Source organism: Bacillus piscicola (genome assembly GCF_022458745.1).
Classification (GTDB): domain Bacteria; phylum Bacillota; class Bacilli; order Bacillales; family Marinococcaceae; genus Alteribacillus_A; species Alteribacillus_A piscicola.
The window spans coordinates 1-57,671 of record NZ_JAJJJF010000008.1; the positions used below are offsets into that span (position 1 = coordinate 1).

The 57,671-nt window shown below is 43.2% G+C and carries 57 protein-coding genes, 2 pseudogenes and 1 riboswitch; of the genes and pseudogenes, 44 read left to right on the top strand and 15 right to left on the bottom strand.

The window, feature by feature from the left end; all coding sequences use genetic code 11:
- The 6 genes and pseudogenes from LOR49_RS12295 to LOR49_RS12320 form a co-directional block, all read left to right on the top strand.
- Positions 1-189, top strand: a pseudogene (locus tag LOR49_RS12295) (hypothetical protein); the annotation flags it as partial.
- 220 nt (positions 190-409) lie between these two features.
- Positions 410-706, top strand: a complete 297-nt coding sequence (locus LOR49_RS12300) for an ArsR/SmtB family transcription factor (protein WP_240377035.1) — start codon at positions 410-412, stop codon at positions 704-706.
- A gap of 72 nt (positions 707-778) precedes the next feature.
- Entirely contained in the window at positions 779-1,162 is a 384-nt protein-coding gene (locus LOR49_RS12305; protein WP_240377036.1) for a VOC family protein, read from the top strand.
- 493 nt (positions 1,163-1,655) lie between these two features.
- Complete coding sequence (locus LOR49_RS12310) at positions 1,656-1,880, top strand: hypothetical protein (RefSeq protein WP_240377037.1); 225 nt, start codon at positions 1,656-1,658, stop codon at positions 1,878-1,880.
- 62 nt (positions 1,881-1,942) lie between these two features.
- Positions 1,943-2,209, top strand: coding sequence for a hypothetical protein (locus tag LOR49_RS12315; RefSeq protein WP_240377038.1), 267 nt, complete (start codon positions 1,943-1,945; stop codon positions 2,207-2,209).
- Positions 2,210-2,291: 82 nt separating this feature from the next.
- Entirely contained in the window at positions 2,292-2,468 is a 177-nt protein-coding gene (locus LOR49_RS12320; RefSeq protein ID WP_240377039.1) for a hypothetical protein, read from the top strand.
- Between the two features lie 1,137 nt (positions 2,469-3,605).
- Here LOR49_RS12320 and LOR49_RS12325 read toward each other — a convergent pair.
- From LOR49_RS12325 to LOR49_RS12340, 4 genes are all read right to left on the bottom strand, one after another.
- Positions 3,606-5,573, bottom strand: coding sequence for an FtsX-like permease family protein (locus tag LOR49_RS12325; protein WP_240377040.1), 1,968 nt, complete (start codon positions 5,571-5,573; stop codon positions 3,606-3,608).
- Complete coding sequence (locus LOR49_RS12330; protein ID WP_240377041.1) at positions 5,563-6,324, bottom strand: ABC transporter ATP-binding protein; 762 nt, start codon at positions 6,322-6,324, stop codon at positions 5,563-5,565. The genes LOR49_RS12325 and LOR49_RS12330 overlap by 11 nt, the downstream gene beginning before the upstream one ends.
- Before the next feature lie 93 nt (positions 6,325-6,417).
- The gene (locus LOR49_RS12335; RefSeq protein ID WP_240377042.1) at positions 6,418-7,422 is read right to left on the bottom strand and encodes a sensor histidine kinase; all 1,005 of its coding nucleotides are present in this window, start codon (positions 7,420-7,422) and stop codon (positions 6,418-6,420) included.
- Complete coding sequence (locus tag LOR49_RS12340) at positions 7,419-8,111, bottom strand: response regulator transcription factor (protein ID WP_240377175.1); 693 nt, start codon at positions 8,109-8,111, stop codon at positions 7,419-7,421. Before LOR49_RS12340 ends, LOR49_RS12335 begins: the two co-directional genes overlap by 4 nt.
- Before the next feature lie 306 nt (positions 8,112-8,417).
- Here LOR49_RS12340 and LOR49_RS12345 point away from each other — a divergent pair, with 306 nt between their 5' ends.
- The 17 genes and pseudogenes from LOR49_RS12345 (at position 8,418) to LOR49_RS12425 (ending at position 21,753) form a co-directional block, all read left to right on the top strand.
- The gene (locus tag LOR49_RS12345) at positions 8,418-8,630 is read left to right on the top strand and encodes a hypothetical protein (protein ID WP_240377043.1); all 213 of its coding nucleotides are present in this window, start codon (positions 8,418-8,420) and stop codon (positions 8,628-8,630) included.
- Positions 8,631-8,772: 142 nt separating this feature from the next.
- A complete protein-coding gene (locus LOR49_RS12350; protein WP_240377044.1) occupies positions 8,773-9,156 on the top strand; it encodes a hypothetical protein in 384 nt (127 codons plus the stop codon).
- Positions 9,153-9,386: a hypothetical protein gene (locus LOR49_RS12355; protein WP_240377045.1), complete on the top strand. Its 234-nt coding sequence runs from the start codon at positions 9,153-9,155 to the stop codon at positions 9,384-9,386. The genes LOR49_RS12350 and LOR49_RS12355 overlap by 4 nt, the downstream gene beginning before the upstream one ends.
- Positions 9,387-9,581: 195 nt before the next feature.
- Positions 9,582-9,770 (top strand): annotated as a pseudogene (locus tag LOR49_RS12360) (hypothetical protein); the annotation flags it as partial.
- Positions 9,771-9,938: 168 nt separating this feature from the next.
- Positions 9,939-10,841 carry a helix-turn-helix domain-containing protein gene (locus LOR49_RS12365; protein WP_240377046.1) on the top strand — a complete coding sequence of 301 codons (903 nt, stop codon included), beginning with the start codon at positions 9,939-9,941 and terminating at the stop codon, positions 10,839-10,841.
- Positions 10,842-11,230: 389 nt separating this feature from the next.
- Positions 11,231-11,530, top strand: coding sequence for a DUF2089 family protein (locus LOR49_RS12370; RefSeq protein WP_240377047.1), 300 nt, complete (start codon positions 11,231-11,233; stop codon positions 11,528-11,530).
- Positions 11,531-11,588: 58 nt separating this feature from the next.
- Positions 11,589-11,879: a hypothetical protein gene (locus LOR49_RS12375; protein ID WP_240377048.1), complete on the top strand. Its 291-nt coding sequence runs from the start codon at positions 11,589-11,591 to the stop codon at positions 11,877-11,879.
- 205 nt (positions 11,880-12,084) lie between these two features.
- A complete protein-coding gene (locus LOR49_RS12380; protein ID WP_240377049.1) occupies positions 12,085-12,786 on the top strand; it encodes a response regulator transcription factor in 702 nt (233 codons plus the stop codon).
- Complete coding sequence (locus LOR49_RS12385) at positions 12,783-14,276, top strand: sensor histidine kinase (RefSeq protein ID WP_240377050.1); 1,494 nt, start codon at positions 12,783-12,785, stop codon at positions 14,274-14,276. Before LOR49_RS12380 ends, LOR49_RS12385 begins: the two co-directional genes overlap by 4 nt.
- On the top strand, positions 14,263-15,366 hold the full coding sequence (locus LOR49_RS12390) for a LolA family protein (protein WP_240377051.1): 1,104 nt from the start codon (positions 14,263-14,265) through the stop codon (positions 15,364-15,366). The genes LOR49_RS12385 and LOR49_RS12390 overlap by 14 nt, the downstream gene beginning before the upstream one ends.
- 286 nt (positions 15,367-15,652) lie before the next feature.
- A complete protein-coding gene (gene yknW / locus LOR49_RS12395; protein ID WP_476693203.1) occupies positions 15,653-16,312 on the top strand; it encodes a YknW family membrane protein in 660 nt (219 codons plus the stop codon).
- A 5-nt stretch (positions 16,313-16,317) separates the two neighbouring features.
- A complete protein-coding gene (locus LOR49_RS12400) occupies positions 16,318-17,424 on the top strand; it encodes an efflux RND transporter periplasmic adaptor subunit (RefSeq protein ID WP_240377053.1) in 1,107 nt (368 codons plus the stop codon).
- Entirely contained in the window at positions 17,421-18,122 is a 702-nt protein-coding gene (locus LOR49_RS12405; RefSeq protein ID WP_240377054.1) for an ABC transporter ATP-binding protein, read from the top strand. The genes LOR49_RS12400 and LOR49_RS12405 overlap by 4 nt, the downstream gene beginning before the upstream one ends.
- Positions 18,119-19,306: an ABC transporter permease gene (locus LOR49_RS12410; protein ID WP_240377055.1), complete on the top strand. Its 1,188-nt coding sequence runs from the start codon at positions 18,119-18,121 to the stop codon at positions 19,304-19,306. The genes LOR49_RS12405 and LOR49_RS12410 overlap by 4 nt, the downstream gene beginning before the upstream one ends.
- Before the next feature lie 85 nt (positions 19,307-19,391).
- Positions 19,392-19,889 (top strand): PH domain-containing protein, encoded by a 498-nt coding sequence (locus LOR49_RS12415; RefSeq protein ID WP_240377056.1) that lies wholly within the window; start codon positions 19,392-19,394, stop codon positions 19,887-19,889.
- Positions 19,890-19,909: 20 nt separating this feature from the next.
- Positions 19,910-21,445 (top strand): PH domain-containing protein, encoded by a 1,536-nt coding sequence (locus tag LOR49_RS12420; protein WP_240377057.1) that lies wholly within the window; start codon positions 19,910-19,912, stop codon positions 21,443-21,445.
- 11 nt (positions 21,446-21,456) lie between these two features.
- A complete protein-coding gene (locus LOR49_RS12425) occupies positions 21,457-21,753 on the top strand; it encodes a DNA-binding protein (RefSeq protein ID WP_240377058.1) in 297 nt (98 codons plus the stop codon).
- Between the two features lie 77 nt (positions 21,754-21,830).
- Here the strand turns inward: LOR49_RS12425 and LOR49_RS12430 are convergent, their stop codons facing one another.
- Positions 21,831-22,640 (bottom strand): hypothetical protein, encoded by an 810-nt coding sequence (locus LOR49_RS12430; RefSeq protein ID WP_240377059.1) that lies wholly within the window; start codon positions 22,638-22,640, stop codon positions 21,831-21,833.
- A 105-nt stretch (positions 22,641-22,745) separates the two neighbouring features.
- Between LOR49_RS12430 and LOR49_RS12435 the strand changes: the two genes are divergently transcribed.
- From LOR49_RS12435 to LOR49_RS12465, 7 genes are all read left to right on the top strand, one after another.
- Positions 22,746-24,017, top strand: a complete 1,272-nt coding sequence (locus LOR49_RS12435; protein WP_240377060.1) for a hypothetical protein — start codon at positions 22,746-22,748, stop codon at positions 24,015-24,017.
- A 16-nt stretch (positions 24,018-24,033) separates the two neighbouring features.
- A complete protein-coding gene (locus LOR49_RS12440) occupies positions 24,034-24,174 on the top strand; it encodes a hypothetical protein (RefSeq protein ID WP_240377061.1) in 141 nt (46 codons plus the stop codon).
- A 158-nt stretch (positions 24,175-24,332) separates the two neighbouring features.
- Positions 24,333-25,067, top strand: a complete 735-nt coding sequence (locus LOR49_RS12445) for a hypothetical protein (RefSeq protein WP_240377062.1) — start codon at positions 24,333-24,335, stop codon at positions 25,065-25,067.
- Entirely contained in the window at positions 25,064-25,447 is a 384-nt protein-coding gene (locus LOR49_RS12450) for a GntR family transcriptional regulator (protein ID WP_240377063.1), read from the top strand. The genes LOR49_RS12445 and LOR49_RS12450 overlap by 4 nt, the downstream gene beginning before the upstream one ends.
- Positions 25,444-26,352: an ATP-binding cassette domain-containing protein gene (locus LOR49_RS12455; protein WP_240377064.1), complete on the top strand. Its 909-nt coding sequence runs from the start codon at positions 25,444-25,446 to the stop codon at positions 26,350-26,352. Before LOR49_RS12450 ends, LOR49_RS12455 begins: the two co-directional genes overlap by 4 nt.
- Entirely contained in the window at positions 26,349-27,251 is a 903-nt protein-coding gene (locus LOR49_RS12460) for an ABC transporter ATP-binding protein (RefSeq protein ID WP_240377065.1), read from the top strand. Before LOR49_RS12455 ends, LOR49_RS12460 begins: the two co-directional genes overlap by 4 nt.
- Positions 27,244-28,503 (top strand): ABC transporter permease, encoded by a 1,260-nt coding sequence (locus LOR49_RS12465; RefSeq protein ID WP_240377066.1) that lies wholly within the window; start codon positions 27,244-27,246, stop codon positions 28,501-28,503. Before LOR49_RS12460 ends, LOR49_RS12465 begins: the two co-directional genes overlap by 8 nt.
- Before the next feature lie 166 nt (positions 28,504-28,669).
- Here LOR49_RS12465 and LOR49_RS12470 read toward each other — a convergent pair whose 3' ends face one another.
- The 8 genes from LOR49_RS12470 to LOR49_RS12505 all read right to left on the bottom strand — a co-directional run bounded on the left by LOR49_RS12470 (position 28,670) and on the right by LOR49_RS12505 (position 37,384).
- The gene (locus LOR49_RS12470; RefSeq protein ID WP_240377067.1) at positions 28,670-29,155 is read right to left on the bottom strand and encodes a hypothetical protein; all 486 of its coding nucleotides are present in this window, start codon (positions 29,153-29,155) and stop codon (positions 28,670-28,672) included.
- Between the two features lie 230 nt (positions 29,156-29,385).
- Positions 29,386-29,706 (bottom strand): hypothetical protein, encoded by a 321-nt coding sequence (locus LOR49_RS12475; protein ID WP_240377068.1) that lies wholly within the window; start codon positions 29,704-29,706, stop codon positions 29,386-29,388.
- Positions 29,707-29,920: 214 nt separating this feature from the next.
- Positions 29,921-31,765 carry an ABC transporter ATP-binding protein gene (locus tag LOR49_RS12480; RefSeq protein ID WP_240377069.1) on the bottom strand — a complete coding sequence of 615 codons (1,845 nt, stop codon included), beginning with the start codon at positions 31,763-31,765 and terminating at the stop codon, positions 29,921-29,923.
- Positions 31,762-33,486 (bottom strand): ABC transporter ATP-binding protein, encoded by a 1,725-nt coding sequence (locus tag LOR49_RS12485; RefSeq protein ID WP_240377070.1) that lies wholly within the window; start codon positions 33,484-33,486, stop codon positions 31,762-31,764. Before LOR49_RS12485 ends, LOR49_RS12480 begins: the two co-directional genes overlap by 4 nt.
- Positions 33,486-33,950, bottom strand: a complete 465-nt coding sequence (locus LOR49_RS12490) for a MarR family winged helix-turn-helix transcriptional regulator (RefSeq protein ID WP_240377071.1) — start codon at positions 33,948-33,950, stop codon at positions 33,486-33,488. The genes LOR49_RS12485 and LOR49_RS12490 overlap by 1 nt, the downstream gene beginning before the upstream one ends.
- A gap of 858 nt (positions 33,951-34,808) precedes the next feature.
- The gene (locus tag LOR49_RS12495) at positions 34,809-35,906 is read right to left on the bottom strand and encodes an AbrB family transcriptional regulator (RefSeq protein ID WP_240377072.1); all 1,098 of its coding nucleotides are present in this window, start codon (positions 35,904-35,906) and stop codon (positions 34,809-34,811) included.
- 172 nt (positions 35,907-36,078) lie between these two features.
- Positions 36,079-36,948, bottom strand: a complete 870-nt coding sequence (locus LOR49_RS12500) for an MBL fold metallo-hydrolase (protein WP_240377073.1) — start codon at positions 36,946-36,948, stop codon at positions 36,079-36,081.
- Positions 36,949-37,135: 187 nt separating this feature from the next.
- The gene (locus tag LOR49_RS12505; RefSeq protein WP_240377074.1) at positions 37,136-37,384 is read right to left on the bottom strand and encodes a ferredoxin; all 249 of its coding nucleotides are present in this window, start codon (positions 37,382-37,384) and stop codon (positions 37,136-37,138) included.
- A 167-nt stretch (positions 37,385-37,551) separates the two neighbouring features.
- On the opposite strand from LOR49_RS12505, the gene LOR49_RS12510 reads away from it, so the two are divergent.
- From LOR49_RS12510 to LOR49_RS12520, 3 genes are read left to right on the top strand one after another with little or no spacing between them, the layout of a single operon-like run.
- Positions 37,552-38,616, top strand: coding sequence for a YpbB family protein (locus tag LOR49_RS12510; RefSeq protein ID WP_240377075.1), 1,065 nt, complete (start codon positions 37,552-37,554; stop codon positions 38,614-38,616).
- Positions 38,603-40,096, top strand: a complete 1,494-nt coding sequence (locus LOR49_RS12515) for a RecQ family ATP-dependent DNA helicase (RefSeq protein ID WP_240377076.1) — start codon at positions 38,603-38,605, stop codon at positions 40,094-40,096. Before LOR49_RS12510 ends, LOR49_RS12515 begins: the two co-directional genes overlap by 14 nt.
- Before the next feature lie 42 nt (positions 40,097-40,138).
- Positions 40,139-40,399, top strand: a complete 261-nt coding sequence (locus tag LOR49_RS12520) for a DotU family type IV/VI secretion system protein (RefSeq protein WP_240377077.1) — start codon at positions 40,139-40,141, stop codon at positions 40,397-40,399.
- Here the strand turns inward: LOR49_RS12520 and LOR49_RS12525 are convergent.
- The gene (locus LOR49_RS12525) at positions 40,365-40,631 is read right to left on the bottom strand and encodes a hypothetical protein (protein WP_240377078.1); all 267 of its coding nucleotides are present in this window, start codon (positions 40,629-40,631) and stop codon (positions 40,365-40,367) included. The two genes, LOR49_RS12520 and LOR49_RS12525, sit on opposite strands and share 35 nt — an antisense overlap.
- 365 nt (positions 40,632-40,996) lie before the next feature.
- Between LOR49_RS12525 and yhfH the strand changes: the two genes are divergently transcribed.
- The 5 genes from yhfH to LOR49_RS12550 all read left to right on the top strand — a co-directional run bounded on the left by yhfH (position 40,997) and on the right by LOR49_RS12550 (position 45,823).
- The gene (gene yhfH, locus LOR49_RS12530; RefSeq protein WP_240377079.1) at positions 40,997-41,128 is read left to right on the top strand and encodes a protein YhfH; all 132 of its coding nucleotides are present in this window, start codon (positions 40,997-40,999) and stop codon (positions 41,126-41,128) included.
- A gap of 113 nt (positions 41,129-41,241) precedes the next feature.
- Entirely contained in the window at positions 41,242-41,994 is a 753-nt protein-coding gene (locus LOR49_RS12535; protein WP_240377080.1) for a metallophosphoesterase, read from the top strand.
- 878 nt (positions 41,995-42,872) lie between these two features.
- Positions 42,873-43,427, top strand: coding sequence for a hypothetical protein (locus LOR49_RS12540; RefSeq protein ID WP_240377081.1), 555 nt, complete (start codon positions 42,873-42,875; stop codon positions 43,425-43,427).
- A gap of 128 nt (positions 43,428-43,555) precedes the next feature.
- Positions 43,556-44,800: a Glu/Leu/Phe/Val family dehydrogenase gene (locus LOR49_RS12545; RefSeq protein WP_240377176.1), complete on the top strand. Its 1,245-nt coding sequence runs from the start codon at positions 43,556-43,558 to the stop codon at positions 44,798-44,800.
- 42 nt (positions 44,801-44,842) lie between these two features.
- A complete protein-coding gene (locus LOR49_RS12550; RefSeq protein ID WP_240377082.1) occupies positions 44,843-45,823 on the top strand; it encodes a YpdA family putative bacillithiol disulfide reductase in 981 nt (326 codons plus the stop codon).
- On the opposite strand, the gene LOR49_RS12555 is transcribed toward LOR49_RS12550, so the two are convergent.
- Positions 45,820-46,791 (bottom strand): asparaginase, encoded by a 972-nt coding sequence (locus tag LOR49_RS12555; RefSeq protein ID WP_240377083.1) that lies wholly within the window; start codon positions 46,789-46,791, stop codon positions 45,820-45,822. The genes LOR49_RS12550 and LOR49_RS12555 overlap by 4 nt on opposite strands.
- Positions 46,792-47,430: 639 nt before the next feature.
- Between LOR49_RS12555 and LOR49_RS12560 the strand changes: the two genes are divergently transcribed.
- The 6 genes from LOR49_RS12560 (at position 47,431) to ypeB (ending at position 57,647) form a co-directional block, all read left to right on the top strand.
- Positions 47,431-47,595 (top strand): hypothetical protein, encoded by a 165-nt coding sequence (locus LOR49_RS12560; protein ID WP_240377084.1) that lies wholly within the window; start codon positions 47,431-47,433, stop codon positions 47,593-47,595.
- 56 nt (positions 47,596-47,651) lie between these two features.
- A riboswitch (SAM riboswitch) is annotated at positions 47,652-47,756 on the top strand.
- 103 nt (positions 47,757-47,859) lie between these two features.
- Positions 47,860-48,966 (top strand): methionine biosynthesis PLP-dependent protein, encoded by a 1,107-nt coding sequence (locus LOR49_RS12565; RefSeq protein ID WP_240377085.1) that lies wholly within the window; start codon positions 47,860-47,862, stop codon positions 48,964-48,966.
- A gap of 31 nt (positions 48,967-48,997) precedes the next feature.
- Positions 48,998-50,830: a bifunctional homocysteine S-methyltransferase/methylenetetrahydrofolate reductase gene (locus tag LOR49_RS12570; protein ID WP_240377086.1), complete on the top strand. Its 1,833-nt coding sequence runs from the start codon at positions 48,998-49,000 to the stop codon at positions 50,828-50,830.
- 385 nt (positions 50,831-51,215) lie between these two features.
- Positions 51,216-54,665, top strand: a complete 3,450-nt coding sequence (gene metH / locus LOR49_RS12575) for a methionine synthase (RefSeq protein WP_240377087.1) — start codon at positions 51,216-51,218, stop codon at positions 54,663-54,665.
- 621 nt (positions 54,666-55,286) lie between these two features.
- Positions 55,287-56,279, top strand: a complete 993-nt coding sequence (gene sleB, locus LOR49_RS12580; protein WP_240377088.1) for a spore cortex-lytic enzyme — start codon at positions 55,287-55,289, stop codon at positions 56,277-56,279.
- An 18-nt stretch (positions 56,280-56,297) separates the two neighbouring features.
- Complete coding sequence (gene ypeB, locus LOR49_RS12585; RefSeq protein WP_240377089.1) at positions 56,298-57,647, top strand: germination protein YpeB; 1,350 nt, start codon at positions 56,298-56,300, stop codon at positions 57,645-57,647.
- Positions 57,648-57,671 lie beyond the last annotated feature (24 nt).

Here is a 57,671-nt window from a genome sequence, read left to right on the forward strand (position 1 = left end):
TTACCTTCTTTGGCAACCAACATAGAAGGCCTTCCGAAACCTACATTTTTAGAATGCCATAAACAAACTAATTACGAAGATGGAATAGAAATGATTGCTCTTCCAATCTTATTTATCCTTTTTTATTTCCTTTTTGACTTCATTTCTTTAAAACGTTCTTACAAGAAAAACGACGAATTAGATGATTAAACAATCGGGCGCTAATCCGGGATAAAGAGCAGCGTCCACACTAGATCGTAGGGTGCTTATCAGGAATAAGTATTATCACTCAAACTAAAGATGGAATAAAGTCATATTTAAGCTTAGGACAAGGTATTCATAGTATTTATTGTGAATGCCTTTTTTCTCAACAAGCAACTTCAAGGTTGCTTTTACTTGATGAAACTTAACGGTTGCTTATGATCAATGTATGAATAAGAACAAAGACACTATATTCAAAGCTCTCAGTGACTCGACTCGACGGCTGATATTAGACGAACTATCTGAACGAAATGAGTTGACGTTGTTTGAATTAACTAGTCGTCTCATTATGAAGTCCGATCTTACCATTTCCCGACAGGGAGTATCTAAACATCGTTCTGTATTGGAAGATGCTGAGCTTGTCAAATCAATACGAAAGGGGAAATATCGAGTTCTTACGTTCAATAACGAACCACTTAAAAATTTGGTGAAAGGATGGATAGAGCAATTTTTCTTAAAACTTTAAACGAATTTATGGCTTTCTGTCTGGATAAGTTGTTAATTAGCATTAACTCAATTCAAAGGAGAGAAAGATATTATGAAAATCATTGTTAACAGTATATTTGTAAACGATCAATACAAAGCTTTGGAGTTTTATACAGAAAAACTAGGATTTGTAAAAAAGCATAATGAACCTGCTGGAGAGTTTAGGTGGATAACCGTTGTATCTCCCGATGATCAAAACGGTACCGAGCTACTGCTTGAACCGGATGAACATCCTGCTTCCAAAGAGTATCAACAGAAGATATTTGCCGATGGCATACCAGCAACAATGTTTGGTGTCGAAGATGTACAAAAAGAGTACAAACGATTGATAGAAAAAGACGTGAAGTTTACCATGGAGCCAACAGAAATGGGCGATGTAACAATAGCTGTCTTTGATGATACATGCGGCAACCTTATTCAGATAATACAGCAGTAATTCCATAATGAAAATTGTTTAAAGTTCATTTAAGCTATATCAGCTAATATCAGAAAAGAAAGTGCCATAAACGGGCGCATTTGTTGAATAAGAGCTGTGCCTTTAACTGGCCAGATTGTTTAAGACAAAGCAGCGGAAGAATTTAGCAGAGTTCCGTGGAGGTTTTAGGTTGAAAAATGGTAGAGAAAAAGGCTTTACCTATTGGAAGTTGAATTACAAAAGCAAGTTCATTAGAACCCTATGGATGATACCTATCGGTGTTTTAGCTATAATACTGCTATTCGTTACAAATACATCTACACAAATAAAGATAGTTCTAAGTGTGCTACTTTTTGTTGCTCTCTTAATGCAACTTATATACACCTACGTAAAATGGAAAAAAGAATTCCATTCTTAATGAAAACTTCAGCAAATGGGCGCCATTCCGGATTAAGGTTGTGTTGGTAAAGGGCCAGATAATTTAATAAGTTGTGTGAAAATTGGAGGGGGTTATTTGTATTTATTTTTTTCAATCATTCTAAGCGCAGTTCTAGGGTACATTTTATTGATGATGGGTCCAATTGTGGGAGGTATTGCTGCTTTTGGAATCGTTGTTGGTTGTATTTTCAGAGGATTGTATTTACTAACTGATATCCATAAAAGGGTTTCAAATGTATCACCCAAACAAGATAAAGCTCAAAAGGCTTATGAGGATTACTTAGAAGAAAAGAGTAAGTAGCTCTTATTATAGTAGAGTAACGGGCGCAAGAATGGAATAAGAATGTACGAGGGAGTGATGATGTGAAGAAAGTCTTTGAAACGACATATGACGGACATCACATACAAGTAGAAAATAAATGGTTAGGTGAAAAGTTATATATAAATGGAGAATTACAGGATGAAAATATTGGACTAGCTTTAAGAGCAACCTTAACAGGAAAACTAAATAATGATAGTCACGAAGCTAGAAATATAAAGGTGGCTCTTGGCGGTTTTTCCAAAATCCGCTGTAAAGTTTTTATCGACAATGTCTTAATTCCTTCTTCACACATTCGAATTAGAAGATGAAAATTAAGCATTTCAAGATTTTTTTAACCTATCCGGTGCAGTTCTCGAGTGTGAGGATTGTTTTGGGTATTGGAGGTATACGATGAAAATCAACTCATACCTTATTCAATTAGCAATTACTATAATAGCTATTTTTGGAGGAACTTTTACTATTCGTTATTTTAATACGGGGGAACTTCTAGTAGACCAAATTATTGGAGTTTCGGTTGGTGCGCTACTTTTCATTGCTTCATTGATTTGGAGAAAAGTGAACAATTAATGTCATTGCATTACCCGGCACTTTATTTGAACAATCCTATGCCGCAATCGAAGCCTTTTGATGGTTATGGGTAGGTATCTTTAAGAAATGAGAGGGTGTTTAGCCCTTCCTGCGACAGAAAGAGAGGGAGATAATGCCGAGCTAAGTTATTTCGTCATAAGAAGGACCTCAAAACAGAACATGCAAGATGTGTAACATTTTCATCAAGAGGAAACGCAGCAGTGGAGGAACAACGATGAAAGAACAAGAATTATTCTAGCGCTCGTTTTTCTTTATCGAACTTGGTAAAGATTATACACCAAAAGAGGCTGGGACAAATGATTTTGGTCAAAGAAAAATTCAGATAATCATTTGTCTATAAAGAGGAGTATCATAGATTTTAACTATGTTCCAGCTTCTTTTGTTAGTTATTTGTTGATATGAGTCAATTTCATAATTCAAATACAGTGGTTACATACGAATGATTCGAAAAATAGTGCAATGCTTTTTTGATTTTCACTGCAGGCGGACGCTTTCACCTACAGGCACAAGGGCGACATCAGTTCGAATTTCGCTTACGCTCGTTCTCACTGTGTCTTCTTAGCCGCGGGCATGGCTTGAGCCCCCCCTCAGGCCAGCACGACGTTGGTCACAAAGGCGTTGCCACAGGACGTGGCGTCTTTAGCCTTTGACCCTTAATTCCGCTACCTGCGGGGTCTCAAGGCTCATGCTACGACGAACACGATGTTCTAGTGTCGGCGTTGGTCACAAGAACACTACAAGGAGTAACATCTTTGCTATTTTTGCGCCGAGTAACCGCAGGCGCAGGACGTACTTGCACACGACGTGCTGGCTTCTGCGTTGACTTGTACAGGATGTACTGACTTCTACGTTGCAAACAGGACGTTTGCGTTCTTAGTAGAAGTTCCCTTCCCGACGTGCACGGTTTTAGCAGAAGTTCCACTATTTTAGCCGACACCTGCAGAAGTCGCCGCCTTTCGTTACAATCAATAATAGATATTTATGAAAATAAACGGATAGTATATAATTTATTTGCCTTATTGTTCGTATATTTAATCGAAATAAGTACTTGTGAAATTGATTCATATGTTATATTTCACGTATTAATAGTGTTTTTCTCTCCCGAAACGGAGTCTGTTAACGCATCCTTATCATGCGTTTATAATACAGCACCGAGAGCATCCCAAAGATAGAATATAATCCCGTATAGATCAGCATGACGATGGCCATAGGGATGACCATTTCCGTCCCAAAGAAAAACCAGCCGGATTTGACGGCAAAATAACTGTGGATCAGGCCGACGACAAGTGGAATGCCAAAGTTGAAGAGTTGCTTGCGCCGAATGCCTTTTAGCAAGTCGCTCTCTGTGAAGCCCAGTTTCCAAAGAATCGTGTAATTAGGCCGCTCATCTTCACTTTCATCCATTTGCTTAAAGTAAAGAATACACCCGGACGTAATAAGAAATGCTAACCCTAGAAATCCGACAATAAACATTGTGAGTCCAACACTCATCTTCTGATTAAGGGTCTTTGCATATCTTGATTCGTAACCAGCCCATTCATTAAATCCCAGATCGCGAAAAATCACATCTGCTTCTTCCACGTTACTGGTGTTTCTAATGTTAACCCCCTTATATGCAGTAAACTCCTGTCTGACATCAGGATCCTTGTCAGTAACTACCTTCTTGAAAATCGATTGATCCACAACAGCAACCGGAAATCCACCAGTCAGACGTGTAGGTATGGCGGAGATATCTTTGAATCCTTGATACTTCAGATCAAATGATGTCTTTTCCCCGCTTAGTGTAATTTGCCCCTGGTCTTTAAAGGGGAATATCTTCTCCATTGCTTTATCCCGATTGGCAAAAAATACGTCAGTTTGAGCGACATCCAAGTCTCCCACATCATCATCACTAATAACTGTCATTGTCGTATCACCGGCGTCAAATGCGGGCTCACCTCCGCCAGCTTCATCTGGTATGGAAATGATATCCCACAAATCAACCCTAGCGTCTATTAGATCAACATGCCTTGTTGTATAGTCAATGTTAGCTTCATCCAATGCATTCATGAACTTCTCTGCCGGTGGTGCCTCTGATGCATCATCCGGAGTCGGAATGGAAAAATGGTCTGGAATATTATCCATTGCCGTTTTTTCAGCAGAATAATAGGAAATATAACTGAGCGATAACAATCCAATCGCAAGTGCTGATAACGTTGTGATCACCGTCAAAAGAAATGAGTTGGACCTCATTCTAAACATAATCGATGACAGTGACAGAACATCATTTACATTTAAATAACCGCCTTTTTGCTTTCGGATGATATTGAAAATAAAGCTGACAGATCCTTTATAAAAAAGGTATGTTCCCAAAATAACGGATGCCAAAATCATCAGCATAACAATAAATAATTGATTGCCGAAAAATTCACTGCTGAACAGGCGTGATGACAAGTAATAGCCAAACACGATCAGACCAATTCCCAGTATGCCCACCAGAGCCTGCAATGGTGTCATTTTCTTTACCCGTTGCTCTGCGGTGGACGGCACATGGAACAATGCCAATATACTCTGACGTTTAATAAAAATATAGTTCATCAGCATGATTAGCAGATAGATTGCTGAGAAAACAACCAACGTCTGAATCAACGACTCTACAGAGAAGCTAAGCGTTGCCACATCGTTCACGCCCGTTACCTTGAACAAAATAAGCATTAATAGCCGTGAAACCGAAAATCCAAGAAAAATTCCAATCAGAAGTGAGCCAACATACAGCATTACATTTTCCACGCTTAACACCCGGAAAATCGCACTTTTTGTCATCCCAACCAATTGAAACAGCCCAATTTCTTTACTCCGCCGTTTGATAAAAAGATTGTTGGCATACAGAAGAAAGACTGCAACAATCACGATCAACATAATGGAACTCGCTTTCAAGGCTGCTGCCCCTCTGACCGTACCTTTCGTCGTGTCCAATGCAGGATCGTATTGCAAGGTAACGAAGGCAAAATACAATGCCACACTAAAGACCAGTGCAAAAATATACACATAATAATTCTTAATGTTTTTCTTTAGATTGCGATAAATGATCTGATTAATGTTCATACTTAATCCCACCTAAAACACCCTGGGCCTTGATGATATCCTGAAAAAATTCATCACGTGACTGCTCACCCTTATTGAGTTGTGTATATATTTGTCCGTCTTTTATAAAGACCACACGCTTACTAAAGCTTGCTGCCAATGGATCATGCGTCACCATAATAATCGATGCGTTTCTCTTGGCGTTTAAGTCACTTAGCTTATTCAACAGTTCTGACGCTGCTTTTGAATCAAGCGCACCTGTTGGTTCATCCGCGAAAATGATACTCGGTTCGTGAATAAATGCACGCGCCGCAGATGTCCGTTGCTTTTGCCCACCGGAAATTTCATTCGGGTATTTATTAGCGATATCTGCAATCCCCAACTCCGTAGCGACCATGTCAAATGCCTTGTTGGCCTCCTTTTTGGAAACCTTCTTAATGGAAAGCGGCAACAGAATGTTTTCTTTCACCGTTAAGGTATCCAGTAAATTATACTCCTGGAAAATAAACCCCAGGTGATGCTTTCTGAATTCAGCGAGCTGTTTATCTTTCATTTGGTTAAAATTCTGCCCTTCAATTGTAATCGTTCCCTGACTGACACGATCGATGGACGAGAGTACGTTCAGAAGAGTCGTCTTTCCAGAGCCAGATGCACCCATAATAGTTACAAATTCCCCTTCCTGCACCTGTAGATCAAGGGCACGAAGCACCTCTTGTTTTCTAAATTTGTTTCCATACGTTTTATAAATTTTTATTGCTTCAAGTATCGCCATGTCATTCACTCCTTTTGTCTCAATCTTACCTACATCACGCTGGGTTCTCCTTCACTATTTCTTACAATAACTAAAAAGCATGTGACAGATTCGTCACATGCCTGCAATCTCGTCGAAATCATTCTCTTTCGGGAACGTCAACGTAAACATTGTCCCCTCTCCTAATCTCGATGTCACGTCTATCGTGATATGAAGGGAGTCCGTCACTTGCTTGGCAAGGTACAGCCCCATACCCGTTGCCGTTTGATCGAAATGCGCAATCGTATTGGTAAACCCCTGGTCAAAAATACGCGGCACGTCTTTCGCATCAATCCCACGCCCCTGATCAGCAATCGTCAGCACACACCGCTCATCCTCGATAAAACTTTCAATCATGACATCTGATGCTTCACTGTATTTAACAGCGTTCGATAAAAGCTGTCTGGCAATAAATCCAAACCATTTTGCATCGGTCAGCACCTCTGTTACATGAAGATTGACATCAAAACCGATGCCTTTCTGCATACACCACAGTTTCAATGCTTTAATTTCCTCGAACATTAATGTTTCCAGATCCGTCTTTTCAATAAAAAGATCGTTATGCATGAAGGGGATGCGCTTTTGATGCAACTTTTGATCCAACAGTAAATGAACCCTTAGCCATTCATACATGAGCTGACCCTTAAGTGCATGGTTATCAACACGTTCAATGATTAACTGAAGCGTTGTCAGCGGCGTTTTCACCTCATGAATCCAACTCAGTGTATCATCTTTTTCTCGTTCCACACGTGTATGTAAATGGTCTAATTGTGTTTTGTATACCTCATTTTGCTTCTGAATCATTTCAGATGTCATTTCTTCAAACGGGCTGTCCGCCTCGGGTATCGTTGTTAAATCAAACGGCTGACTGTGACGCTTCAATGCTCTATAAAACCGAGTTTCCTTATGATAACGGACAACCAGGAAGACACTGAAGAAAAGTGACGTTATAAATACCATGTACAATACCGAATTAAAATGAATTCCGATATCCAGATAACCGATGAGCAGGACAAGAAGCTGGGAAATAACAAAAAACAAAATCCAGCTGAGGCGCTCTCTTAAAAATAACCTGATCATCTTGTTGCCTCTTCCTTTGCGACATAGCCTTGGCCGACTTTGGTTTCAATCAAGTCACCTAATTCCAATTCAGCCAGCTTTTTCCGCAGTCGGTTGATGTTCACGGTCAGTGTATTGTCACTCACAAATCGGTCGTCATCCCAAAGACTCGTAATCAATTCCTCCCGTGTCACAATGTCATTTTTCCTTTCAATCAAGATCTTTAATATATACATCTCATTTTTCGTGAGCTCAATCACTTTCTGATCACGGGAAACCGTTCCCTTTATAAAATCAACCGTTGCCCCGCACCACGTTTTTAATTCCAGCTGGGTACTTGTATTGTAATTGTACACCCGTCGCAGGGTCGCCTGGATTTTTGCAATAAGCACATCAAAATGAAATGGCTTCTGGACGAAATCATCCGCACCAAGCTGCATAGACATTACCATATCAGTCGGGTGATCACGCGACGATAAAAAAATAATCGGCACATTCGAATGCGATCGGATCAACCGGCACCAGTGAAAACCATCGAACTTCGGCAGTTGAATATCAATAATGACCAAATCTGGCTTGTTTTCTGTAAATTCTTCAAGCACATTACCAAAATCCATGACCCCATCCACACGATAAGACCACTGAGAAAGCCTATCCTTTACTTCCTGAAATAATGTTTCATCATCTTCGACCAACATAATTGTAAACAACACGTTCACCACACTTTAAAAAACTATTTAAACCTATAGTAATATGAGCTTTAGGAGGAAGTAAAATAAGTTCTCAAGAAAAGCTCAAGCGCCTAGGCGCCGAATCTAGACACTTATCCAGATAAACCAAATTATAATTTCATAAACAAGAACATAATATTCTTCTTTCGAATTATATACGAACGCGTTTCAAAATTACATGGGGGGAAAACGCATTGATTTATTTTGTTCGTTGGATTTAGAAAAGTGAACGGCCTCCCTTTAAACGCGGTAGGTGGCATAATGAAGAAAGGATGGTGATTAACTATGATTGACAGGAAAAAGTTACACCGGTTGGTGGACGAATTGCCAGAAGAAAAGTTACCCCGAATGGATGAATTTCTACGTCATTTATTTGATGAAGAGGAATTGGAATTGAATGATGAGACAAAAAAGGAAGTGGACGAAGCCCGTAAGCGCGTCAAAAACGGGGGATATGTTACACTTAATGAACTATTAGAGGAATCTCGGGATGTATGAACAGGATTTAGCTGAAAATCCATTTGCAGATACAAGCGTGAAACGGATGAAAGGTTATACGAGCACGTTCCGAAAGCGAATTGGCATATATTTGAGGTCGATCAAGGGCGTCTTATTGTGCTTGTTTTGAAGATTGGCAGCCGTGGAGACATTTATAAAAAATAGAAAAACGCCTTCTTTGCTTTTTGAAAAAGGGGCGTTTATTTTTGTACAGGCAAAGGCGCAAGAGTGGAATAAGAAAATACGAGGGAGTGATGATGTGAAGAAAGTATTTGAAACTACATATGACGGACATCACATACAAGTGGAAAATAAATGGTTAGGTGAAAAGTTATATGTAGATGGAGAATTACAGGATGAAAATATTGGACTAGCTTTAAGAGCAACCTTAACAGGAAAACTAAATAATGATAGTCACGAACCTAAAAATATAAAGGTGGCTCTTGGCGGTTTTTATAAAATCCGCTGTAAAGTTTTTATTGATAATGTCTTAATTCCTTCTCAACACATTCGAATAAGAAGATGAAAAGCTGGTTAAACGGCTTTTTCTCCTTATTTATCATTGGTATGCTTGCTTTCGGTATTAAAAATTATGTTGAGTCACAAGCAAGCGCCGGCCATCCAGGAAGCAGTCTCAACTGGGATGCTGTTATTCTCTTTAATATTCTCTATTCTCTAGGCGCGGCCATTTTGTTATCCCCGCTAAGCTATTTTGTCATAAGAAGAATGTCAAAACAGAAAATGCAAGATGTGTAACATTTTCATCAAGAGGAAACGCAGCTGTGGAGGAACAACAATGAAAGATCAAGAGTTATTTTCCGATGTAAAACACGATAAAGCCGACCACTAACATAACGGGGAAGAACCATTCCATGACCGTTCTCCTTTTTTAATGAAGTAATGTTTTAAGCCAAGGTTTCATTAGGGCCGGGAGAAGGGGGGTTCGAATGAAAAAGTTGGGGACAACATGTGCTTGCTTATCTATTAGGTGTCGGAATTTTATTCAGTCTTATTTATTTCATTAACGATTCTTCTCGAACGGAAGTGTTGTCCGGTTTTTTGAAAATATGGACAATTGTATTAGGCATTGATTTTTTAGTTGCTATCAGTCATCTTATATGGCCGAAAGCGAAGAGATAATATATTTCTAGCACATATTCATAGTTTTATGAAAGGAGATTACTCCTTCACCGGGCGGAGGCGCAAACCTTACTTTTAGGTTTGCGTCTTTCTAACATTAGCACAAAAGATCAAGTTGCTTACATAATACTTCGTTATACTGGATTTGTAAGGTGAAGAGGTGACCAAATGTCCTATCAAGCGCATGAAACGGCTATTCAACGATCATTAAAGTTTATTGAAGAACATCTGACCAATGAATTGCAGCTCACCCTTTTGGCTGAACAGGCTGGTTATTCGAAATTCCATTTTCAACGTATTTTCCGAAAGATTATTGGAAAATCAGTTGCTGCATATATACGAGAACGACGAATAACTCAAAGTGCGAGGGAGTTAATCACGACGGATCAAAGAGTGATTGACATAGCGATAACCTATCGCTTTCATTCTCAGGAATCTTTTACAAGGGCCTTTAAGAAAGTTTACAACACAACACCAGGAGATTATCGGAAACTGCTTAGGAAATTAGATAGCAAAGGGGAGTTTATTGTGAGTACTAATAGTAACGCGCCAAGCGGTTGGATTATGACAGGAGAATCGCCATTTGATTATGAAACTGGTTTAGATAACGGGATGGTACATAGCGGTAACTACTCGGCATATTTGAAATCGAAGAATGAAAAAGCAAAAGGCTTTGCGACATTGATGCAACAAATTAAGTCAGATAAATATCGGGGAGAGCGAGTTCGGTTTTCCGCATTTGTGAAGAGTACAGATGTGAAAGAGAGTGCTGGCTTGTGGATGCGGGTCGATCATTCTTCTGGAGAAGTCCTTGCTTTTGATAATATGATGAATCGTCCAATCAAAGGAACAAACGATTGGAATCACTTCAGCGTTGTATTGGATATTCCAATAAAAAGTGAAGTCATAGCATTTGGCGTGTTGTTAAATGGATCTGGTCAAATTTGGATGGACAAACTTGGTTTTGAAGTGGTAGACGATAGTGTCCCGGTGACAGAGCAAAATCCCACAGAAGGTTTACCCAATGAACCACTCAATTTGGATTTTGAAGATAATAATACTGTCAGATGACAAAAAACCAATTCAGAAAAAGGAGGAATGAAGCAGCCGTGAGAAAAGTGTTTTCGGTTGTATTACAACTTGTTCATTCACTCACTTTTCTTATTGGACTCGGGTTTTTATTTGGAGAAGATAAGAAAAAAGATAATGATTAAAAAAAGGAATAGTATGCAAACTCAATCTCTTGTCATTGGTGGTTGGAATGGCTCAACTACTCAAGTGAGCGTAATCGTCTTATAGGGTCAATCAGGCTAATTTCTGGTTGGCCTTTTTATTGTTTCTTTTTACCCTTTTAGAAACCTTTATAAGGAGTATGACCAAGCACCTTTTAAATAAAATTAAAATGTATTTTAATTTTATTTAATTTTATGTTACCATTGTTAACGAAAGAGGTGACAAAGTTGAAACGTGAAGATGTTCCAGAGTGGGTTTTATCTTTAGATAATGAATCCCTTGAGTTTATCAGGAAGTTTATTATGAATTCTGGTTCCTTAAAAAAGGTTGCGAAAATCTACGATGTTTCTTATCCGACAGTAAGGACGCGATTAGATAATTTAATTCATAAAATTGAACTGAACAGTAAAGCAGAAGATGTGGAATTCGTGAATATGGTTAAAAATCTTGTCATTGATGAACGTATTAGTTTAGACGTTGCCAAAATGATTATTGATACATATCAAAGGGAGAAACAGAACGAATAACAGTATTAAACCGGCAACTTCAAATCGAATCTTTGAAAACTAGAGGAGGCTATATAGGATGCACTACATTTTATGGGCTGCAGGAATAGCAACGCTGATTGTTCAATACTTTATTTCCAAGCAAAGGATCACGATTTTCGGTGCAATTTTACCGACCGCCTATATGATCTTTATCATTTGGTTGGTTGTAAATTGGGAGGTGCCTGCTACTACGGAAAATATTGTACCGCTTTCCCTTGGTTTGGTCCTCTTATTAAGTGGCTGGATCAATGGTAAGGAAGCCTACAAAAAGAAACAGAAAAAGGAAATGGATAAAATGAAAGGCAAAGATTTAAGTTATACGTGTTAGTTATAGGGCTGATCTGTTAATGAATATTGGTAGAGACGATTCAAGTATGAAAGAGAGTGTATGGACTCTTTTAAAAGTCTAATTTTAATGGTTGATAGAGCAAAGTTCATCCTGTTAAGAAGAATTGTTAAAAGTATAAAGAAATTATAAACTCTGAAGTTATTTGGTATTACCGTGTTACATTAATTTGCAGGAGGAATGACTCATGAATGCACGATTACTTCTTGTGGAGGATGACCCTGAAATTGCACGTGTTGTTCGTGATACGTTTTTGCGCGAAGGTTATGAGGTGACTTGGGCGACGACGGGGTTAGAAGGCTGGGAGGATTTTCAAGAGAGGTCGTATGATCTTGTCCTCATTGATCTCATGCTGCCAGAGATGGATGGTTTTACTTTATGTAAAAATATTCGTTGGAAGAGCGATATACCCATGATGATTATTAGTGCACGGAAAGAAGATGAAGATAAGGTAGAGGGACTGCAGCTCGGTGCCGATGATTATGTAGCAAAACCATTCAGCTTAGTGGAATTGAAAGCAAGAGTCGGGTCATTACTCCGTCGTTGGCGGCGTTACCAAGGCGTTCCAGATCTGGAAAATAAGACAGCGTACATGAATGGGTTGACCCTTCACTGGAACCAACAAAAAGTTTTGATTCATGGCCATGAAATTGATTTAACGGGAAAGGAATTTGACTTATTGAAAGTGATGGCACAAAATCCTCAGCGTACGTTTTCAAAAAGCGAATTGTATCAACATGTTTGGCATCAAGTAGATGCGGATGGTTTACATACGGTCACTGTCCATATTAAATCATTACGGGAAAAGTTAATGGATCCCGTGAAAACACCCCAATTTATTCAAACAGTATGGGGGAAAGGCTACCGATTTATTGGAGAACCGGTATGAAATTAAAAACTTGGCTGTTGTTCTCTTATTTCATCGTGATGATCCTTCCGCTTGCTGCTGCTTACACGTTGTTTGCTTGGATCAATGCCTATCATGAAGATCAGAAAGTGGAAGAATATTTTCAGAAGTGGACGGAATTACAAGCGATTACATCGGTTTTAGAAGATCCTACCCTTTATCAGCCAAATGTAGAGCGCCCGCAAGTTGACAACCTTGTCCAACCACAAGTGTCAATTGTTCTCTATAACGATGACGGGCTTGTTCTCTATGCTTCTGACCCTGTAAATGCCTCTTCCTTCCTTGCCCTCGGCAGAGAAGAGCGTTATAAAAATTTGTATTCCCTAGAACAAGGCTATCGAACCTACCGATACAAGCAGCCTGTCTTATCTGAAAACGAACTCGTCGGTTTTTTTGAGGTGGAAATGGCTCGTGATGAGTGGACGGCTGGCGTTGAAGATCGTAGTTGGTTCATGGCAGGTGTGTTTATTGTCTTTTTTTTACTAATCTATCTAACCGTTGTATATTTAGTCAATCGAAAACTAACCAGAAGATTGAACCGCTTAATGAAGCAAATGACGGCTTTCGCAAATAGAGAGGAAGTCGAGGAAGTACCAACGGAGAAAGACGAGATCGGAGAATTGACGACACATTTTAACGGAATGAGACAACAAATAGAAGCGGCAAGGAAGAAAATAGCAAAAGAACAACAAGAAAAAGAATACATGATTGCAACCATTTCTCATGATTTAAAAACGCCGCTCACCTCTATCCGTGCTTATACGGAGTCACTTGTTTCCGAACGAGAATTGTCTGTCGAAGAGCGGATGGAATACCGAGATGTGGTGGTCAATAAAGCACATTACATGAAACAAATGCTGGATGATTTATTGATGTATACCCTGTTACAATCACCGGCATACGAAATGGAACTTGTCGAAGTAGACGGCAATGAGTTTTTTGACATGCTTGTTTCCGATTACGAACCATTATGTAAGGAAAAAAACATACACTTGCATGTCCACTGTGACGTGACAGGGAAATACCGAGTGAACCCGAAACAAATGGTGCGTGTAGCTGATAATCTGATGAGCAATGCGATTCGGCATACAAAAGAAGGGGGGCATATTTGGATGACGGCTATTTCAGCGGACAGGCCACTCCCGGATTGGATGGTCCCCTTCTTATTACCACTCCTCAAAGAACAGAATGTTGATGCTGCGCAGGATAATGTGTATCTTATTGTTCAAAATCAGGGGAAAGGCATAACAGATGAAAAATTATCTCACGTTTTTGATCCTCTTTATCAGGCCGATCAAGCACGAAGCAAAAAAGATGCACGCGGAACGGGGCTGGGACTAAGTATTACAAAACAAATTATGGATAAACACGGTGGCGAAGTCCGGATACTCTCAAACAAAGGAATTGGTACATGTGTCATGTGTAAATTACCAAAATTACAGAGAAAAGGTGAGGACGATGAAACGAACTAAATTAGCTGGAATGATAAGTACCATAGGGGTGATAACAATCGGATTATTTGGGTGTTCGTCTCAAGAAAATCAATATTCACCAGAGCAAGTGATTAACAATGCATTAGAAGAGACAACCGAACTAGAAGCATACTATGCGGAAGCTGAAATGACGACGGAGGAAAAAGGAAAGGATCCTGAACAAATCCTCATGAAAGAATGGGTAAGCAAAGAAGGAAAAAGAAGAATAGAAACGGTAAATCAAGACGGAAGTGAAAAAAGCATTGCAGTAAATGACGGGGCTAACTTAACTAGTTACCAACCGGAAACAAAACAGGCATTTGTGATTGAAGACAACCCGGAACTTCTTTCGATTAATCAGATGTCGCCGAAACAACAAGCCGAACAATTACTGAAAATGGTTCAGGATACACATGATGTTTCGCTAGGTGGAGAAGAAGAGGTAGCGGGACGCGCGGCGTACCATCTTATTGCCAAAGCAAAAAAGGATAATGCTTTGATTGGGGATCAAGAACTGTGGGTGGATAAAGAAAATTGGATGGTATTAAAAATGGATTCGAGATCCGGTGATAGCCGAATAGAAATGACGTACACAGAAATAGAGCTGGATCCGGAAATTCCAACCGGAACATTTGCGCTTGACCTTCCCGATGATGTGGAAGTTCAAGATCTGGAAAACATGGATCAGACACGGGAAGTAACGCTTGAGGAAGCAGCTGATAATATTGGAAAAGCCTTTCTTTATTTCCCTGAAACAGACGGACTTTCTATCAGCCGAGTGGAACTCTTAGACATACAAGGTGAACTGCAAAGGAAGGAAGTAAACATTGATTACGAAAAGGATGGACTGCCTTATTTTACAATGACAGTGTTTGAATCTCTGGAAGAGTCAGAAGAGGACACAGAAGTGTTACCTGGCGAAGAAGCCGTTACGGTTCGCAATCAAGAGGGGACCTACATGGAAATGAATGATTTCCGCTCATTGGTCTGGCAGGAAAATGGCTCCAATTATTCGATCATCCTTACTGACCCGAATCTAACACTTGAAGATTTTAAAACGTTGACAGATGACATGCTCCCTGTTGAGTAGGAGACAGAAGGTGGTTTAGGAGCAGCTTCATACATTGTGCCTTGCCATCATCATTTTACTGGGCACTAATTGACAGGAGGAAAAGGGAAAAGCGAAGGGAACTGAAACAGCGCTTATAAGAGGTCAAGTCTATTAAAAAACGAATCATGAAAAAGATACCAGACGCCATTGTACTTGGCCTCATGTTAACATGGGAATTGTGTCTGAGAGTTCCCTTGTTTTTGCTTGTTTATGTCTGACACATTAGCTTTGTTTTAGAAAGTGTAGAGTTATAAAAATGGAGAGGATGACGACAATGTCTGACAAAACTATAGAGCCAAAACCATCCGTTTTAGGGATGATAGGAAGCCCGACTGAACAATTTGAACGTATAAAGAAAAGGCCCGCTATTTGGATTGCCATGATTCTTGTCATGGTTGTATCTGCCATTAGTACCTGGCTTATTGCCATGGGAGTAGAAACTCCAGAGATTGAAGGCATACCGGCGGATGAAGCCGCAGCGTTCAATGCATTTGGCCAAGCGATGGCACTTATTGGGGGACTCATTGGGCCACTGTTTAGCGTGTTAATTGCAAGTGCCATTTACATGCTTATCGCGAAAATTGCCCAGTCTCAGGTTTCGTTTAAACAACTGTTTTCGATGCATACCTATATTGCTGTTATCGGGGCACTAGGCTCCCTTTTGAATGGTATTATCATTGCAGTAGTTGGCGGTGCCCCGGGGATTATGTATACAAGTCTAGGTTCACTGATCGGTACGGAAGGTTCTGCTATGCTGAGTGGAATCGAGGTATTTTCCATTTGGCAAGTGATTCTCACTGCCATCGGACTTCAAGTCGTTGCCCGCTTTTCTAAAGTATTAGCATGGGCCATACCGCTCGCGTTCTTTGTTCTTGGTCTTCTATTTTCCATAATTAGTGCAGGTCTTGCTGGAATGGGAATGTAAATAGCATGAAAAAAATATGGATCGCAGCAGGGGTCATTGTATTAATTGGCGGATTGGTTAGTTTTAATATCTGGAAAAACCTTACCGAAGGAAGCATTACCGCTAAAGTGACGACACTATCGGAAGAAACTATTACAGAAAATGTGATGACGCCAGGTAGGTTAACATTGGCGGAGCAGCAGACGATTTATTATACACCTGAGAAAGGCGAAGTAGCTGAAATTTTCGTAGAAGAAGGGGAAAATGTCAAAAGAGGCACACCACTCATTCGTTATAAGAACGAACAGCTCGCACTGGAAAAAAAACAAAATGAACTGCAGCTTCAGTCGGGTACCTTACAGTTACATGATATTCGTGAACAACATAAAGAGCTGGATGAGCAATTGCAAGAAGATGAAGATAATGAACAGCTTCAAGCTGAACATGACCAAGTGAAACTTCAACAGCAACAGGCAAACATTGAAATCAAGCAAGCTCAACTTCAACAAGAGTCAACGGAACAGCAAATCGCCGAATTAGAGGCGAAAAGTGACATAGAAGGAATTGTGTTGGAAGTGAATGAAGAGGCGGCAGCGGGGTCAAACCAAATGGAACAACAACCGCTTGTTCGCATTGGCTCTCTTGATAAGCTTGTTGTGGAAGGGGTTATTTCGGAATATGACACGCTGAAAATCGAAGAAGGCCAGTCTGTTACGCTCCGTTCTGACGCGGTACCAGACAAAACGTGGGAAGGAAAAGTTAGTCTTGTTTCCTATTTGCCACAAGAAGCAGACAACGTTGCAGGAGCTGGCAATACACCGGGAGTCCAATATCCGATTGAAGTTACAATCGACGATAAAAACATGAACGTAAAACCAGGTTTTCAAATGATTTTGGAAATCCAAACGGATCAACATAAGGCGAAAACTCTCCCTCTAACGGCTGTGAAGCAGGACGGTGACGTTCATTACGTCTATGTTGTAAAGGATGGTCTAGCAAAGCGGCGAGAGGTGAAAGTTGGATCGGTTTCGGGGGAGACGATTGAAATGAAGGACGGACTGTCAGCTGACGAGCAAGTTATCATCAATCCAGCTGACGACATGACAGATGGGATGGAAGTGACTGTCACATGATTCGTCTTCAATCCATTGTCAAAAGCTATCCGATTGCAAAAGAACAAGTTAACGTCTTGAAAGGAATTGACTTAACGATACGTCAAGGTGAGTTTACTGCAATCATGGGTCCTTCTGGCTCCGGGAAATCAACGCTGATGAATATTATTGGTTGTCTGGATCGACCGACGAGTGGCAAATATTTGCTTCATGGTGAGCGTGTGTCACAACTCGATGAAAACGAGCTGGCACGCGTACGAAACCGTTCGATTGGATTTGTATTCCAGCAATTTCAACTGTTGCCACGCCTAAATGCGTTGAAGAATGTCGAGCTTCCGTTGATTTATGCGGGAAAACCTAAAAAAGAACGAGAAGAACTAGCAATAGATGCTTTAGATAAAGTTGGACTGTCTGATCGTATGAACCATTTACCAAATGAATTGTCTGGCGGACAAAAACAGCGTGTGGCGATTGCAAGAGCAATTGTTAATCAGCCTGACCTTATTTTAGCTGACGAGCCGACAGGCGCACTTGATACGAAAACGAGCATTCAAATAATGGAGTTATTTACCATGTTAAATCAGGAAGGTACGACAATTGCCGTTGTTACGCATGAAAATGAAGTGGCAGAGCATGCCGGAAGAATAGTGCTTGTACGAGACGGTATCCTTGTACAGGATGATCGTACTGCCGTGAACAAGGGGGAAGACGCAGAGTGAGTGTGATAGAAAATATTAAAATGGCGCTTTCCTCCCTTCGCGCTCATAAAATGCGCTCCATCTTAACCATGCTTGGTATCATTATTGGTGTTGGTTCTGTGATTGCCGTTGTCGCTGTTGGGCAAGGCGGGGAAGCGATGCTGAAATCGCAAATTGTCGGTGAGGGAAATACTATTGAATTATTTTACATGCCTTCAGACGAGGAATTACAGACAAGCCCGGATGTCATGTCACCTTTCACACAAGAGGATCTTCGTGCCGTTGAATCTATTCCCGAAGTGACGCAAGTCGTCGCCACGAGTTCGGAATTTGGGAGTGTCCGTTATAGAGAAAACACACTGGACTCCTCCATCACAGGCATTAACCAAGCCTATTTAGATGTTAATGAGCTTGAGGTGGCAAGCGGGAGAAATCTTTTATCTGCCGATTTTCTCGGTGGACGTCGTACCGCGATCGTGAGTGCCTCTTTTCAAGAAGAGCTTTTTGATGGAAAGAATCCGCTCGGCCAAGTTGTCTATGTTCACTCACAGCCAGTGGAAATCGTGGGTGTGTTAAAAAAACCTACAGGCATGCTTGCGTTTGGTACGAATGACATGTATCTCCCCTGGAATACATGGCGCACTGTATTTGCTACAAATGATATCAGCCAGGTGACGTTACAAGCAGATAATGCAGAAGATTTGCAGAAGGCGGGAAAGAAAGCAGCCGGGATGTTGAATCAAATGCATCATACAGAAGAAGCCTATCAAGTGATGAATATGGAAGAAATCGCAGCAGGAATCGGTCAAGTAACAAGGGTGATGACAATTATTATTGGAAGCATCGCAGGGGTATCGCTATTGGTTGGCGGTATTGGCGTGATGAACATTATGCTTGTCTCCGTCACAGAGCGTACACGTGAAATTGGCGTTCGTATGTCCCTTGGAGCTACTCGGGGGCAAATTCTTTTCCAGTTTCTGGTTGAGTCGGTGACACTTACTCTGATCGGAGGTGCAGTTGGCATTATGCTTGGAGGAAGTGCAGCGGCAATCGTTTCCTACTTTGCCGGTTGGCCTGCCCTTGTCTCATGGCCCGTTATTGTCGGTGGGTTATTATTCTCGATGGTTATCGGTGTTGTTTTTGGTATCTTACCAGCCAACAAGGCATCACGTCTCAACCCGATTGAATCACTGAGATATGAATAAGGAAACAATACACAACCGCCGCACGTAGCTGCGGTTGTTATTTTACATGTAGTCAGTAACATTTACATACAGAAAGAGGGGCACTATGACACAAACGATAGAAGAACCACAACAGCGGATTTCACCGGATGCGGTGAAAGTGTGGCGTATGAGCTCTCTAATAGAAGACTTCATTGCCTATGTCGTATTAGGGGCACTGCTGTTTTTACACCATTCCTATAACTGGGTAGAATGGGTAGGGCTTATTCTCTATATTCTTATTATACTTGGAGTTATTCATTCCATATATGAGATATTCATCCGTCCTATCTATCAACAGCGGACGTGGCGTTATGACATTGATGAACGGCACATTCAGTTAAAGCATGGAGCAATAAAGAAAACACATCTCATCGTTCCTATGACAAAGGTTCAATATGTAAATACAAATCAGGGACCGCTTTTACGGCGATACGGTCTTGCGACCATTAAGGTTGGAACGATGGCGTCTTCGCATGATATACCAGCTATTCCCGTAAAAGAAGCAGAGGAACTGCGGACGCGCATTGCCTTCCTAGCAGAAATTACTGAAACTGATGAATAGAAAAGGAGTTCTATCCGACAATGAACGATGAAACAACACGTGATCTAGTAGCTCGGCGAATGCATCCGCTGTGGATCATCTTTTCAATTGGTAAGTCCATAAAAGAAATGATTTTTTTCGTCATTTTTTTCATCATTAATATAAGTTCTGATTCTATGATCATGAACGTTGGAAAAATCGCGGTCATTCTGTATTTGATTTATAAGGTAGTCTCGATACTGTTTGGTTGGTGGCAGTTTAAATATGTATTTACAGATAAAGAGCTTCAAATTAATGAAGGGCGTTTCGTCAAGGAAAAGCGTTTTATTCCGTTGGAGCGTATTCAAAGCGTGGGGCGGAATACGTCGTTTTTTCATCGTTTGTTCGGGCTTACGTCTCTTACATTGAATACAGGAACGGTGGGGGATGAGTCTTCCATCAAGCTGGAGGTGATCTCCCGAAAAGAAGCGGAACGGATACAAAGGCATTTGAGACATGATAATGCTGTTCTGAGTGATGAGAGCCTGCAGGAGGCGGAGTCAAAAAAAGAGGAAGACCAACGGCAACATCCCACTCGAACGGATCATTACGAAATGACGTTAAAAGAAATTGTCGTTGCTTCTTTTACATCGTTTAGTCTTTTTGTCCTGATTCCATTACTGATAACTCTTTACTCAAAAATAGAGGATCTTTTTTCAGTAGACGGGTATATGGATGCCGCCATTCATATCTTCGAAAAGTCATGGGTCGTGACAGCGCTCGTTGTTGTCGCCGTTTTGATGCTGTCGGTGATTTTCGGGATAGGAAAGACCTACATTCAGTACGGTAATTTTCAAGTCACTTCAGATGAACATCGAATCTATATTCAAAAAGGGTTTTTCAATCACACTGAATTTTCGATTCCAAAGAAGAAGGTACAAGCAATAAAATGGAATCAAAGCTTCTTGCGAAGATGGCTCGGTATAGTGGAGGTGAAGCTTGTTAGTGCTGGTGGTGCGGGAGAAGAAAAAATAGAAGTAGCAAGCACTCTTTTTCCATTTATATCTAAAAAACGTGCCCTTTCTTTGGTGCCGGAAATATTGCCGTCCTTTGAAATAGAGACTGAATTGAAGAAACTTCCTAGAGCCGCTTTTTTTGTGAAACTGGCACGTCCCAGTTATGTTTGGATTATTGTCACAGCAGTCGTGTTTTACTTTTGGCCCGAACGCTGGTATATGTCAATTGCTTTGTTTGTGCTCATTGTCATCTCGCGCATACTGGATGGTCTCCACAGCAGCTATAGGATCAGCAGCCCTTATATCCAACTGCAAAGTGGATCCTTTTCCACAGAATTATTTTTAACAACACGAATGAAAATCGAAGAGCTGGAAATCACGGAATCATGGCTGCAGCGTAAGTTCGGGCTTGCCTCCCTGCAAATTTCCACAAGGGCCAAACCGGTCCGTGTGTCGACCCTTTCTGATATTCCACAGGATGAGGCTGTCCGTTGTTACCATTGGTATGCAAATAGGGGAGTGTATCATGTGAGAAAAGGAGAGGGATCACTCCCTAATAGTAATCTCAATCATCATTCCTAGGAGGAGAGAGAATGGATTTTGTATGGTTAGCGGCTGGTATTGCCGCTGCGGGGTATTTCATTGGCGAGGGGTTAAAGAATTTTAAAAATCCGGAAGCGAAGAATCTTATCGAATCATTCGATGAAGAGGACCAGCATGAACTGATTAAAGAGAAAGATGTACACTATTTCATGGGCATATCGAAAGAGGATGCCAAGAGACTCATACAGGAATATCCAAGCATCCCCCATATTAGAGTGAACGAAAATATATATTACCCTAAAGCCAAACTGCGTGAATGGCTGATGAAATTAGGGGAAGACAGCTGAAATATATTCTGATGAACACATATAAAAAAACGGGTATATCTTTGTGAAGGAGAGCCGAAGAGGATTACGTGGTTGCTTCACTGGCTGCGTTCGAGAAAGACATAACTAATCATTGCGACTAACAGTATTTTATGATTTTCAGGAAGGTCGTCTTTGAGGTCGACAATATCGTTCCCCACGTCCCGGAACACTTTCGTATATTCATGGGGAAAGTATCCATTGTAAAAATGTGCCCATTGTCGTCCTTCTTTGTCTTTCAGTGTGAAATCGCCGGAAAATCCCTTAATCTCTACGGGGAGAATAATCTCGCCACTAGCGTCTCTCAGCTCTCCTTGCACCTTCACCAGACTTTTAAAATCCTTTTGTACATACTCTCCAAGTCTCTCCCCTTGTGTATCTTTTACGGTAACCGTGGACTGCTTAATTCCTCTTCTCTTCAACGTAAGCATTACGCTGTCGTCATTGGAAAATACGCCGTAAGAAATAGGGAGCATCATAATAAGAGAATCTCGCAGTACTAGACTGACTGGGTAAAGGAGATATGGGATCTTCAATGGCTTGACAGTACCGATAAAACGCCCCTGTTTTTCGAATAATAGTAAACGGGGGAAGAAGCCGACATCCTTCTTTAGGACAAGGTGATCCAATTCCATCACAGAAGTGCTTCCTCTGGGGATATGAATATCTTTGACGTCTATGTATTTTTTCCGGCTGGAGAAAGCAATGGTTCCCATGAACAAACCAACCATCCCAATCGAAAAAATAGTAAGCCAGTCGTCAGAAGAATCAGGCCAATCGATAAGTATGACGCCAACAGCAATGAGAAAAATAACTATTGAAATAATGAACGCTGCTTTCATTCTACGTTGATACATGGAAGCAATCATCAAACCAACTCCATAAATGATACAATAATCAATGTCTTCATTATTTCAGTTTGACGGAGATAAGAAAAGTTTTCAACACATGATTTACGTGATAGGGGTGTAATTTTGGATAAAAGAATAGAAGAATTGGTTGACTATACAAAAGCAACGTTTGGCTTAGATGACTACAATCTACTTACACATCAACTTCGCAGATCTGTAAATATCTTTAATGAAACGGAGTACATATTAGGCATGGAGTGGCTTCCACCTCATGCTCAAGAAAGAGAAGAAGATGGTAGCAATCCAGAGGGGACAGCATCCATTGACATAGACATACATACCCGTCAGTTTAAGAGTGTTATTTTTGTCGGCGGCAAGTCCTATGCAAATGGAGTCCAGCTTCAACAACATGTCAGTAAGCATGACATCATAAAGGGATTGGAGAGAAGAACAGGGCTGACATATGGGGAGCAGTTCCAGCTTGTCAAGGAAGAAAAAGGTGAATACCGATTTCAAGAATGCATCGATGGAGTGAAAGTTTCTCCTTCTGGATTCCTTGAAATCAAGTTTGATAAGGATGGAAATCTCACTTTGTTTTCGATCGATGGTCATTTTCCACCGCAAGATAAAGTTAAAAAAGAATCTTTCTCATTAACGCAGGAAGAGGTAGAGCCGTTAGCAAAGCAGCAGTTAAAACTCATTGAATTTCCTTCCCATGAGCAAGAGCGGCTTATCCCTGTGTATGGCATGGAAGAAATTTTTGTGACCAATGATGCGCAATCTACCATCCCTTTTGAATTTATTGCAGAAAGAAGGTCATATTTACAAATCGACAAAACATTGGAATGGCAAACACCTATTGACCAACCGTTTGAAAGCACAAATATTGATTTACAAGAGAAAGTAGATGTGGAGCAAGTTTTTCAACGAGAGCCGCACCCTGATACATTTCCAATTACAAAAACAGAACAAGAACAATGCATCACTGCGGTCGAAAACTTTCTGCGCCAAGAGTTACCAAACGATACGGGGAAATGGGTTCTCAAGACATTGCATCGCAATCAGGGATATATTCTCGCTACAATAAAACACACTAAACCAGACAACCGTGTGTTTCAGCGAAAACTTCAAGTGTTTCTTGATGCAGAAAGCTTGCATGTTCTAAATTACATGGACAACAAATTTTTATTGGACATGTATCAAGGTTTTAAGGAACCTGAGAAAATAACCCTCAGTAAAGAGGGGGCATACGATAAAATCAAGTCATACCTTGAAATAACCCCAGTGTATGTGTATGACTTTGAACGACATCAATATCTATTATGCGGAAAGCTGGATTGTCCGTACGGTGTCCATGCGGTAAGTGGTGAAGTAGTCTTGTTAGATGAATTGTAGGTGGGAGGCGAGGGGAATGAGAAGAAAGCAGAAGGAAAGGAAATGGGACGGGATTCTTGATCTCATTCTGTTCGTTCCTGAAATGATTCTCATGCCAATTAAACTTATTTTTAGAGGGTTAGCTCATCTGATAAGATCGCTGATTCAATGGTTTTAACCTATATTTTCAATAAGGTATCTCCGAAAAAGGAGGCTTTCTGATACACGTCCAGCTGGGCGTGTTTTTTGTTTCAAAAAATGATTGATGTTTATATATAAAGTGTTATACTGTGTATATTGATATACACACATTATCACTGTTAGGGGTTGCTTACGATGAGAGAGATTGTTCGATTAGCGCTGTTTGAGTGGAGGCAAGTGGATGTACGCGTGGTTTTTAACGGGCTTACAGCTTGTATATTATGTGCTCTTGTATTTTATTTACTGACGAGTGCTGAGGCAGGGATCAATATTGTTAAAGGATTTCTTGATTTTGGTTTTTTATTGACGACCACGATCTGGATAGGAATGGTACATGAGAAAGGCTTTATGCTAATGGAATTACCACCATCGACGTGGTCGAGTCCTTTCTATTCCTACGCAAGGCGCCTGCCTATCTCCGAAAAGCAATTATTTCGCAGCAGGGTTCTGGTGAAGGGTGTTCAGGCACCGGTGATTGTCGTCATTGGGATATGTCTCATGGAAATTTTTCAACCTATACTACCTTTTTCGTTTTCCGATGCATCCTTCTACAGCTTTCTTGCTCTCTGGGCTTCTATTGCTTTTATATCCACATCAACAGCACTGGATGAGATTGGCGTGCGTTATCAAAAACGTATTCACTTATACGGTCAGGCTTATTTATATATTCTCCTCTTGGTGCTGTTCTATTTGGTGGTCTGGGTTTGGTTCATACCGTTTGATGATACGTTTATGATGTTTTCTGTTTATTTGGCGGAGAAATTTCCCTTCCTTAGTTTCGGTATTGCTATTTTGATCGGCATTGTCACTTTCATTACCGTTCTTTTCTTGGGTGATAAACGAATCAATCGGAAGGGGAAGATGGCATGACACTGCCGATTGAAATAAGCCAAGACCGTCAAGAACCCATATACCATCAAATTGAAGAACAATTAAAAGCCCTCATTGTATCCGGGTATTTGCCGGCGGATACGGCGCTCCCGTCGATACGAACACTTGCTAGTGAATTGGGTTGCAGCGTTATTACGACACGGCGGGCGTATCAAAACTTGGAGCTGCAAGACTATATTAAGACATACCGTGGGAAGGGAACCTATGTGCAAAAGGTAGATCAAGAGAAGCGGTCTCAATTAAAAGAAAAAGCGGTGCTGGATGCCCTGCGACAAGCAGTTAAAATTGCTCGCCAGCATGAATATGCCGATACGGAGATCGAACGATTATTTAAAGCCATTTTGAAAGAGAGGAAATGAATGATATGTATACGCTCACGTGCAAAAATATTGTTAGAAAGGTCGACAATGATTTCACCCTCGGCCCGGTAAATGTCAAATTCCCAGCTGGCACGATTACAGCAGTGGTCGGTAATAACGGTGCAGGGAAGACGACACTTTTTCAAGCGTTAAGCGGAGATTATCCTGGAGAAGGAGAAGCAAAAATTCTCGGGCATAATAATCATGATATGGAAGGGAAAGCTTCTTTTAGTTATGTACCGCAGTCTTTTCCGGAAATGCTGCCCTTTCGTTTACAGCAGTTACGGAATTTTCATGCCGCTCATGATGCAACATGGCAAGAAGATCGTTTTCAAACGTACATCCAGCAGTTCAACCTTCCAATGAAAAAAAGAATGCAACATCTCTCCATTGGAATGCAGCGGAAAGCGGTTATTGCCTTACAACTTAGTCGTGATACGTCACTGCTTCTGCTCGATGAACCATTCGCAGGGTTGGATATAGAAGGACAGACACAGCTACAGAAAATACTTCTATCCAAAATGGAGGAAGATCCTGACTGTTGTATTGTTTTTGCCACCCATGTCGCCGACGAAGTGCAGCGTCTCGCTGATTTCATTGTGCTTATGAAACAGGGAAAAGCTTCCGCTCCAATGGAAAAAGATATGCTTGGAGAGCGATGGAAACGAGTCTGGGTAGAAAAACCAATAGAAGGCATGGAGAATGCTCCGGGAGTGAGAGATGTGCAAAGAGAGCCTGCGTTGCAATTGGTTACGAGTCATGCTCCGGAAACAGAGAAATGGCTAGAAAACAAGGGAGTAAATGTGGTGAAACGAACCACTTTACCCCTGCACGAATCTCTTCCGCTCATGCTCAATGACGAGGGACATACGGAAGACATAGGAAAGGAGAATATACGAGGATGACATTAATGATTGACCATGTAAAAAAACAATTCGGTAAACATAAAGCTGTGGACGGCGTCAGTCTCACGGTAGAGAAAGGTAGTATGTTTGGGATGCTCGGGGCTAATGGAGCGGGAAAAACGACGACATTTCGTATGATCTTGGGCCTCTTGGACCCAACAGAAGGTTCTGTGACCTGGGAAGGGAGTCCGCTTTCATACAAACGAACAAACTTAATTGGCTATCTTCCGGAGGAGAGAGGATTATACCCGAAGCTCACAGTGGAAGAACAATTGCTCTATTTGATGAGACTGAAAGGGATGAAAAAAAAGGAAATCATCAAGTCCATGCGTGAATGGTTAGCGAGATTTTCCGTAGAAGAGTATGAGAATAAAAAAATAGAAGAATTATCAAAAGGGAATCAGCAAAAAATTCAATTTATTGCTAGTGTACTTCATCAGCCTGAACTTTTAATTCTGGATGAACCATTCAGCGGTCTCGATCCAGTAAATACAGACATGCTGAAAGATGCGGTTCAGGACCTTCAGGCAGCCGGCACTACCATTGTTTTTTCCAGTCACCAGATGAGGAATGTAGAAGAACTGTGCGAAGATCTTATTATGTTAAAACGCGGAAGGGCAGTACTTCAGGGGAACTTAAGAGACATTAAACGATCCTATGGGACGAAAAATGTTGTCATTCATTCGGATCATGATTTGCAATTTTTGGAGTCGATTCAGGGGGTCACTAATTTGGAACAAACAGCGGATGGTGTGACGGTACAAATAAAAAAGGAAAAAGTGGCGGAGGATCTTTTTTACGCGATTGCCGAAGAAGGTTTCGTTCGCAAATTTGAAGTGGAAGAGCCATCTTTACACGATATATTTGTCGATCATGCAGGAGGAGACACCAATGAATAATTTCTGGATCACAGTCATGCATACAGCCAGCAAACGAATGCAATCAAAAGCTTTTATATGGTCCACCGTTATTACGATGCTGATTATTATCGGGATTATAAATGCAAACAACATTATGTCTGCTTTTTCCAATAATGAGCAGTCTGGGGAAAGCCCTTCGACCGTTGCAGTTGTGGATAATACAACCAATGATGATACGATAGCTGAAATGCTCGCGTCCTATGAAGAAGGAACATTTGATTATCAGAACTACACGGAAGGTAATCAAGCGGAAGCTTTGGAAGCAGTAAAAGATGGAGAATTTGATTTTGTATTAACACTGAAAGGTGAGACAACTAATCTGGAAGTTGAATTTTTCGGAAGTAGTACTGATTATACGGTTGGGCAAGAGGTAAAGCAGGATGTTCAACGTATAAAAGAGTCCGTAGTCACAAATCAACTTGATTTAAATGAAGAAGAAATCGCCAAAATTTATCTTCCTATTTCTTTCAGTGAGCAACCTCTTACAGAGAACGGAGAAGTACAAACCGAGGAAACACACATGCAAGCATATTGGATGGTGTATGGGCTTGTTTTTGTTATTTACCTTATTGTTATCTCACTTGGATCGATGATTGCCACCGAAGTTGCAACAGAGAAATCTTCACGAGTGATGGAGCTTATCGTGTCTAGTGTAAACCCCATCGTACAAATGTTTGGGAAGCTGGTGGGAATTGGAATTGTTGGCCTTATTAATCTAGCTGCTCTTGTAGTCGCTGGAATTATCGGATTTATGATCAGCGATGACAATATACTTCAGTCCATTCTAGGTGAAGCCATCGATGTGTCCTTGTTGTTATACGCGTTCGTCTTTATTATGCTTGGATATTTTGTCTACGGTGGTATGGCTGCGATGCTGGGGGCTCTGGTAAGCCGGGCAGAAGAAGTTAACCAGGCTATTCAGCCATTGATTTTTCTTGCTATGATCGCCTTTTTTATTTCTATCTTTGGATTAAACACACCAGACAGCACTTTGGTTCAAGTCCTGTCTTATATACCCTTTTTCACTCCGCAGCTTTTATTCCTTCGTATTGGAATGGGAAACGTGCCGACGTGGGAAATTATTTTGGTAATTGGGATATTAATAGTTAGTGCCATACTCATCAATATCCTTGCCGCACGTATATACAAAGGTGGAGTACTCATGTACGGTAAATTTTCATTCAAGAATGGAATAAAACAAGCATTTACGATGTCGAAAAAAGAAAACTAATTTATAAGTCATACAGGTATATGAGAAAACAAGAGTGGGAGGGTAAATCCCACTTTTGACTTTGTGGTGAGAATAACGACGCTATTGGGTCGGTTTGTTGTCGTGAAAAAGTGTTACCCAGAAAAGAGCAACTATATAGAATAGTGGCAGGCGTTATTAGAAAGGTCTAACACCAGACAATCACTTTATATGGCGTTGTTAAGGCGGGAATACTTTTGGTGGCCGGTCCATAGACGGCGATGAGGTGGTGGTTTGCAGGGTTTTGGGAAAAGATTTGGTTATTAGTCAGAAAAATGGAGGTATCAGGATTTAAATTTAACTGCAATTGCCCGTCACTGCTTAGCAAATGAGAATCAAAATAATCCACTTTCACTTGCTGCTGTGGATGTTCTTTCACCATGAGAAGCGCTTGATATTGCGGAGGATAAATCATGATAGTAGGCGCATTGCCGTCATAATACCCTGTAACACGATCACCGATTGCAAGCGTCACATGATCCAGGAAATAGGTAGTAGGAGACACGATGAAATGGACGATAGCACCCATTCCGTTCTCTATGGTGAACATCTTATAGCATCCAGTGTCGTTCTCGTTCTGACCTAAGTCGCTGATCATCGTAACAATTCCTGAAAAAAAACGGAAATCTATCATATCATCACCTGCTTTCTGTGGTTGCTCTTAGTGAACTTTATGTAATTTAAGCCTGGTTGGTGACAGTATTCAAGATTACCGTAGTCATAAATAATTCACTATGGATGTGAAGGGGATGTTTAGGGGAAGACAGTTGGATGGTATAAGTACAGCGAGAGTGGAGATCCTCTGTAATGCTTGAATGAATTTAATAATTCGAATTTAGTGGCTAAAACACGAACAATTTGATTTCACTGGATGCGGACAATTTTTTCTACAGTAACAGTTGCCATAAAAGTATTGGATAAACTTTCCCTGGTCAGATGAAAAGCCCATAAATTCGAAAAAAAGTATGGCCCTACCACCAAAATGGATGCGTTACACATTAACACACCTGGACCACCCTTCACTTTCCAAAGTTTGTGCAGGGAAAAATACAATATTTCTGCAAGCTGGCAGGCTGTAGAAAATAAGGTGACAGGTAAAAATGTCTTATATGCTTTTTTGGGGAGCAATAAAGCGGAAACAATGGTACCTAACACAATTAAAACCCGTATGGTATTTTTTATCATACCGATCTAACCTTTCGCATCTATCTTTATTTATAGCTTAATTAAAAGTGCACTTCCTATACTTAGGGAATGGATGCATCGATTATATGGGGGTTGGCTTCGTTTGGCGTTGCATCATTTTTGAGGAATAGTACGAGCCCCAGCTAACCTGGCTGGGGCCGTGTTCGCGTATTCAATCGTTCGGAGTATGATTGTTCGAGACTCTTTAAAAGAATTACCCGGCTTTTGGATCAGCAAACTGGCTGTTATATAAATCAGCATAGAAACCTTTTTTCTCCAGTAATTCCTCATGGGTTCCCTGTTCTATGACATCCCCTTGATCCATAACGAGTATGTTATCAGCATCTTTAATAGTGGAGAGGCGATGGGCGATAACGAAACTGGTTCGCCCTTCCATCATTTTGTTCATCGCTTCCTGAATGAAGACTTCGGTTCGTGTATCAACACTGGAAGTCGCTTCATCCAGAATCATAATGGGTGGATCAGCTAATAGAGCTCTTGCAATGGTGATCAGCTGCCGCTGTCCCTGTGAAATATTAGATGCCTCTTCATTCAGGATCGTTTCATACCCATCCGGTAATGTCCGGATAAAGTGATCAGCTCTTGCAGCTTTCGCGGCGGCCACTATTTCCTTATCCGTGGCATTATTTTTACCGTATGCAATGTTTTCTTTAATAGTGCCATGAAACAACCAAGTATCCTGCAGGACCATTCCGAGGTTTTCCCGTAATTCCTCGCGGGACATGGCCGTAATATCCACACCATCAATGGTGATGTTGCCGCCATTCAACTCGTAGAACCGTAACAACAGATTGATCAAGGTTGTTTTGCCTGCTCCGGTTGGACCAACGATGGCGATGGTTTCCCCGGGTTTTGCATGAATGGTCAGGTCTTTCATCAGAAGTTTCTCCCCATAGCCGAAATCAACCTGTTCAAAGGAAACGGAACCCTCTGTTATTGTAAGTTTGGCGGAACTTTCTTCCTGCACTTCTTCTTTTTCATCAAGAAAGATAAAGACCCGCTCGGCAGCTGCTATGGTAGCCTGAATGATATTAGCGATGTTGGCTGTCTGGGTGATAGGCTGGTTAAATTGTTTGGAATAAGTCAGGAATGCTTGAATGTCACCAATGGAAATCGTTCGCTGCGTGACGAGAATTCCGCCTACGATACTGATCAGCACATAACTTACGTTTTCGATAAACTTCATAACGGGCATAATAAGACCGGATATAAACTGCGCCCGGCGTCCTGCTTCATACAATTCTTCATTCACTTGATTAAACGTTTCTAATGCTTGTTTCTCCTGCCCAAAGGCTTTCACGACTTCATGTCCTGTGTACATTTCTTCAATGTGGCCATTTAGATTACCAAGGGTATGTTGCTGGCGAGCGAAATATCGCTGCGACTTTTTTAGAAACGGCCGAATGACAAACACAGATAACGGGAGGCTGACAAGGGCAATCAAGGTGAGCAATGGACTGATGGTTACCATCATGATAATAATACCAACAATCGTCACGGCTGACCTGATAAACTGCGTAATACTTTGCTGCAAGGTGTTGCCAATCGTATCGATATCGTTCGTGACACGGCTCAGAATATCCCCGTGCGAATGGTTATCGTAATATGTCAAGGGTAGTTTTTTGAGTTTATTAAAAATATCCATGCGCATATCAAAGACGGTTTTCTGAGCGACGCTCGCCATTAAATACTGTTGGATAAACGTAAAGATACTGCTAAAAACATACAAACCGCCAAGCAACAAAAGCAGTTCTGCTGCTTTGTTAAAGTTAATAGCCGCTCCGGGTGTTCCCTGCAGTTTGGCATAGGCTCCTTCAAATATAACGGTAATCGTGTCACCCATTACTTTTGGTGCGAGGATGGCAAACGCCGTGCCCAAAATTGCCGCAAAAAAGACGGTGATGAGTCGTTTTCGGCGTGGGACGAGATAACCGAGGAGGCGGCGGAAGGTTCCCTTAAAATCTTCGGGCTTTTGCTGTTGAACCTGCAACCCCCCATGGCCGCGTGGTGCTTGTTGTTTATCCTGGTGCTTACTCATGCTGTCTCCTCCTCTCCAAGCTGAGATTTTACAATTTCCTGGTAAACTTCATTATCTTTCAGTAATTGTTCATGGGTGCTCACTCCAGCCACGTGTCCTTCATCCAGGACAATAATCCGGTCAGCGTCCATCACAGTGCTTACGCGCTGGGCAACAATAACAATGGATGCTTGGGTTACTTCCTCTTTTAGTGCCTGGCGGAGGGAAGCATCTGTTTTATAATCCAGTGCAGAAAAGCTGTCGTCAAACAGATAGACGTCTGGCTTCCTGACAAGTGCCCGGGCAATGGCAAGACGCTGTTTCTGACCACCAGAGAGGTTCGAGCCTCCTTGGTCAATAAGAGACTCGTACCCATGCTCGGTGTTTTGGATGAAATCATCGGCCTGGGCAATCCGTGCCGCATGCTGAATGTCCTCCATGGTTGCATCTTCTTTTCCGTAGCGAATGTTATCGGCAATGGTTCCGGAAAAAAGAAATGCTTTTTGTGGAACAAGACCGAGGTGCGCCCGGACCTCTTCTTGGGGAACATTGCGGATGTCCACTCCATTGACCCGTATCGCTCCTTTGGAAACATCAAAAAAGCGTGGAATAAGGTTGACAAGAGTTGTTTTTCCGGACCCGGTACCACCAATGATGGCAGTGACTTCACCTGGCCTTGAATAAAAATGGACATCGGTTAAAGCCGGCTCTTCTGCTTCTGGATAATGGAAGGTAACATGGTCAAACTCCAATGTCCCTTTTTCCTTTTCTGCTTTTTCCAACCCGTTATCGATAATCGTAGGCTCCAGTTCCAGCACTTCTTTAATCCGGTTGGCGGAAACCGCTGCCCGAGGAATAACGACAAACAACATGGATGCCATCGCAAGCGCAAACATGATCTGCATCACATACTGGATAAACGCCATTAAATCACCAATCTGCATGTTGCCATGATCAATCCGGATACCACCAAACCAGATCACAGCCACAATGGTAAGATTCATTACCAACATCATCGTTGGCATCATAAAGGCCATAATTTTATTCACTTTAATGGACACATCTGTCAAATTTGTGTTGGCCGTTTTTAATCTTTTTGCTTCCTCTTTTTCGCGGGTGAAGGCACGAATGACACGGATTCCGGTTAAATTCTCCCGCATAGTCAGGTTAAGTTTATCGAGTCGCTCCTGTACGGCTTTAAAGAGCGGCATCCCTTTCTTTAAAATAAACAGGATAGAACCTAGAAGAAAAGGCATAGTAGCAACAATGATGAGGGAGAGTTTGGCGTCTTTGGAGACAGCCATCATGATTCCGCCTGCAAGCATAATGGGTGCTGTGATCACCATGCGCAATATCATCATCATGACTTGCTGGATCTGTGTAATGTCATTGGTTGTTCTCGTGATAAGGGAAGCTGTACCAATCTCGTCAAATTCCTTCAGCGAAAACTGTTGGACATGTTGAAAGACACTTCGGCGTATATCTCTGCCGTGCCCCATAGCCACTTTGGAGGAATAATAGCTTGCCAGTATGGACACACCAACTCCTGCTGCTGCAACAAGAAGCATAAGGCTGCCAACTTTCCAAATATAGGCAACGTCCCCTTTTACCACTCCATTGTCTACGATGTCACCCATCAAAGTAGGTAAATAAAGATCCGCCATCGCTTGGGCAAACACCAATATAAAAATAAGTACGACCAGCCATTTATAAACAGATAATTTTTTCAGGATGTGTAGCATTACTCTTCACTCCCTTGATCAACATACGCAGCGATCTGAGCATGCATAGCAAGTAATTCACGAAAGGTATCATCGGAAAAAGAGGCAGCCGCCTGCTGAAATCGATAGGGGACACTATCTTTCTGTGTTTTCATTCGGTCTAATCGTTCTTTTCCAGCGTTACTAAGGGATAGGTCCATTTCCCGCCGATTGTCCTTGGCGTAAGTCCGATGAAGCAAGCCCTTCTGAACAAGTCCATCAATGGCATGACTTAGCGTACTTTTAGGAAAACTTGTTCTTTCCTGTAGCTTTTTCTGGGCGATTTGATGGTAATGGGTCATCGTAATCAGAATGATAAACTGCGGAACGGACAGATTATTTTGTGCGGCTGTGTGTTTAATATGCTTCATTATTAACTTTTCAATCTGCCAGAACGATTGCATAAGTTCTAATGAGCGACGATCTGTTTTATTGTTCTCATTCATTTCTTCACCAATTTTCTTTTAATCAATTTTATAATTCAAATACAGCTGTAAATACGAATGATTTGAAAATAGTGTAGTGCTTTTGATTTTCACTGCAGGCGGACGCTTTCACCTACAGGCACAAGAGCGACATCAGTTCGAGACTGCGCTTACGCTTGCTCTCACTGTGTCTTCTTTGCCGCGGGCAACGCCTTAGCCTCGGGCCTACAGGATGTAGGTCATGCAACCGTTGCGACAGGACGTCGCGGCAGTTAGGTTGCCTTCCTTTCAGCCAGGTCTGTGGGGGTCTTCGGACTGTTGCTTTCGACGAACACGACGTTCTAGTGTCGGCGTTGGTCACAGGACGTGACCGCTTTTAGCCGACGCACGCTGGAGTCGCCGCCTTCCGTTGCAATCAACAGGTAGTAGTCACGATTTCAGGAGAAATATTTAAACAACTTTTTTAGATGAATGTTCATCTTTTTCACCTAACTAATCACTTGTGAAATTGATTGAAGCTACTTGAGAAATATATTCAAACAAGTTTTGTGAATAAACTGTTCTGAAATGAACTATGTCATCGTACTCCTCAACATTGCTGTGTGTCAAGAATGATGACCTTAAAAGGAATGGAGTAGGAGGGGGCTGTGAAACGAGGAGAGGTTGCAATAAACTCCAATGGAGTCATGAAAAGGAGCGGTTGTCGAAATAGAGGTATCATAGATGATGCATGGAGGCGTGAAATCTAAAAGCATCAAAATAAAAACATCATACCGGCACAATGAAGCCATGAAAAGGAGCGGACGTGAAAATAATGGCTTTATAGGCCGCGTATGATGCGGTGGAAATAGGGAATTGTCAAAATAACAGCGTCATTGCCTACGGTTGGCTGTCTTTTTTGTGCTTGTTATTTACCCAATAAAAAAACCACTTGATGATGGGAGGTATTGCAAAAAAGATAAATAATGTCCGAAACAGCTGATACCCGGATACGATCGACAAGTCTGCGTGTATCTCATGCGCGATAACGCCCATTTGATCCATCCCTCCTGGGGCCAGGCTTAACAATCCAGTAGCATGGTCTAATGGCTGGAGACTTGTCAACAAGAAGCTTAATAGAATGGAACCTGCTACAAGCAACATTCCACTTGCAAAAGCGAGGCTGATCGTGCGCATTTTGTTGGGTAGTTGGGCAAGATGGAGCATTAATCCAACGTGTGTCCCGATCAAAAACTGTGCTGCGTGAATGAGGCTGTCAGGTAATTCTGGCCCGTTCATTCCCCCTAATTGTAAGAGGACCGTTCCAACTATCGGTCCCAGCAAAAAAGCCGTAGGGAATCTTATTTTAATCAACACAAGAATAGCAAGGAAGGCTGCGACCATAAACAACAAGATTGTAGGGAACAAGCTGACGGTTGTCGTTTCAGAGATGATTTCGCTGGTATGCGGCTGATTTGTCCCTTTGAAAAATGGCAGCAGGACGAGTAAAGGCATAGAAAGAATAATTAGCATTAAACGGATAATTTGTGTAATGGTTACTACTGCTAAGTTAACCCCTTTCGTTTCCTCTGCCAGAAGCAGTACCTGCGAAAGCCCACCCGGAATACTTGCCAGAAGCGATGTATGGAAATCACTATCGGATATTTTGGAGATGACAAAAGCAATGATCGAACACAAGAGCAGTAATAGGAGTGTCATCAGCAACATGATCGGAAGCTGGAGAGCCATATCATGTAAGGCTTGTGCCGTCATGGAAAGGCCGATTGTGTAACCAACAATAACCAAGCCGATATTGCGTAAGAAAGGGTGCCATCTAAAGGTATATGGAAACATATTTGTTCCGATGACCATGGCGACCATCGGCCCGAGCAGCCAAGGAACCGGGATATGAAGGAGCATAAAAAGTAATCCTCCGACTCCACTTGCTACTCCTGTAACTACATAGTTTCGGCCCAGTGTAAAAGCTCGTCTATTCATACAGCGACAAACTCCGTTTCTATTATGTAAAAACAAAATCTTTCTCTCATTCTAAGTCAATACAAATCAGCTTGCAAAAGATGGAGGTTCTTTTAGAGCCTAAGAAAAAGGAAAGTGACTCAAAAGAATAACTTTTTGAGTCACTTTCCTTATATTTTCTGTATGAGTCCTATTAGTGTATTCGATTCACAAAACGCCCATAATCTGGGATCGCTATCTTATCAAATTCCCTTATTAATCGTTCCAAACCATCTGAAAGTTCTTTCCCAGACATCGGATGCCCATGTCCAGTCGTGGCAACTGCTGGTTTTAATGCTTCCAGTTTTTCGACGGACTCTCTGGCTGCATCCCAATCAGTCGTTAAATACCTTGGTGGACCATTGATTTCCTTTGCTTGTGTCGTTACCTTATAAAGCGATTCTTGTTTCACCGTAATAAAGGCGTCACCCGCAATGAGTGCCTGGTCTTGGTCTCTAAATAAGGATATATGCCCTGGTGCATGTCCTGGTGTGTGGATCCATCGCCAACCAGGCATATGAGGAACACTGCCATCAGAAGGGAGAGCTTCTACGTTGCTTCCTAAATCAATTGGTTCATTCGGAAACATTGGCGACATTTTAGCTACAAGTCCGCCTTCCACTGATCCGTCAGGCTCAGGGTAGCTTTGTTTTCCAGTTAAATAAGGCAGTTCTGCTTCATGCGCATATACTTTTACTCCCCATTTTTCGACCAAATCCACCACGCCACCAACATGGTCAAAGTGACCGTGTGTCAGGATGATTGCTTTTGGTTTGTTATTTTCACCAAACCGTTCTTCTGCCGCCTCCGAAATACGGTTGGCGGATTCAGGCATACCCGTGTCAATCATAACCCATTCATTTGTTTTTTCAGGGTCTCCCACGAAACTCACATTCACAATTTGGTTTGTATAACAGTAAAGATCGGGAAGTACCTCGCGTCCCAATCCACTTGAAATAGAGAACATTGGCAAAAATTGGTCTTGCATTGTATCTGTCATATCATTATGTCTATTGACATCCATTGAATTTCACCACTTTTTTTTGTGATGTGTTTATTATTAGGAGTATCGAATAAATTATGTACCTTTTTTCTTGTGCGATTTATCTATATTTGTGATGTATCAGTAATGAGCCCCAATAACCAGTCTTATTTAAATGAAAAAAGGGCATGACATGTTATTCACAACATGAAACACCCTTTCACTAAATCTATTCATGTTTATAAGCATCACCGTCGAACGGTGTTTCATGTACTTTAATCGAATCGGTCGGGCAGCCTTCGAAGGCATCCAGGGTGTCCTCCTCCAATTCAGCAGGTATTTCCCCGGTGCCGGTATTATCATCAAGGATCACGTGTGCGAGTCCTTCCTCATCAAAATCATACACATCGGGCGCGGCTGCCCCGCAGGCTCCGCAGGCGATGCACGTGTCTTTATCAACGATCGTATACTTTATCATGAACTTTCCCTCCCGGAACTAACACGGGACACATGTCACGGTTCCATTCTTTTCGACAAGAGTCTATTCCACATTTTATGCTTTCATGGTACACTTTTCAATACATACACCTTCGCATCGCAACCTTCCCATGTGCATTACGACACTACCGGACTTGGAGGCCCATTATGATCGCATCCTTCACGTTTCGTCATTACATATTCCTTCTCGTGCTGCGTTCCTTAGAAGGAGACCGTACGCCTAGCTCTTTGTTTCATATCCTCACTGGAAAAAAGACATCCCAGACGATCCAAGATATAAAGTGGTATCGTTTGACCGAATATTTCCGCATGTTTCCTTACTGGGATAAAGAAACGTTTCAGAAAGACATCGACATGCTGGAAAGAGCAGGTATGTATCGTGAAGAAGAAGAGCGTGCTTATTTAACTCTCAAAGGAAAGAAAGAGATCGAGCGTTATTTTCATGATTATAAGTGGCCGCGGCTTTATAATGGTTGGAAATACAGTCATGCTGCCGGCAGGTTCTGGGAACGATTGGCTCTTTTTATTCAAAGCCTTTCCTTTTCTCTTGCGAAACGTTCCTTTCTGCCAGTGTTCCGGGACTTTGATACTCAACAGTGGGTAAAACAGCATTGGCCGCGTCAGCTTTCGAAAAAGAAAACAATCGCACAGAAGTTGCACGAAGAATTAGTGATGCTGCTTCGAGAACTGCCAGAGCAGGACGCGCTTCTTTTTACCTGCCGGCTTTCTGGTCATAATCACTCAGGATACACGTTGCAGCAGGCCGCCCAGCATGTAGAGCAGCATGATATGGATGAGCTTTACTATCGTTTTCACGCCGTTCTTCATTACTTGCTTGAGGCCGGAAGCGATCTTCCTTTTTTAGGGACATTTTGTACGGATTTGCTTTCACAAAAAATACTGACTGATTCTGCGCGGAAAACGCAAGAGTACTTAGCGCAAGGAATGTCGCTCTCAGATATTGCGACTATCAGAGATCTAAAACAGAGCACGATTGAAGACCATGTCGTTGAAATTGCCTCCGAGGAAGCTCATTTTCCTATTTCTTTATACGTGCCGGAGAAAGTACAACAGGCAATTATACGCGCAGCTCAGAATTCGACAACGTACAGGTTAAAGGTGCTAAAAGAAAAGCTCGAAGACAAAAGTGTTGATTATTTTTCAATCCGTTTAACGCTGGCATACTTTGGAGGAACAGATGGACAAGCTTGAGTGGTATCTACAGAAATGGTTCGGATATACGTCGTTCAAGGATGGACAGCGCGACATTATGGAAGCTGTCTTAGCAGGAAAAGATGTCGTTACCGTCCTGCCAACCGGGACAGGGAAATCACTGTGCTATCAACTGCCTGCGCTTGTGCAGCCGGGGTTGACAGTCGTAGTTTCCCCGCTGTTGTCGCTGATGGAAAATCAAGTGCACGAGTTAAAGCAGGCAGGCCAAAAACGGGTCGCGGCTTATAATAGCTTTTTAACATTCCAGGAGAAACATTATATCCTGAACCATTTACAATCCCTTAAGATCTTATACATTTCACCGGAAAGCCTGCAGCAGAGTATGGTAATGAAACAGTTGAAAAGACACCACATCTCCTTACTTGCGGTGGATGAAGCACATTGTATTTCCCAATGGGGGCACGAGTTCAGGACGGATTATATGAAAATCGGGAGCGTCCGCAAGGAAATGGGACAACCTCCTTGTCTCGCCCTGACGGCAACAGCGACTGCCGATGTACAGAGGGATATTATCCGAAGGCTGCAGCTATCAGATCCGGCGATTTTTTATCATTCTGTGGATCGGGCGAACATTTCACTTGAAGTAATACAAGCCGGTTTAGAGACGGAAAAGCGTGCCTGCCTGTTGCAGGAAGTAAGTCGACTGCCAATCCCGGGGATTGTATACACCGCAAGCCGCCGAAAAACGGAGACGACTGCAAGGTTGATTGAGTCAGAGACGGACTTGGCAGCAGCGGCCTACCACGGCGGTATGTCTCAAGAAGACCGCAATTTAATACAACAGCAGTTTTTAGCAGGTGATATAGACGTCATATGCTGCACAAATGCTTTCGGGATGGGCATAAATAAACCGAACGTTCGATTCGTCATTCATGTTGATTATCCGAAAGATTTAGAGTCCTATGTGCAGGAAATCGGCCGTGCGGGTCGGGACGGGCTTGAGAGCTGTGCCATCCTGCTTCTCGGTGACAAAGACGGCGTTATTCCTCGTTCGATTATTGAACAGGAATTTCCCGATTCCCGGCAGGTCCGAGAAGGAATCAGTTTCATAAGCACAGAAGATAGCGCGCTTGCTGCCGAGAAAAAATTAATCGAAATAGGTGGATATGAAGAACAGCATGCACGTTTTTTGGTTCATTATTGGCAGGAGTGGCATCAAGAGAGCGGAAACAGGGATGTGCTCGAGGCAGCAGCATACATAAATGAAATTGTAGAACGCAGAACCATGTGGAAGTTAAATAAGTTACGGAAAATGGAAGAGTGGCTGTGGAACGAGAGCATGTGCAGGCGTGAAAAACTGCTTCATTATTTTGAGGAGAGCACCGGTGAACGACCGCAACGTTGCTGTGATGTTTGCGGACTTCCAGAAACCTTGCCGTCACCAGCAACCCCTGACAGGAAAAGAATTCCTTTTAACTGGGAAGAGCAGCTGCGGCTCCTTTTCCATCAAGAGGGGTAAACCGTTTCCAAACATTTTTTGATAAGCCGTGGGAGGTATGTAATGAGAGAAGATAAACGGCCAAAAGACCAAGCGGAACAGCTGCGCCGGCACATTCACCAGCATTCGTCAGCCGTTCGGGAAGAACAGCATCCGGATATTTTAGCGTTGCCGCCCCGAAGTGAAGCGCATAAGCAAAAAAAGAAAAAGAAAGTAAAAAAGAAGCCTTCCCAAATTCCAGTAGCACACATTCTATTGGTGCTGTTCCTTTTATTAGTTTTGACGGCCATCATTGGTGCTTTTTATTGGTTTGGGTGGATATAACAGCGGATGAGGCAGACTGTTCTGTATGAATCTTTTCATACAATGGGGCCGTATTCCGCTCCATATCCGTTAAAGGGGAGGACAGCATCAGCCCGACGAAGCATATGAGAACGCCGACGCCCATCAAAACAAACGGAATTACGATGCTTTTCTTTTTCCACAATAAAAACAGCAACAGAAAAAACCCGCCCGCAAAGAAGCCCGCCCCAACTAGAAAAATGATGAAATCCATGATCGTCACCTTCTCATCTTGTATTTCTACCCCTCATTATACCCTAGTAAACGATGAACTTTCTACTATTCGGAAGCAAGTTCACACACTTCTCGATCTTATGTCCCTTATTGTATAACAGACAAAAGTTTCCTTTCTGCCAATACCCCGAAAGTTCAGCTGTACAGCTCGAAAGGGAGATTTTTTTCACTCCAGTCCAGATGCTTTCCACTCCACAGGCGCCTTTTGTCTACTATAACTCGTTCCTTTATAGTGAACTTTTAGAAAACATAAAAAATATTTTAAAAAATGTTGTAAAACAAGTTGACAATTTAAATACTGTTATAATACAATATAGAAAAGGTTAGCGAAAGGGGATTTTCAAAATGAAAAAAATAACTGAATTCTTTAGGAACTTGCCGCCGAAGCACTGCACGGACTGTGGAGATGTATTGGAAGAACAGCATGAATCATATATGAACCAATGTGATAAATGTTTAAGACAGACAGAGCTATAAATTGAAATATTACGAATATGAATGAAGAACGGGAAACCGTTCTTTTTTTTGTCTGCTTTTTTGTACAATATAAGAGGGGTTGCTGTTAATGAATGAGGAAGGTTGTTTAACGTATGAACTTTATGAAAACATTGCTTGGCGGTACGGTTCTCTTTGGGATATACATGTGGGCGGAGGCTCATCGGAACCGGATAAGAGAGGAAGTGGCCTGGATCAATCACCTGCCGGACAGTTTTGAAGGGAAAAAAGTATTTTTTATTTCCGATATTCATACGAGGCTGATTCCTATTCAGCTGATTTCGCGAATAAAAGGGGAAGCAGATTTAGTGATTATCGGAGGAGATCTATTAGAGGCAGGTGTTTCGTTGAAAAGGGTAAAAACAAATTTACAGCGCCTTCGTGAAGTCGCTGCGGTTATATTCGTTTGGGGAAATAATGATCGAGAACAACAAAAAGGGCTTGCTTCCCTGCTTATAGAAGAAAATATCATCACGCTTGAAAACGAGATCTATGAATGGAAGATCAATCAGGACTCTCTTTTAATCGCAGGGCTTGGTGATCAACATTTAAAAATCGACGAAGCGAAAACAAAGCACAGGGGTAAAAAAGAAGTCGCGCTGTTAGTCACCCATGATCCAGCTTCGCTACACAGACTCACGCGTCCTGACGTATTTGACACAGCTTTGACTGGTCATACGCACGGTGGCCAAATCCGGCTGGGGCCGTTTGCGATTCGCGAAAAAGCAGGATGGAAAATGCGGTGCGGCATTCGAACACTTATTAGCAACGGCTACGGAACAAGTACACTTCCACTCCGGCTCGGCGCACCAGCCGAGACACACCTGCTAACGTTGAAGAAACGCTAACTTTTTCCTCAAGTCAAGTGCATGATGCCGCGAAAAAGCACTAATGACAAGATAGCGACGTCATAGAGTATGAATGCCGTCGCCAAAAGTGGCAATCGGTGAAATAGCGGCGTCAATGAGGGTGTATAAGGTCGCCAAAACCGGCATACGTCCAGATAGCGCCGTCATAGGTAGTGAATGCTGTCGTCAAAAGCGTTATGGTGCAAAATAGTGACGTCATTGGTGGTGTATGAGGTCGCCAAAAACGGCATACGTCCAGATAGTGACCTCAATGGTGATGAATGCTGTCGTCAAAAGCGTTATGATGCAAAATAGTGACATCATTGGTGGTGTATGAGGTCGTCAAAAACGTCATGGTGCAAGATAGCGACGTCATAGAGGGTGTATGAAGTCGTCAAAAGCGTTATCGTGCAAGATAGCGACGTCATAGATGGTGTATGAAGTCGTCAAAAACGTCATGGTGCAAGATAGCGACGTCATAGATGGTGTATGAAGTCGTCAAAAACGTCATGGTGCCAGATAGCGACGTCAATGAGGGTGTGTGAAGTCGTTAAAAACGTCATGGTGCCAGATAGCGACGTCATAGAGTGTGTATGAAGTCGTCAAAAGCGTCGCGGTTCAAAATAGCGACGTCATTGGTGGTGCATGATGTCTCGAAAATGCTGTCACGGAAAAATAACAACATCATTAAAATGGTTAACACGCTATTTTTGCCGTGTTTGCCTTAGCTGGACTGCTGTGTCCTCTGAACCATTTTAGTTTTTGCCCAGTGGATTATCTTCAAACTTCTCACCTCTTCTTCTCTCCTGAATACACTGTAGCAACGATATTCGCCGTAATGAATTTGTTGATACGGCGGGGAGCAGGAGGATGGGAAGATGGAAATGTATACATGGACGGGGGATAGTGTGAAGGTTCTCATCAGTTATGCCGAATTATCAAAAAGCGGGGTTGATCCGTATAACGGAGTCGTGGATGATCATGATGCTCACCTGTTTTTCACATCGCTTTTACAAACCATTTCCCGTCATTATAATATGAAACCAACGATGCAGTTGGATGCGGAGATTAGCGAATCGGAAACGGATGACGTGTTGTCGCTTGTTATACGTTTTTTTGATGAAGATGGGAATAAATTAACTCTTCGTCCCCCGAATCAGAAAGGGTTGTTGTATCGATTTTCGAAAAAAGAAGATTTGTTTGCGTTGGCGGATTTAGCCGACCGGCATGACTTCCAGGGCGGTACGTTAGTGAAATGGGCCCCGTTTTACTATTTACAATTCGCCGAGCAGGATAGTGATAATGGCTTACTTCTGGCGTTGTTAGGGGAATACGGAGAAAAGGCTTATATTAATGCCGGGTTAGTTCTCAAAAAAGGAAGCGTACTTGTAGGAAATGAAGCGTTAGCGTCATTAAAAGCCCGGCAGTTATGACTCGTTTTTCTCCTCTATAGCTGTACAGTGGAAAAAAGTGCTTGATTTCTTTATAGTAGAAGATGTACAGCAGAAACAAGAGAGTGAGAATTCCGAGGTGAATAGAAGTGCCAGAGAGAGATGAGAGAATGAGTGACTCGATGGATATCCTTGAGTCCACCCAAACCGTTATCAAAAATGCTTTAGATAAATTAGGTTATTCGGATGATGTCTTTGAATTGCTGAAAGAACCGCTGCGGATGCTTACTGTACGGATTCCGGTGAAAATGGACGATGGCTCTACTGAAATATTTACAGGGTATCGGGCGCAGCATAACGATGCTGTTGGCCCGACAAAAGGCGGGATCCGCTTTCATCCAAATGTGTCCGAACGAGAAATAAAAGCACTTTCCATCTGGATGTCTTTGAAAACAGGAATTATTAACCTCCCATATGGAGGCAGCAAAGGCGGCATTGTGTGTGATCCGCGAAAAATGTCGTTTCAAGAACTGGAGCGGCTGAGTCGCGGGTATATTCGGGCGATCGGGCAACTCATCGGTCCGTCTAAAGATATCCCGGCACCGGAGATCTTTACGAATTCGCAAATTATGGCTTGGATGCTTGATGAATACAGTAAGATGCGGGAATTCGATTCCCCGCGCTTCATAACAGGAAAGCCCCTCCCGCTCGGCGGTTCCCACGGGCGCGAATTTGCGACAGCTAAAGGAGTAGCGATCTGTATAGAGAAGGCCGCGGCCAAACAAGGCTTGGATATAAGAGAGACCCGCATCGCCATTCAAGGGTTTGGAAATGCCGGCAGTTATCTGGCGAAGCACATGTTTGATGCAGGTGCTAAGGTGGTAGGGATTGCGGATGCCCAAGGTGCTTTATATGATCATGACGGTCTTGACATTGATTATCTTCTCGACCGCCGGGACTCTTTTGGGTCGGTGACGAACCTTTTTAAAAATCGCCTCTCCAATCAGGAGATACTCGAAGTTGATTGTGATATACTCGTGCCGGCTGCGATCGAAAACCAAATTACGGAACAAAATGTGGACGACATCAAAGCGTCTGTAGTCGTGGAAGCAGCCAGTGGCTCCACGTCCTTAACAGCGACAGAGCGTTTGTTTGAAAAAGGGATTCTACTCGTGCCGGATGTACTGGCTAGCACAGGGGGAGTCATTGTTTCCTATTTTGAATGGGTACAGAACAATCAAGGTTACTACTGGGACGAAGAAGAGATAGAAAAGAAACTTGAAGAAGTGATTGGGGACGCATTCACTAATATTTATGATCTATCCAGCAGGAGAAAAATAGATATGCGGTTAGCCGCTTATATGATCGGAGTTCGCAAGATGGCCGAAGCTTCTCGTCTGCGCGGATGGATTTAGCACCTACTAGATGGAATGATTGTGGAAAAGGGGAAAGCTTCGATGTCAGGAAAAGAAACTGTGATTATCATTGGAGCAGGTCCGTGTGGGCTTGCTGCTGGACTAGCTCTGCAAGAAAAGGGATATGACCCGCTCATTATTGAAAAAGGGAATGTCGTACACACGATTTATCGGTATCCTGCGCATCAAACCTTTTTCAGTTCAAGTGAAAAGCTGGAAATCGGCGGTATTCCGTTTCCTTCCATTGAAAGAAAGCCGAAGCGACACGAAGCACTTGTTTATTACCGGAAAACGGCGGAAAGAAGTAAGTTGAGAATTCATGCGTATGAAGAAGTGACCGGTGTAACGAAGAGAGAGAACGATTTCCTCCTTTGTTCGAAAACGATGCATGGCGAGGAAAAAGAATACACAGCATGTTTTATCGTGATGGCTACAGGGTATTACGACAATCCTAATTATCTCGGGGTGGAAGGGGAAAACCTTCCCCATGTTTTTCATTATTTTAAAGAAAGCCATCCGTTTTTTCAAAAGAAGGTCACGATCATCGGCGGAAAAAACTCGGCGGTGGATGCGGCCCTGGCCTTGGAACAGGCGGGGGCTGAGGTGACGGTGTTGTACCGGGGGCATGAGTTTTCCAACGCAGTGAAACCGTGGATTTTGCCTAATTTTCATTCTCTCGTCCGCCGTGAGCTCGTTACGATGAGGTACGGGGCCGAGGTGACTAAAATCACTCCGGAGCGCGTCCACTACCAGCATCAGGGAAAGCTCCGAGAGGTGAAAGCCGATTTTGTTTTTGCGATGACCGGCTACCATCCCGATCACTCGCTTCTGCAACGGGTAGGGGTCCAAGTGGAAGAAGAAACAGGGAGGCCGTTTTTTAACAAAGAGACGATGGAGTCGAATGTAGAAGGCCTATTCATCGCCGGCGTTATTGCTGCTGGAAACGAAGCGAATGAAATTTTTATCGAAAACGGCCGCTTCCACGGCGAGCAAATTGCGGATGCGATAGCTGCCCGCTGTTAAAGCTCCTCAAAGAACTGTCGCAATTCCGCTGTGCTTGTGAAAGCCTCTAAAGCTGCTAGTAAGTGTAAGCGTGCTTTCGGTCCACTCAGTCCTTTCGCGAAGATGACGCCGGCCTCCTGCAATTTACGCCCTCCGCCTTCGTAATCATAGACTGGCTGGACGTAACCGCTTATACATCTGGACGTCAGGACAACAGGTATGCCGTTTTCAAGCAAGGAGTCGAGAGCAGGCACAATCGCAGGAGGTACATTCCCGATTCCCATTGCTTCGATAACGACACCATCTATAGACTGTGCGATTAGGGAAGAGAACATAGACGCTTCCATGCCGGCATACGTTTTCACGAGCGGTACTTTTTTAGTGAGAGACGAAACGGTAACATGCGCCCTTTCAGGAAGCCGGCAGTGAAACATAACCTCCTGCCTGGTGATGCTTCCGACGGGGCCAAAAGCAGGACTTTTAAAAGCGGCAATATTCGCTGCATCCGTTTTCACGACGTGGCGGGCGGCATGTATCTCCTCATTCATGACAACGAGGACGCCCATCCCGGATGCATGATCAGAGAGTGCCGTGCGTAAGGCGGAATGATAATTATGAGGACCGTCCGCAAGCTCCTCATTACTCGAATGCATGGCGCCTGTTAGGATGACGGGCGTCTTTTGTGTATGTAAAAGATCGAGAATGTATGCCGTCTCCTCCAATGTATCCGTGCCGTGCGTGATGACGACGCCGTCCGCGTTCTCTGTTTTTATCATTGTTGTGAGGTGGGTATACAATTCAAACATACGGGCCGGTGTCATGTGCGGGGAAGGGACGTTTGCAAAATGGTTGACTTTAATTTCCGCTTCAGGCAAATGACCGTTCCACTCATGAAGCGGACTGTCTGTGTGCTGGGAAACAGTTCCTGTGCGTTTGTCTTCTTTCATTGCAATCGTTCCACCGGTATGAATGACAATAATTTTTTTCATGTGTATCCGTCCTTTCCTGTTTTTCCTCTCCATCATAATAGCTTGCCGCGAAAATAGGAAACAATCCAGTCGTATTTCCATGCTCGCACACGTTCACAGCTCATCCGTCCTCTGTACTCGTAGTGAATAATTTACAAGGCTCTTTTTGTTTGCTATTATTAATCACCCGAATCAATTTCATAATTCAAGTACAGTTGTTAAATACGAACAATTCGAAAATGCTATCGAACAGTTGATTTCCACTGCAGGCGGACGCTTTCCGCGGGCAACGCCTCAGCCTCGGGCCTACAGGATGTAGGTCATGCAACCGTTGCGACAGGACGTCGCGCAGTTAGGTTGTTTCCTTTTAAATAGGTCTGCGGTGTCTTCGGGCTGTTGCTTTCGACGAACAGGACGTTCTAGTGTCGGCGTTGGTCACAGGACGTGACCGTTGTTAGCCGACGCCCGCTGGAGTCGCCGCCTTCCGTTACAATCAACAATAGATGTTTACCAATTTAACGAACATTATATATAATAAATATTTATAATATTGTTCGTATTTACGTCTAATTAGCACTTGTGAAATTGATTCACCATGAAAAATGTATAATAAATTAGGATCTATTAGAATGAAAAAAGACTGTAGAAAGGATGGGTTTCATGGTTGCCTCCTCCCGCTACCGCGTGATTATCCGCTGTCCGAAGTGCGGAGAAAAATACATTCTCCGCGGTCGCCTGGATCAAAAGGGAGAACTGGAAACAGGTTTTAAACAGTGCGTGTGTGGGAATGAATCCACTCTTCATATAGACATATCACCGGAATAATATATTTGCAAAACTTCTTAGGATGAGGTATTGTAGGTGTAACAAATAAATGATATTTCTTATCCAGAGAGATGGAGGGAAGGGCCCGATGAAATCTCAGCAACCAGCCAGCGATGGTCAGGTGCTAACTCCTGCAGGTTTTATGACCTGGAAGATAAGATGAAGCATAGCCGAATAAAAGCAGGCCTTCTTCTTATCGAAGAAGGCCTGCTTTTTTAGGGGCGATAAAACAAAAAGAGATAAAGAGAAGAGGGGCTGTACATAATGTCTCATCGTTATCATATTGAAACCAATCTTGTCCAAATTGGTAATCGAAAGGACCCTAGAACGGGTGCAGTCAGTGCTCCTGTTTATCACACTACGGCTTTTCATCACAGTGGGATTGGAGAATCGTCGGGCTACGATTATTCACGCACCAATAACCCGACCCGCGAGATTCTCGAAAACGCCATCGCTAAGCTCGAAGGCGGGACACGTGGTTTTGCGTTTAGTTCGGGGATGGCTGCGATTCATTCATTGTTTTCTATGTTTGCGCCAGGTGATGAGATTTTGGCCACTCTTGATTTATACGGTGGCACATACCGCTTGTTCGAACAGGGATGGAAACAGTGGGGGATTACATTTCGTTATGGGGACCCCCGAAGCCTGGAAGGGTTTGAGAAACTGATCACGGACAAAACGAAGGCATTGTTTATTGAGACGCCCACGAATCCCTTAATGCAGGAAGCCGATATTCCTGCGTTAGCTGCGATGACGAAGGAGCGTAACATCCTGCTGATTGTGGACAACACGTTTTACACCCCCTATTTGCAGCAGCCTTTGAAGATGGGGGCAGATATCGTCATTCACAGTGCTTCCAAGTATTTAGGCGGGCATAACGATGTCGTTGCCGGATTGATTGTGGCGGAAGGGGAAGAGCTTTGTGAAAAAATGGGCCAGTGGCAAAATGGCATGGGAGCGATTTTATCACCGACTGATTCATGGCTGTTGATGCGCGGGATGAAGACATTATCGCTGCGGATGGAAAAGCACACGGAAAATGCGCAAAAGATCGCCGCCTATTTAGAAGGCCATGATAAAATTATCGATGTTTTCTATCCGGGAAAAGGCGGGATGCTGTCTTTTAAGGTGCAGAAAGAAGAATGGGTGAATCCGTTGCTGCAAAGGCTCAAGCTGATTACGTTCGCAGAAAGCCTTGGCGGCGTCGAGAGTTTTATGACATATCCGGCAACCCAGACGCACGCAGATGTACCAGAAGAAGTCAGGCTCAAGAACGGTGTTTGTAATCGGCTGCTTCGTTTTTCAGTAGGGGTGGAGTATGCAGAAGATTTGATTCAAGATGTAGACCAGGCACTTGAAAAGCTGCAGTGAAGGTGATTTGGTGGGAAAGGGTGACTGTACATTGGACATAAAAACAGAGATGAAGAAAAGAATTCTTGTCGGTGACGGAGCAATGGGGACCTATTTGTATGATCAGGGCTTCAGTGAGTCTTTTGAAGCGTTAAATGTAAGGAATCCAGACGTCATCCGCCGAGTGCATATGGAATATCACGCAGCTGGTGCCGACGTTCTCCAAACGAACACGTACGCGGCTAACCGTATAAAGTTAAAAAAGTACGGACTTGAGGGTGATGCTGTCGTTATTAATAAAAGCGGGGTGCGACTTTGCAAAGAGGTTGCTGGTGACAGTGCCTTTGTGATGGCAACCATTGGCGGAATTAAGGGCGTGCAGCGCCTGGATGTTACAAAGGAAGAGATTGAGGCTGCCTTCCGGGAACAAGTCGAGGCACTATGGTCAGAGGGTCCCGACGGCTTCATGTTAGAGACGTTCTATGATCTAACAGAAGCGCTTACGGCAATCGGCATTATTCGCGAATATACGGACTGTCCGGTAATTTCCCAGGTTGCACTTGGAGAAATTGGTGTCATGCAAGGCGGAATACCGCTTCGTGAGGCATTTGCGCAATTAAAAGCAGCTGGCGCTGATATAGTGGGAATCAATTGCCGCATGGGACCTTACCATATTCTCCGCTCCCTTGAAACACTCCCGTTGCAGGAAGATCTTTTTATTTCCGCTTATCCGAATGCCAGCATGCCTGCTTTTGATGACGGCAGGGTTATTTTTCAATCCAACCCCGATTACTTTTATGAAAAATCTCAAGAGTTAAGGGCGCAAGGGGTTCATTTAATAGGCGGGTGTTGCGGGACGACGCCTGAGCATATTGCGGCGATCGCAAAAGCGGTAAAAGGAAGTGCTCCGGTCACGGAAAAAACAACGGTTATTGTGACTCCTGTAGAGCCTGTTCCGGACTCATCTGTTCAACTAGAACGGCTGGATGATATCGTCAAAAAAGAGGTATCCGTTATCGTCGAGTTAGACCCACCGAAAAAGCTTGCCACAAAGAAGTTTTTCGAAGGGGCACAGTTGCTGCATGAAAGTGGAGCGCACGCTGTGACGATGGCGGATAACTCGCTTGCCTCCCCACGGATTGATAACGTCGCAATGGGAGCGATGATGAAAACCGAAACGAAAGCAAGACCGCTCCTACACGTCGGCTGCCGCGATCGTAATCTGATTGGGCTTCAGTCCCAACTCCTTGGCATACATGCGCTTGGCATACAGGACGTCCTTGCGATCACCGGGGACCCTACGAAGGTTGGGGACTTCCCAGGGGCTGCTTCTGTGTACGATGTAAATTCATTTGAATTGATTTCATTAATGAAAGAAATGAATGAAGGCCGCTCCTTCTCTGGGAAATCGCTCGGGGAGAAAACGTCCTTTACCGTTGCGGCTGCGTTTAACCCAAATGTCCGCAGTCTCGATCGTGCCGTGAAAAGGTTGGAGAAAAAAATCACCGCAGGCGCGGATTACTTTATTACGCAGCCGGTGTACGATGTGGACAAGTTTAAGGAAACCTATGAAGCGATCAAGCATTTGCCTACTCCGATGTATGTGGGAATTATGCCGCTCGTAAGCAGCAGAAACGCAGAATTCCTTCACAACGAGGTGCCGGGGATAACGCTGACCGACGATGTGAGAAAACGAATGGCAGCCTGCGGAGATGACCGGGAAAAGGCTGCACGTGAAGGCATTGAGATTGCGAAATCGTTAATTGATGAAGCAGTCAAATACTTTAACGGCATTTATTTAATTACGCCTTTTCTCCGTTATGACGTAACAGCAGAATTGACAACTTATATCCGAAACGCCACGACTCACGAAATACAGAACTAACTGAACAGTTGATTTCCTCTGCAGGTGGAAGCTTTCACCTACAGGCACAAGGGCGACATCAGTTCGAGACCGCGCTTACACTTGCTCTCACTGTGTCTTCTTTGCCGCAGCAACGCCTCAGCCCCGGGTCTACAGGATGGTCATGCAACCGTTGCGACAGGACGTCGCGTTGTTAGGTTGCCTTCCTTTCAGACAGGTCTACGGGTCTTCGGACTGTTGCTTTCGACGAACACGACGTTCTAGTGTCGGCGTTGGTCACAGGACGTGACCGCTTTTAGCCGACGCCCGCTGGAGTCTCCGCTTTCCGTTACAAAATCAACATCGGAAGTAGTAAGCTAACACGATAATAACGTGGCGTATACGAACTAACGAAGGAAGTGGTAATATGGGGAAAATTCCATTTACAGATAGAATAAAAGAATCCATTTTAATACTGGACGGCGCAATGGGGACGATGCTGCAAAATGCCGATTTAAGTCCGGAAGACTTTGGCGGTGACCATTACGATGGCTGTAACGAGTACCTTAATGTTACCGCACCTCATGTGCTCGAGAAAATTCACCGAGATTATTTAGAAGCAGGTGCAGATATTATTTCGACAAATACGTTCGGCGCGACAAATATCGTCCTCGCCGATTACGACCTCGAGGATAAAGCAGAGGAGTTAAATATTGCCGCCGCCCGACTTGCCAAAGAAGCGGCTGATGCGTACACAACCGGAGATTTTCCGCGTTACGTAGCCGGAGCCATGGGACCGACGACAAAATCATTGTCCGTCACAGGTGGTGCCACCTTCGAAGAACTCCGCGACGGCTACGAGGAACAGGCGCGTGGCTTGATAAAAGGCGGCGTAGATATTCTGCTTTTGGAAACGAGTCAAGATATGCGCAATGTAAAAGCTGCCTGTATCGGCATTCAACGTGCGGAAAAAGAAACCGGCGTGCACCTGCCGCTAATGGTGTCGGGTACGATCGAACCGATGGGAACGACCCTTGCCGGGCAGACGATTGAATCATTTTATATTTCGATTGAACATATGAACCCGACCGTCGTCGGATTAAACTGTGCAACGGGTCCTGAATTTATGAGGGACCATCTACGCTCGCTCTCGGAACTTGCGACAACGTACGTGCACTGCTATCCGAACGCCGGTCTCCCGGATGAGGAAGGACATTACCACGAATCTCCGCAGTCTTTAGCGCAAAAACTGGAGGCTTTCGGGGAAAAAGGCTGGCTCAATATCGTCGGTGGTTGTTGTGGTACCACCCCTGAACATATCCGTGTGATGCGGGAAACGTTACAAAAGTTTTCCCCGCGGGTTCCGGTAGAATCCAGCCAGCACGCGGTATCCGGCATTGATCCGCTGCTTTACACCGAAGATATGCGGCCGCTGTTCGTCGGGGAACGAACAAATGTCATCGGTTCACGGAAGTTTAAGCGTCTGATTCGTGAAGGAGCATTTGAGGAAGCGTCGGAAGTCGCCCGAGCCCAGGTGAAAAAGGGCGCTCACGTGATCGACGTGTGTCTCGCTGACCCCGATAGTGACGAAAAAGAAGATATGGCTACGTTTCTCCGTTATGTCGTCAATAAAGTGAAAGTCCCGCTGATGATTGATTCAACTGACGAAGATGTCATCGAAAAAGCGTTAACCTATTGTCAGGGGAAAGCGATTATTAACTCGATCAACTTGGAAGACGGCGAGGACCGTTTTGAAAAGGTTATCCCGCTTGTTAAGCAGTACGGAGCAGCGGTCGTTGTCGGAACCATTGATGAAACGGGCATGGCCGTTACCGCCGAACGAAAACTGGAAGTCGCGAAGCGCTCTTACGATCTGTTAGTCCATACGTATGGACTAAAGCCACAGGATATTATCTTTGACCCGCTCGTGTTCCCGGTCGGTACCGGAGACCAGCAGTATATCGGCTCAGCGGAAGCAACCGTGGAAGGCATTCGTCTGATTAAAGAAGCGATGCCAGAATGCCTGACCATCCTCGGTGTCAGCAACGTCTCGTTCGGGCTTCCTCCGGTCGGCCGCGAAGTCTTGAATTCCGCTTTTATGTATTACTGTACGAATGCCGGGTTGGATTACGCGATTGTGAACACCGAAAAACTGGAGCGCTACGCCAGTATTCCGGAAAAAGAAAAAGAACTCTGTCGTGCCTTGCTCTTTGAAACAACAGACGACACACTTGCCGAATTTACGGCACATTACCGCGGAAAAAAAGCAGAGAAAAAACAAGTAGAGCAGAACCTTTCCTTAGAAGAAAGACTCGCAGAATACGTCGTCGAAGGGACAAAAGAAGGGCTTTATAAAGACCTCGATGAAGCTCTGGCGAAGTATGACGATCCACTCGATATTATTAACGGCCCTTTGATGAACGGGATGGATAAAGTCGGAAAGTTATTTAACAATAATGAATTAATCGTTGCCGAAGTGCTCCAAAGTGCAGAAGTGATGAAAGCTTCCGTCTCGCACCTGGAACCGCATATGGAGAAAAAAGAGGATGATTCCGGCAAAGGGAAAATCATCCTGGCGACGGTGAAAGGAGACGTTCACGATATCGGGAAAAACCTCGTTGACATTATCTTGTCAAACAACGGGTTTAAAATTGTGAATCTCGGAATCAAAGTCACCCCAAATGAATTAATTGAAGCAGTCGCGAAAGAAAAACCCGATGCGATCGGCTTAAGCGGTTTGCTCGTAAAATCGGCTCAGCAGATGGTACTGACGGCTCAAGATTTAAAAGAACAGAACATCTCCATTCCGATGCTCGTAGGCGGTGCGGCGTTAACACGTAAATTCACCGATGAAAAAATCAGTGCCGAATACGAAGGTATGGTGCTCTATGCGAAAGATGCGATGAACGGGCTTGATATAGCGAACAAGTTGATCGTTCCTGAGGAGAGAACAAAGCTGGCCCAAGATTTAGAGGAGAAGAAACAACAGCGTTCCGCTAAAGAAACGGCAAAGAAAGCAACAACAGAGGCATCTGTAGCCACTCTGCCGGCAAGGTCTGACGTTTCCTTAGAGGTACCGGTGCAGACACCGCCGGATTTCAAAGAACGGATCTTAAAAAATTACAGCATCGCCCATCTGGAGCCATATGTGAACTTGCAGATGCTCATGGGAAAACACCTCGGTTTACAAGGGAAGGTCAGTCGTCTGCTTGACGAAAAACACGAAAAAGCCGTTAAGCTGAAGGAACAGGTGGATCATATTATGACCCGGGCGAAACAGGAAGGTATTTTAACAGCGAACGGCATGTATCGCTTTTTCCCTGCGCAATCGGACGGGAACGATGTGATTGTGTACCGGGGCCCAGAAGGAAAAGAAGAAGCGGCCCGCTTTTCTTTCCCGCGCCAGGTGCGTCCGCCGCACCTATGTTTAGCTGATTTTCTTCGTCCTGTCTCAAGCGGTGAAATGGACTACGTCGGGTTTTTAGCCGTGACGGCTGGGCAAGGTGTCCGAGGTTTAGCAGAAGAGGCAAAAGCAGATGGCGATTATTTATTCAGCCATTTAATCCAAGCAACCGCGCTCGAAATGGCAGAAGGGTTTGCTGAGCGAATCCATCAAATGATGAGAGATGAATGGGGCATACCAGACTCTCCGGATATGACGATGCAGGACCGTTTTTCTGCCAAGTACCGGGGTGTGCGTGTCTCGTTCGGATACCCGGCCTGTCCAGACCTTGAAGACCAAAAAAAGCTCTTTCAATTGCTACAACCGGAAAAAATCGGTATTCAATTAACAGAAGGCTGCATGATGGAACCAGAAGCATCCGTCACCGCCATGGTATTTGCACACCCAGAAGGACGCTACTTTAGTGTGCTTTAAAATAGAAGAGAAAAGAACCGACTCTTGAAATAGCGAGAGTCGGTTCTTTTCTTGTTATGGAGTTTTTATTTTACCGCCCTGGCAAATATACGCCATCATAGGCACGCTGTGAGGTAGTTATTTTCATGCTTCGGTATTTTCGCGACGTCAACCATTGCGAATGGAGTTGCTATTTTCATACTGACGCATATTCAAGGCGTCATTGGTGCTCAATGTGGTTGTTATTCCCATGCTGGAGCATTTTCACGACGTCATCCGCCTCCAATGCGGTCGTTATTCTTACCCAGCACATTTTCGCAGCCCCATATACAGACAATGAAGTCGTTATTTTTCTAAAGGTGCAATTATGCGACACCATAGAACCCAAATGACGCGGCTAATTTTCTTTACTTCACTTTTTCGCAACGTTATTCAATCTCTTTTCGTTATTTCCCCAGAGGTTCCGCTTACTGAGGCATCGTTTTCTTGAGAGTTACATTTAGTACGCCGCTAATCCTTTATAAAATCAACTTGGTACATACGTTATTTTTCTTTCTTATGAATAAAAAAGCGGAACTGGAAGAAAATAATCGTAACCTCAATCAAAATCGGATTGCGTAAAAAAGGAGGGGCAGATGAAAAATGAAGGTATCTAACATAATACCGATCACGATTATTTCCATGATTATTAGTTTGGCCATACCAACTGAGCAAACACATGCTTTTTCGGACCAGGTTATTCAAAAAGGTGCGACGGGAGATGATGTCGTTGAACTGCAAGCCCGTCTGCAGCACAACGGATTTTATAATGGAACGATAGACGGTGTTTTTGGTTGGGGAACATATTGGGCAGTGAAAAATTTCCAAGAGGAATTTGGCTTGGAAGAAGTGGATGGTCTCGTTGGTGATAAGATGAAAGCGATGCTTGAAAAATCAACAGAATATGACGAGGCACATGTGAAAGATGCGTTGCGAAACGCGCGGAAATTCACAAATTACGGAGGAACACCAAAAGGGACCCAAAAAGGGCCAAAAGGAAGTGCAGAACAGCCAAGCCAACAAAAACAAGCACCTCAGCCAAAGCAAGAGAAGCAGGCACCACAGCCAAACGAACAGCCAAACCAACAAAAACCAGCTCCACAACAAGAGCAAAAAGCACAACAACCTCAGCAACCAGCACCGGGGCAAGCTGAAGAGCAAGATCAACCTCAACAACAGAATATAGAGGAACAATCAGACGATGCTAACATTCAAAAAGCAATGAACGTTCCGGCGGGTTACTCGGAGAATGATATTCAGATAATATCAAATGCTGTTCACGGGGAAGCACGCGGTGAGCCGTATATCGGCCAAGTAGCTGTAGCAGCCGTCATTCTCAATCGTGTAAACAGTCCATCCTTCCCTAATACAGCAAGCGGGGTTATTTTTGAACCGCGCGCGTTCACGGCGGTTTCCGATGGGCAAATATATATGAAACCAAATGAGCAAGCACGAAAAGCTGTTCTCGATGCGATCAACGGCCAAGACCCGTCCAACGGTGCTCTTTATTACTATAACCCTGCGAAAACAACGTCCAATTGGATTTATTCCCGGCCGACGATCAAAAGAATTGGGAAGCACGTATTTGCTAAATAATGGAGGTGAACGTTTAACATGATTCGATTTGGGATTATTGGTTTACTCATTGTCGGATTGATCGGAACAGGAGTATGGGGATACAACCAGGCTAGTGAGAAGGAAGCGCTGCTCGTGCATAATGAAAATAACTATCAGCGCGCTTTTCATGATTTATCCTTCCATATGAACCAACTAGAAGATGAAGTGGGAACAACGCTTGCCATGAACTCGCGGGAGCAATTGTCGAGTTCGATGGCACAGGTATGGCGGATTACTTCCATGGCACAAAACGAATTAGGACAGTTGCCGCTTGGCATGATGGCATTGCACAAAACAGAAGAGTTTTTACACAAAATCGGTGATTTTAGTTATAAAACAACCATACGAGAATTGAATGATGATCCGCTGACCAATGAAGAGTATCAAAAGCTGCAAACGTTCTATAAAGAGTCGGGGGATATCAAACACGAGCTTCGTAAACTGCAAGCAGGTGTACTCAAGGAAGACCAGCGGTGGACCGACGCGATAAATGCGATGGATGCGAACGAGGAACCGATGGACAATTCAATTGTAAACGGCTTTCAAATGATAGATGAAAAGGTAAAAGGGTACACCGAGACCGATTTTAGTCCAGCGAATGATTTTGCACCTGATTTAGATGAACAAATTGCAAAGAAGGTAAAAGGGAAAAAAGTGAGCAAGGAAGAAGCGGCCCAGATAGCAAGGGAATTTTTGGACATACCCGATTCCATGAACGTGGAAGTGGATGAACTAAAGGAAGGACTGCAGTTTGAAGGGTACAGTCTGACGATTCAAGAGCCGGAGGGCGAAGCAGCGATCCACATGGATATGACGAAAAAAGGCGGCCACCCTCTTTGGTTCATGCAGTCACGTCCTATTGAAGAGATCAATATCAGTTTAAATGAAGCGACGAATAAAGCGCAAAAGTTTTTAAAACGGAACGGATTTGAGCATATGGAGCTCGTAGACGGAAAACAATACGACACAATCGGGTCCTTTAAGTTTGTACCGGTTGAAAATGACGTACGAATATATCCAGACGTCGTTTACGTAGATGTTGCGTTAGACGACGGAGAAATCGTCAATTACAAAGGGGCGGAGTATATTACCAATCATAAGAAACGCAAAAAGCTAAGTCCGAAATTAAGCGTGAATGAAGCAAGAGACAGAGTGAATCCAAATGTAGACGTCATGGAAGAGCATGTTGCCCTGATTAAGAATGACGAAGAGGAAGAAGTTCTTTGCTATGAATTTTATGGTACAATTGACAAAGATACCTTCCAGATTTACATTAACGCCGAGACAGGCGACGAGGAACGGGTACAAAAGATGGAAAACGCAGAACCTGTTTATGATACGATGTAAAAGAAGAAGCAGTCTGCTTCTTCT

Coding starts and splice junctions, on each gene's coding strand:
- LOR49_RS12400 (WP_240377053.1), top strand. CDS start 16,318: ATGAAAAAAATATGGATCGCAGCAGGGGTCATTGTATTAATTGGCGGA.
- LOR49_RS12465 (WP_240377066.1), top strand. CDS start 27,244: ATGAATAATTTCTGGATCACAGTCATGCATACAGCCAGCAAACGAATG.
- LOR49_RS12500 (WP_240377073.1), bottom strand. CDS start 36,948: ATGGATGTCAATAGACATAATGATATGACAGATACAATGCAAGACCAA.
- LOR49_RS12415 (WP_240377056.1), top strand. CDS start 19,392: ATGACACAAACGATAGAAGAACCACAACAGCGGATTTCACCGGATGCG.
- LOR49_RS12515 (WP_240377076.1), top strand. CDS start 38,603: ATGGACAAGCTTGAGTGGTATCTACAGAAATGGTTCGGATATACGTCG.
- LOR49_RS12380 (WP_240377049.1), top strand. CDS start 12,085: ATGAATGCACGATTACTTCTTGTGGAGGATGACCCTGAAATTGCACGT.
- LOR49_RS12545 (WP_240377176.1), top strand. CDS start 43,556: ATGAGTGACTCGATGGATATCCTTGAGTCCACCCAAACCGTTATCAAA.
- yknW (WP_476693203.1), top strand. CDS start 15,653: ATGACGACAATGTCTGACAAAACTATAGAGCCAAAACCATCCGTTTTA.
- LOR49_RS12430 (WP_240377059.1), bottom strand. CDS start 22,640: ATGATTGCTTCCATGTATCAACGTAGAATGAAAGCAGCGTTCATTATT.
- LOR49_RS12555 (WP_240377083.1), bottom strand. CDS start 46,791: ATGAAAAAAATTATTGTCATTCATACCGGTGGAACGATTGCAATGAAA.
- LOR49_RS12330 (WP_240377041.1), bottom strand. CDS start 6,324: ATGGCGATACTTGAAGCAATAAAAATTTATAAAACGTATGGAAACAAA.
- LOR49_RS12475 (WP_240377068.1), bottom strand. CDS start 29,706: ATGATAAAAAATACCATACGGGTTTTAATTGTGTTAGGTACCATTGTT.
- LOR49_RS12480 (WP_240377069.1), bottom strand. CDS start 31,765: ATGAGTAAGCACCAGGATAAACAACAAGCACCACGCGGCCATGGGGGG.
- LOR49_RS12305 (WP_240377036.1), top strand. CDS start 779: ATGAAAATCATTGTTAACAGTATATTTGTAAACGATCAATACAAAGCT.
- LOR49_RS12455 (WP_240377064.1), top strand. CDS start 25,444: ATGAATGATATGTATACGCTCACGTGCAAAAATATTGTTAGAAAGGTC.
- LOR49_RS12450 (WP_240377063.1), top strand. CDS start 25,064: ATGACACTGCCGATTGAAATAAGCCAAGACCGTCAAGAACCCATATAC.
- LOR49_RS12355 (WP_240377045.1), top strand. CDS start 9,153: ATGAAAAGCTGGTTAAACGGCTTTTTCTCCTTATTTATCATTGGTATG.
- LOR49_RS12460 (WP_240377065.1), top strand. CDS start 26,349: ATGACATTAATGATTGACCATGTAAAAAAACAATTCGGTAAACATAAA.
- LOR49_RS12325 (WP_240377040.1), bottom strand. CDS start 5,573: ATGAACATTAATCAGATCATTTATCGCAATCTAAAGAAAAACATTAAG.
- LOR49_RS12390 (WP_240377051.1), top strand. CDS start 14,263: ATGAAACGAACTAAATTAGCTGGAATGATAAGTACCATAGGGGTGATA.
- LOR49_RS12420 (WP_240377057.1), top strand. CDS start 19,910: ATGAACGATGAAACAACACGTGATCTAGTAGCTCGGCGAATGCATCCG.
- LOR49_RS12385 (WP_240377050.1), top strand. CDS start 12,783: ATGAAATTAAAAACTTGGCTGTTGTTCTCTTATTTCATCGTGATGATC.
- LOR49_RS12405 (WP_240377054.1), top strand. CDS start 17,421: ATGATTCGTCTTCAATCCATTGTCAAAAGCTATCCGATTGCAAAAGAA.
- yhfH (WP_240377079.1), top strand. CDS start 40,997: ATGAAAAAAATAACTGAATTCTTTAGGAACTTGCCGCCGAAGCACTGC.
- LOR49_RS12300 (WP_240377035.1), top strand. CDS start 410: ATGAATAAGAACAAAGACACTATATTCAAAGCTCTCAGTGACTCGACT.
- LOR49_RS12540 (WP_240377081.1), top strand. CDS start 42,873: ATGGAAATGTATACATGGACGGGGGATAGTGTGAAGGTTCTCATCAGT.
- LOR49_RS12505 (WP_240377074.1), bottom strand. CDS start 37,384: ATGATAAAGTATACGATCGTTGATAAAGACACGTGCATCGCCTGCGGA.
- LOR49_RS12565 (WP_240377085.1), top strand. CDS start 47,860: ATGTCTCATCGTTATCATATTGAAACCAATCTTGTCCAAATTGGTAAT.
- LOR49_RS12320 (WP_240377039.1), top strand. CDS start 2,292: ATGAAAATCAACTCATACCTTATTCAATTAGCAATTACTATAATAGCT.
- sleB (WP_240377088.1), top strand. CDS start 55,287: ATGAAGGTATCTAACATAATACCGATCACGATTATTTCCATGATTATT.
- LOR49_RS12535 (WP_240377080.1), top strand. CDS start 41,242: ATGAACTTTATGAAAACATTGCTTGGCGGTACGGTTCTCTTTGGGATA.
- LOR49_RS12345 (WP_240377043.1), top strand. CDS start 8,418: ATGATTGACAGGAAAAAGTTACACCGGTTGGTGGACGAATTGCCAGAA.
- LOR49_RS12425 (WP_240377058.1), top strand. CDS start 21,457: ATGGATTTTGTATGGTTAGCGGCTGGTATTGCCGCTGCGGGGTATTTC.
- LOR49_RS12550 (WP_240377082.1), top strand. CDS start 44,843: ATGTCAGGAAAAGAAACTGTGATTATCATTGGAGCAGGTCCGTGTGGG.
- LOR49_RS12560 (WP_240377084.1), top strand. CDS start 47,431: ATGGTTGCCTCCTCCCGCTACCGCGTGATTATCCGCTGTCCGAAGTGC.
- LOR49_RS12490 (WP_240377071.1), bottom strand. CDS start 33,950: ATGAATGAGAACAATAAAACAGATCGTCGCTCATTAGAACTTATGCAA.
- LOR49_RS12485 (WP_240377070.1), bottom strand. CDS start 33,486: ATGCTACACATCCTGAAAAAATTATCTGTTTATAAATGGCTGGTCGTA.
- LOR49_RS12510 (WP_240377075.1), top strand. CDS start 37,552: ATGATCGCATCCTTCACGTTTCGTCATTACATATTCCTTCTCGTGCTG.
- ypeB (WP_240377089.1), top strand. CDS start 56,298: ATGATTCGATTTGGGATTATTGGTTTACTCATTGTCGGATTGATCGGA.
- LOR49_RS12375 (WP_240377048.1), top strand. CDS start 11,589: ATGCACTACATTTTATGGGCTGCAGGAATAGCAACGCTGATTGTTCAA.
- LOR49_RS12445 (WP_240377062.1), top strand. CDS start 24,333: ATGAGAGAGATTGTTCGATTAGCGCTGTTTGAGTGGAGGCAAGTGGAT.
- LOR49_RS12365 (WP_240377046.1), top strand. CDS start 9,939: ATGTCCTATCAAGCGCATGAAACGGCTATTCAACGATCATTAAAGTTT.
- LOR49_RS12335 (WP_240377042.1), bottom strand. CDS start 7,422: ATGATCAGGTTATTTTTAAGAGAGCGCCTCAGCTGGATTTTGTTTTTT.
- LOR49_RS12440 (WP_240377061.1), top strand. CDS start 24,034: ATGAGAAGAAAGCAGAAGGAAAGGAAATGGGACGGGATTCTTGATCTC.
- LOR49_RS12470 (WP_240377067.1), bottom strand. CDS start 29,155: ATGATAGATTTCCGTTTTTTTTCAGGAATTGTTACGATGATCAGCGAC.
- LOR49_RS12525 (WP_240377078.1), bottom strand. CDS start 40,631: ATGGATTTCATCATTTTTCTAGTTGGGGCGGGCTTCTTTGCGGGCGGG.
- metH (WP_240377087.1), top strand. CDS start 51,216: ATGGGGAAAATTCCATTTACAGATAGAATAAAAGAATCCATTTTAATA.
- LOR49_RS12520 (WP_240377077.1), top strand. CDS start 40,139: ATGAGAGAAGATAAACGGCCAAAAGACCAAGCGGAACAGCTGCGCCGG.
- LOR49_RS12495 (WP_240377072.1), bottom strand. CDS start 35,906: ATGAATAGACGAGCTTTTACACTGGGCCGAAACTATGTAGTTACAGGA.